Raw genomic sequence first — 49,950 nt, 5'->3', positions numbered from 1 at the left:
GCCTGGGGGGAGGGCGGGGGTGCTTCCGAGCCTGTCACCTGGCCAGGTTACCGGGCGTGGTCGGCGGGCGTTCACCCACTCGATACCCTTGGGACCATGACGTCGCACCAAAGCACCCAGACCATGAAGCCCGCCACCGCGGCGAAGAAGCTGGGTGTGTACCTCGAAGCCACCCCCGCCGAGTTCCGCGAGGGGGTCGTCACACGCGCGGAACTGAACGCGCTCCAGGCCGACCCGCCGCAGTGGCTGAGCGACCTGCGACGCGACGGACCGCACCCCCGCCCGGTCGTGGCGCAGAAGCTCGGCGTCTCCATCGCGGGCCTGGCCCGCGGCGGGGTCACCGAGCCCCTGACCACCGAGCAGATCGAGGCGCTCAAGCAGGAGCAGCCCGAGTGGCTGGCCAAGGAGCGGGCCACTCAGGCCGACGTCCGCAAGGAGGCGGCCCGGATCAAGAAGCGCGACGCCGAGCGCGAGGCGCGGCAGTCCTGACCCGGTCCGGCTCGGTCAGTCCCTGCTTTCCCCTTCCGGGATCGACTCCAGGAAGGTGGCCGAGGGCACGAAGAACAGGGTTCCGGTGACGGCCTGGGAGTAGTCGAGGATCGGGTCGGGGCCGGATTCGGGGCGGCCGAGGAACATCTTGCGGAGCATGGTCTCCGGGATCTCGGGGGTCCGCGCGTACGCGATGAAGTACGTGCCGAACTCGCCGTGGCCGGGCCTGCCGAACGGCATGGCGCCCCGGAGTATCTCCAGCTCCTCCCCATCGGGGCCGGTGACCGTGTTCACGTCGATGTGGGAGCCGGGCACATCGAGTTCGATGTTGGTCAGCTTGGAGCGCCCTATCACCTTCTCCTGGGCCTCGACGGCCAGCGCCTCCCAGGCGTCGACGTCGTGCACGTACTTCTGCACGAGCGCGTAGCTGCCGGCCTGGAACGCGGGGTCCTCGTCGCCGACGATCGCCGCCTCGTCAGCCGCCTGGCCGACCGGGTTCTCGGTGCCGTCGACGAAGCCGAGGAGGTTGCGGGAGTCGAAGTAGGCGAAGGCCTGGACCTCGTCCTGGACGGTGACCGCTCCGCGCAGCCGCTTCATGATCTCGGCGGACAGGGCGAAGCACAGATCCGTGCGGGCGGCGCGGATGTGGAAGAGCAGATCACCCGGGGTGGCCACGGCGCGGTGCCGGGTGCCCTCCAACTCCTCGAAGGGATGGAGCTGTTGGGGACGCGGACCCTCGAACAGCCGGTCCCAGGCCGCGGATCCCACACCGGCCACGCAGCACAGACCTCCGTCCGGGCTGGGGAAGCCGACGGCTCGGACCAGTCCCGCGAGCCCGGCCAGCAGATCGCGTACCGCGCTCTCGCCTCCGGGTTCGATCGTGACCACCAGGAACACCGCGACGGGCGCCGGCTGACTCAGCACCGGCTGCGGCAGCGCACCGGCCGACCGTATGGACGACGGCTTGGATGACGGCATGGTTCCCCTCTCACCCTCGGACCCCGCCACCTAACGATGCCCGGCCGAACCGGGAACGATACCCGGCGAATTCCCGCACTTCTGGCGCGTGTGCGAGGCGGGATCGGCGGGTTCGGCCGCAAAAACCCGCATGCGAACGCTCGTGCGGTTCTGGGATCATCCCGGCATGGTCCACCGTCTCGAACCCCTGGTCATCCGGCACACCCGTCGCATCCCGCGCCCCACCGGCCCCGCCGGCGAAGGCGCCGTCGCAGCGCGGCAGTTCGACGCCGCGCTCATGTCCGTGGGCTTCAAGCTCTCGGCCGAGCTGCTGGAGCGGCTGTCGGGGCTGTCCGAGGGCGCGGTCGTCGACACCGCGGTGCGGACGCTGGGCACGGTGCGCGAGATGGTCGGCGACCATGTCCGGCACAACGTGTACTTCGTCGACTTCCCGGCCAACGTGCCGGACACCATGGACTTCTGGATGCGCTGCATCGCCGAGGCACTCGCCGACGACGCGGCGCGCGGGGGCGTCCTGGAGCAGCTGAGCACGGGTGTCGTCGATCTGCTCACGCTGCCGTCGTACGGCCGCTACCAGCACACGTACGCCGAGATGCTCGGCCACCACGAGGAACTGATCGCCGCGGCCGGCGACCGGATGACGGTCCTGCATCTCGGCGATGACGCGGACGCCGAAGTCGGGGCCCTGTACCTGGCGTTGGCGGGCAGCAGCACGCCGCTGGGCGAGGACGACCTGCGTGATCTCGGCGTGCTCGCCGAGGCCTGCGCGGACGGGCCGCAGCCCGAGGCGATCCCGGTCCGGGAGAACCGTGCCGTGGTCAACCGGGCCCGGATTCGGACCGGTTCGGGGCTGCTGCTGGACACGGTCACCGATGTGCTGCGGCTGGCCTGCGCGGTGTCGGACGGCGATGTGACGCTCGCGGAGGCCACGCGATTTCGGGGACTGTCCCGGCCGGTGCGCCGCGCCCTGCTGGCGGGCCTGGACTCGGTGGTCGCCGCGGCGCCCGCCAAGCTCGCGGACGTCCATGCGCACCGCGAGGACTTCAAACGGCTGGGCGAGCGGCTGCACCCGCACGAGTACCCGCAGTGGCCGCACGCCGCCGACGTGTTCGCGGTCGCCCGGGGCGAGAAGCGGGCGCGTTCCTTCGACAGCCAGGTCGAGGAGCTGCTCGGCGCGGGGGACGTCACCGGCGCGGTGCGGCTGCTCAAGTCCGCGCCGGGCAGGCTGCTGCGCGCGCTGGACCGGCTGCTGCGCGGGGCGCTCACGGCACAGGAGCTGGACGCACTCGTGGCCGCCGTCGAGGAGGTCGCCGCACGGGTCGCCGGGCGGGTCCTGCTGTCGGTGCGTGAGCATCTGCACAACCGCGCAAGGGACAACGGCCCGCGCCGTGTCTTCGTCAACCGCCGGGGCAGCGCCTGGGTCACCGAGGACACCCGCGCGCCCGTGCCGGCGGCCGAGCGGGAGCGGCTGATCGCCGTGCTGGACGCGGAGTTGCGGCGCCGGCTGCCGGCTCCGGGGCATCTGCTGATCGACCCGGACGTCCTGGACGTCGCGCTGCCGCTCAGCGGCAAGGCGGTCTCGTCCGGCCTCGGCGTGCTGCCGCGCGGCTCGGTGTCGCCGGTCGACGGCGAGCTGCTGCGCTTCTTCGTGTACTGGAAGCAGAAGAACCGGACCACGGACTACGACCTGTCGGCGCTGGTGCTGGACGCCGAGTACGACACTGTCTTCTGGCTGTCCTACACCAACCTCAGCGAGCTGGAAGGAGAGCACTCCGGCGACATCACGGAAGCGCCGAACGGGGCCTCGGAGTTCATCAACCTGCGACTGGACGCCGTGCGCGGCACGTTCATCGTGCCGCAGGTCAACCTCTTCTCCGGGGAGGGCTTCGAGGAGGTCGAGGAGTCGTTCTTCGGGTTCATGCTGCGCGAGGGCGAGCAGCGGGGGCGTCCGTTCGAGCCGCGTACCGTGCGCATGAAGTCGGAGCTGCGCGGTCCCGGCCGGGTGGCGCTGCCGCTGGCGTTCCAGCGCGGGGAGGACGGCCGTTGGCGTGCCAAGTGGCTGCACCTGTACCTCAACGGCAACCCGGCGGCCAACCGTGTCGAGGGCAACCGGGTGTCGGTGGCGACGCTGCTGCGCGGCATCGTCGAGCGTGAGCAGCTCACGATTCGGTACCTCGTCGGCCTGATGGACGCCACGACGACGACCCTGTGGGACGGGGAGAAGGTCCCGGACGGTCCGGTCACCTTCATCGGTCTCCAGCGGCCCGAGGGACTGCACCCGGACTCGCGGATCGTGACCCCCGAAAATATGCGCGACCTGATCCCGGAGTGACTGATAGCGTGAGCCGTGGCGAGGCCATGAAGGGGGCTTCCTTCTCAACGCCGTGAGAGCGGCTTCAATGGAACTAGTCCCCTCGCTCTCCTCGCCCTTGGCGCAAGGTCTCGGGCCGTCCCCCCATRGATGGGGGGACGGCCCGAGACCTTTTTCAGCTGTCGTAGTCGACCGTCAGCGTCTCGGAGACGGGGTACGACTGGCAGGTCAGCACGTATCCCGCGTCCACCTCGGCAGCCTCCAGGGCGAAGTTGCGCCGCATGTCGGCCTTGCCGTCGGTGACGAGTGCGCGGCAGGTGCCGCAGACGCCGCCCTTGCAGGCGAACGGCAGGTCGGGGCGGGTGCGTTGGGCGCCGTCGAGGATGGAGCGCTCCCTCGGCAGGGCGGCGGAGGTGGAGCGGCCGTCGAGCGTGATGGTGACCTGGCTGACGGGTCCCTGCGGGCCGGCCTCCTCGTGGTGCACCTCCCGAACCGGCTCGTCGTCGGCGAAGAACAGCTCCTGGTGCACCCGCTCGTCCGGGACGCCGAGGCCCGCGAGCACCCCCTGTGCGTCCCGGACCATGCCGTGCGGGCCGCACAGCCACCAGTGGTCGGCGCTCGTCACGTCGACCAGCGCGTCCACGAGCGCCGCGAGCCGCTCGGCGTCGATCCGGCCGGAGAGCACCTCGGCCTCGCGGGGTTCGCGGGACAGCACGTGGGCGAGCTGGAACCGGGTCGGGTAGAGGTCCTTCAGGTCGGCGAGATCGTCGGCGAACATCACGGTGTCGGTGCGACGGTTGCCGTAGAAGAGAGTGACCGTCGAGCGGGAGTCGGCGGCGAGGACGGACTCGGCGATGGACATCATGGGTGTGATGCCGGATCCCGCCGCGATCAGCACATGGTGGCCGGGCGTGGTCAGGTCGGGGGTGAAGGCGCCGGTGGGGGCCATCACCTCGACGGTGTCGCCGGGGCGCACGTCGCCCACGAGCCAGGACGAGAAGAGGCCGCCCGGCACGACCCGTACGCCGATGCGCGGGCTCGACCCGACCGGCGAGCAGATCGAGTACGACCGCCGCTCGTCGCGCCCGTCGATCTCGCGCCGCAGTGTCAGCGACTGACCGGGCTCGAACGCGAACTCCTCGGCCAGCTCCGCCGGGATGTCGAAGCCGACGGCGACCGCGTCCGCGCACAGGGGCTGGATGGCGGCCACGCGCAGGCGGTGGAAGGCCGGACGGCGGCGGGTGCGCGGGCGCAGCGCGGCGGCCGTCCCTGCTTCGGTGACGCCTTCCATTCAGATCTCCTTGACGTACTCGAACGGCTCACGGCAGGCGCGGCAGCGCCACAGCGCCTTGCACGAGGTGGCGGCGAAGCGGGAGGTCTCCTCGGTGTCCGCCGACCCGCAGCGCGGGCAGGCCACCGCCTGCCGGGTGGGGGACAGCACGAGCGCGACGGGGCCGCCGCGCGGTGCGGGGCCGGGCGGGGCGATGCCGTGCTCGGCGAGCTTGGAGCGGCCGGCCGGGGTGATCCAGTCGCTCGTCCACGGCGGGTCGAGGACCGTACGGATCTCCACGCGCGCGTACCCGGCGTCACGCAGCCGCGCCGCGACGTCCGCCCGCATCTCGGCCATGGCCGGGCAGCCCGAGTAGGTCGGGGTGAGGCTCGCGACGACCGTGCCGTCCTCGGTCAGCTCGACGTCGCGCAGGACGCCCAGGTCGGCCAGGGTGAGCATGGGCAGCTCGGGGTCCGGCACCCGCGCGGCGACGTGCCGGGCGCGCCGGGCGTCGAGCAGGGTCGTCACCATGTCGCCTCCGGGTGGGCGCGGGCCACGCCCTGCAACTCGGCCAGCAGCGGGGCGAGATGCTCGGTGTGCTCGCCGTCGCGGCCGGATCCGGGCAGCGGGCGGTACACCGGCATGGGCAGTCCGGCCGCCGCGGTGACCTGGCGGATGACGGCGACCACCTCGTCCCGGACGTCGTACGCCGTGAACAACTCGCCGATGTAGGGGGCCACTTGCTCCTGGGCCCGGCGCATCCGGCGGTGCGACTCGTCCGTGCCGTCGCCCAGGCGCACCGCCCATTCCGCCGCGTACTGCCGGTGGTAGGTCAGTTCCTTGACGCCCTTCGCGGCGATCGCCGAGAGCACGGGGTCCGGGTGGGAGGCAAGCCGCTCGAAGTGGGCGAGGCGCCAGCTGGACAGCACCAGCAGCCGCACGATCGAGAACGCGAAGTCGCCGCAGGGCAGTTCGGCCAGGCGTACGTTGCGGAAGTCGCCGGCGTCGCGGAAGTAGGCGTAGGCGTCCTCGTCGCGTCCGGTGCCGTCGGCCTGGCCGGCGCGGGAGTAGAGCAGGCGGGCCTGGCCGAGGAGGTCGAGGCCGATGTTGGCCAGCGCCACCTCCTCCTCCAGCTCGGGGGCGCGGGTGACCCACTCGCCCAGGCGCTGGGCCGAGACCAGCGCGTCGTCGGCCAACGCGACGCACAGTGCGGCCAGTTCGCCGGTGTCGACGCCTTCGGGCACGGTGGTGTCGACGCCGTGCAGGGGGTCCTCGAAGCCGGTGCCGTAGGCCCAGCGGGTGTCGTCCTCGTGTCCCTCGGCGAGGGTCATGTAGACGTGGTCGTCACTCATGCCCTCTCCTTCAGATGTGCGGGACGTCGTCGGGGATGTCGTAGAACGTCGGGTGCCGGTAGACCTTGTCGGCGCTGGGCGCGAAGAACGGGTCCTTCTCGTCGCGTGTGGAGGCGGCGATGTGCTCGGAGCGCACCACCCAGATCGACACGCCCTCGTTGCGGCGCGTGTACAGGTCGCGCGCGTGGGTGAGCGCCATCCGGTCGTCTGCGGCGTGCAGCGAGCCCACGTGGACGTGGTTGAGCCCGCGCTTGCCCCGTACGAACACCTCGTACAGCGGCCAGTCCTGCTTCTCGGCACTCATGCCACCGCTCCCTTCTCCTGGCGGGCGGCCTGCTTGGCCGCGTGGGCGGTGGCCGCCTCCCGCACCCAGGCGCCCTCTTCGTGGGCGCTCCTGCGCCGCTCCATCCGCTGGGCGTTGCACGGCCCGACGCCCTTGATGACCCGCATCAGCTCGTCCCAGTCGGGGGTGCCGAAGTCGTGGTGACCGAGCTCGGCGTTCCAGCGCAGCTCCGGGTCGGGCAGGGTGACGCCGAGCTTCTCGGCCTGCGGGACGGTCATGTCGACGAAGCGCCGGCGCAGCTCGTCGTTGCTGTGCCGTTTGATCTTCCAGGCCATCGACTGCGCGGAGTTGGGCGAGGCGTCGTCGGGCGGGCCGAACATCATCAGGGACGGCCACCACCACCGGTTCACGGCGTCCTGCACCATCTCCCGCTGGGCGTCGGTGCCGCGCATCATCGTCATCAGCAGCTCGTAGCCCTGCCGCTGGTGGAACGACTCCTCCTTGCAGATCCGCACCATCGCGCGCGCGTACGGCCCGTACGAGCTGCGGCACAGCYGCACCTGGTTGCAGATCGCCGCGCCGTCCACGAACCAGCCGATCACGCCGACGTCGGCGAAGCTCGTGGTCGGGTAGTTGAAGATCGACGAGTACTTCTGGCGGCCCTCGATCAGCCGGTCGGTGAGGTCGGCGCGGTCGGCGCCCAGGGTCTCCGCCGCCGAGTACAGGTACAGCCCGTGCCCGGCCTCGTCCTGGACCTTGGCGAACAGGATGGCCTTGCGGCGCAGCGACGGGGCGCGGCTGATCCACTCGCCCTCGGGCTGCATGCCGATGATCTCCGAGTGGGCGTGCTGCGCGATCTGCCGGATCAGCGTCTTGCGATAGCCATCCGGCATCCAGTCCCGCGGCTCGATCCGCTGGTCGCGCGAGATCGTCGCGTCGAAGTGCTCCTGCAGCGGCCCTTCAGGGGGCGCCTCGGCGGAGTGTGAGGTCGTCATCGCTCCCGCTTCCCAACCGACCATTCGTTCGGTATCCAGTGTGACGTGTTTCCGCCAGGGGAGCAAGACCCTTCGAACGCGCGAAAACGGCCCAGGACACCCCCGCGGGGTACCTGGGCCGTCTCACTGCCTGTCGCGGACCGTCACACGTTGGGCACCTTCAGCTTGTCCCAGCTGACCTTGCCGGGGATGCCGTCCGCGTCCTTGCCCTTGAAGCCGAGCTTGTGCTGCCAGGCCGCGTAGGAGCGGCGGTCGGCCTCGGTCCACTCGGGGCTCGGGCCGTCCTCGTAGCGGCCGCATCCCTCAGCGACCAGGCGGCGGCCCATCGCGGTGATGATCGGCGACTTCTGGCCGATGTGGAAGAAGCCGCTGCCCGGGAAGGGCTCCAGCTTCGGCTTGGGCGCGGGCTTCGGGTCCGGCTCGGGGGTCCCTCCTCCTCCCCCGCCCTTGAGCCGCTGCGCGATGCGTCCCCGCATGCCGTCCATGGTGAAGCCGCGCGGGTCCTGCTTGCCCGGCTGCCACTCCTTGTGCCCGATCACCGAGCGCTCGCTCCAGCCGTGGTGCCGGCAGATCGCGGCGGAGACCTTCTCGATGGCCTCCTTCTGCGCCTCGGGCCAGGGGTCCCTGCCGTCGCCGAGGTTGATGCACTCGAAGCCGTAGAAGCGGGCGTTGCCGTCGGTGTCGGCCTCGTTGTCGTGCGGCAGCCTGGACTCGTTGATCACGGCGCGCAGGACGTCGCTGTCGCCGAGACCGGCGTGGTTGGCGCGGCCGTTGCCGACGAGGTGGATGTGGCCCTGCTTGTCGATGACGCCGTGGCAGAGCGGGCCGGGCAGGCCGGAGTAGCCGTTGTAGCAGATGTTCACCGACGCCTCGGTGCCCTTGGTGACGGTGTGGTGGATCATCACGCCGTTCACCGGGCCCCAGGGGCCCTTGCCGTTGCGGTTGTGGGTGCGCCAGCTGCGGACCTCGTGGACCGTGAGGCCCTCCGCGCGGAGGATCTCCACCAGCTTGGACGCGCTCAGGGGCTTGGCCATCACTCGTCTCCTTCCGCCGCCGCCTCCGCATCCGCCGTGGTCTGCGACCTCCCGCGGGACGGGTCCTCCGCCAACTGCTCCTCGCGGCGCGCCTGTTCCTCCGCCGCGAGCGTCGCCTCGTCCGCGGCCGGGATGCTGCTGGCCAGCGGGGTGAAGGCGAGACGCAGGTCCACGGTGCCGTGCTCGCCCTTGACCAGAGCCAGCGGCGCGAAGGAGCGGACGATGCCGGCGGGCGCCTGGAGCAGCGGGCGCCGGGCGGCGTCCGTGGGCCACTCGACGCTGCCGGTGGCGGTGCGGGCGGGGATGATCCAGTGGTCGCCGGTCCGGTAGCCGGCGCCCTTGGTGAAGTACACCTCGACGCCGTCCTCCAGCGGCAGCCACTCCCCTTCCGTGACGGGGACGGCCCCGCCCTTCAGGGCGGTCGTACGGCCCTTGCGCTTCGGCCCCTCGTGGTGGTCCCAGCGGCGCAGGAACGGGTTGAGGTGGGGCAGCCGTCCGACGGACTGGTCGGGCTCGGCGCTCAGACGGACCCGGCGGCCGGGCAGGTCCAGTTCCTCGACCCGCAGCAGGGGCAGGGGTTCGAGGCGGGAGGCGTACGCGGTGTCGACGAGCTCGACATGGTCGCCGACGTCCAGGTCCAGCTTGTCGTCGTGGCCGAGGGACGCCAACTGCACCCAGGTGCCGTCGAGTTCGTCGACCGGGAAGACCACCGAGCCGTTCTCCCGGGACCACTTGAAGGTGGCGTCCTTGGCCTCGCCGCCCGCGTGCACCTCGACGCGGTACAGCTGGTTCTCCTGGCCGCGGTAGCGGGCGTCCGGCTTGACCAGGCAGGGGTCCTCGTCGGCGTGGTCGGGCCGCTCGCTGCGGGCGGCCAGGCGCGCGGTGGGCGTGGCCTGCTTCTGCGCCCACTTGTCGAAGGCGGCCCGCACGACCTCCTTCGACGGGTCGGTCTCCTCGATGTCCAGCGCGGCCAGCGACAGCGGCAGCACCTGCCAGACGACCTTCACCCGGGCCGCGGTGTCCGGCATCGCGGCACCGAGGGCGACCTCGCGCAGGGCCGGGTCCTCGGCTGCGGAGACGGCGCGCTCCCACACGTTCAGGTAGACCACGAAGGGCGTCTGGGCGGGCGAGGGCAGCCGGTCGCCGGGCTTCTCCTGGTCGCGGAAGCCGTCGGGCTGGTCCCAGTAGGTCCAGTACGGGGGCGGCGCGGCGGCCTCCTGCTCCTCGGCGTCCTCGTCCGGGACCGGCACGCCGGGCGCGTGGCGGGTCGCGTCCAGCAGGATGCCGTCGACGTAGTAGCGGCCGCCGTGGATGTGGAGCGTGTCGATGTCGTGCTTGCCGCCCACGTAGTCGACCTTGAAGCCCGCGGCGTCACGCGGCCCGCCGTGCCGGCCGATGAGGTCGGCGGCGAGGGTGCGGGCCTGGTGCAGCTGGATCGCGGTCTGCTCGTTGATGTCGGCGTCGAGCTGAACGCGGCCCTGCTGAGCGATGACCGCCGAGTAGCGCCGCTGCGGGCGGAACGTGAGGCGGGAGAGATCAGCGTGCATGAAGGGGGTCCCCCTGGTTCAGGAAAGTGCGGGTAGGGCTTACGGCGGCGGCGCGCACGTCGCAACGCATGTCCGAAGTCACGTCACGGGTCATGTCTCGCCTCACGTCACGAAGAAGATCCCGGCGTCCGTGCCCGCCGGGGTGTACTCCGCGAGCCGTGCCCTGAGGCCGTCCTCGCGCTGCGGCCGGTACAGGTCGTGGAAGGCGCCCATCTCGGCGCCGTCGTCCGAGCCGCGCCGGATCTCCTCGGCGCACCGGTCCGCCAACAGGCCGTACCAGGGCGTCCCGTAGCGCTCGGACGTGAACAACGGCCTTACTCGACCGGCCTGTTCGAGTCCGGCGAGGTCGGGCCGGCACCGGAACCGGCGCGGGGTGCGCGAGCCGGGCGGCACATACGAGTACCTGAGGCAGCCGATGCCGCGCCGGGCCACATGGAGCCGTCCGGTGAGGATCGAGTTCTCGGCGATCTGCACGGCGTGGGTGAAGATCTCGCCGATCACGGTGGTGCGGTGCAGGTGGAGCACCGCGTGGGCGTGGCGGCAGTCCGGCGCGGACAGGGCCTCGCGACCGTGGCCGGTGGCGTCGAGGATGCTGTCGCGCAGATGGATGTCGAGGGGGTCCTCGCTCACCTCGTCGCCGATGACCTCGATGGTGCCGAGGATGCTGTGCTCGATCTGGACACACGCGGTGGTGCGCTCCAGGACGATGCTGGGTTCCTCGGGCGAGTGCGGGTCGCACTCGGGCTCCAGCGACCAGCCGGGCACGAGCGTGGAGTGCCGTACGACGACCGCCCCCATGGGGCCGGTGACGTTGATGCCGCGCCCGGCGACCAGCAGGCCGTCGAGGACGATGCGCGGACGCTCGTGCGGGGCGCAGTCCTCCGACACGGCACGGATGTTGAGGGCGTCGGGGCGGTTGCTGTACCAGTCGAGCAGGCGAATCACCGGCCGGGTGCCCTCGGCGGCCCGGACCTCCAGGCGGTCGCCGGGGTCGAGGTCGAAGTCCAGCTGCTCCTGGTAGGCGCCGCTGTGCGTGATCTCGATGATGCCGTCGGGGCCGGTCCGCTCGGCCCTGCGGTCGTGCTGCCAGGCCCGGTAGGCGTCCATGATCTGGCGGTACGGCTGCCCGGGGCCGACCCGGTAGACCGCCGCCTCGGGCCGGGGCTCGCGGTCGGGGCGGTCGTACTCACCGCCGCCCATGTCCGCGCCGAACGCGTGGTGGTAGTCCACCCACACGCCCTGCCGGGGCGCCGACCTCGACCCGAACGCGATCCGGCCCAGCTCCGGGTCCACGGCGACCTGCCCACGCTTGGGGCGGTAACGCCAGTCGGACAGGTCGGCGACCACGATGTCGGAGGGCGGTACGGGCTGGTCCTCGCCGTCACGCCGGATGACGAGGCTCTTGCCGGGGCCGTAGTAGTCGGCGAGCCGGTCGTGGAGCTGTCGGCGGGTGATGAAGGCCGGGACGTTGTCGATGGTCGCGATGTGTGTGGGCGACGGCTCCGGGAACGGCTTGGTGACCAGCGGGGTGTCGTTGCCGAGGATCGAGAAGGTGTAGAGGTTGCGGGCGCGGTCGATGCAGTACGCCGGGGACTGCGTGAGCGAGTGCGCCTTCAGCCGCCAGACGAAGAGGGCGACGCCCGCCGGGGTCCAACCACCCTGTCGGTGCCGGGAGTTGGCGCGGCGGACGTCGACCGTGCGGGCCGTCGCGCCGAACGGGCCGCCCGCGAGGTCGAGGGCGGAGTTGTCGCGCAGGTCGACGAGCCGGCCGCGTTCGCCCCGGTGGGCGCCTGTGTCGCCGTACAGCTTCACCGGCTGGGTGTGGGAGACCTGCCGGGACAGCTCGACGGCGCGCGCGGGCCAGCCGGTGACCTGGTCGGAGAGTTCCTCCAGGAGGTGGAGGGTGCCCTTGCGGCGGCGGCCCGCGACGGTGGCGGCCACGTCGGCGCGCGGGGCGACGGCCTCGGCTAGGGCGGCGCGGCCCCCCTCGTGCAGGCCGGTCGTCAGGACCCGCTCGTAGCCGGGCAGGGTGCGGTAGCCGACCAGATCGCCGAGGTACGGCAGCACCCAGGGGGCGGCCGTCTCCACGAACAGGTCCTCGTAGCCCTGCTCGACGCCGTCGCGGACCCGGTCGAGCTGCTCGGCGATCACCGCGAGCAGCGCGCGCAGCGGTTCGCCCTCCTCGGCGTCGCGCAGCAGGTGCCAGCGGGGCAGCAGCGCGGCGAGCCCGTCCGGTTCCCTGGACGCGGTAGCCGTCTCCAACTTGACGTCCGCCGAGTTCGCGGCCATCACTTGACCTCCGTCAGAATCAGGGTGTCCGCGGCCTTGGGCGACAGCATCGCGAGCTGGGCCGGGCGGATACCGCGGAAGACGAACACCGAACGGCCCTTCGCCAGGCGCCGGGTGTCGGTGATGTCGGGGTTCAGGCGAACGAGTTCGGCGAGCGGGACGCCGTACTTGGCGCAGATCTCCGACAGCGTCTCGCCGTTCGCGGCGCGGACCGTGTGGATCTTCTCGTCGTACGTCGCCGGGTGCGCCGGGACCGACGCCCTGGGCGGCCCGGGGTCGGTGAGGGTCCCGGTGAGTTCCTCGGCCGTGGCGGACGCGGGGACGCCGGTGAAGACGTCCACGTCCACGTAGTCGACGCCGGGCACGGAGTGGGCGGTGGCGAGGACGTCGGAGAGGCGGGCGGGCCTGCCCAACTCCCGTCCCTCGTAGCCGAGTCGGCCGAGCAGCGCCTGGCGCAGCCGCGGCTCCACGAACTCCCAGGCGTGGTCGGGGGCGACCTTCACCTTGGCGGCGATGAGCAGCAGGACCAGTTCGCGTACGTCCACCCGGACCGGGAGGTTCAGGTCCCCGTACTCGGTGAGCGCACCGCGCAGGGCCCTCAGCGTGTCGGAGTCGTCGTCGATCGGCACGTCGTCGGTGCCTGCGACCGTCACGTGCAGCATGCGGCGGCGCCCGTCGAAGAGTTCGCGCGCGGCGGCCCGGCCGATGCCGGCGCGGGAGCGGGCGAAGTCCTCGTAGTCGGACTCGGAGACCAGGCGGTCCAGCGCCGAGACGGCGAGCGGGATCGTACGGCGGGTCAGGCCGGGGCCGTCCGCGTCCGCGCCGCCCTTCGKCGGGCGCGGGTTGGTCACCTGCGTGACGCCGAGCGGCCGGGTGAGGGGCTGGGTGACGCGGTCGGCGGCGACGTTGGCGGCCTTGCCGGTGCCGAAGCGGTAGCGGGCGCGGATGTTCTCGTGGCCGGAGGGCAGCCGGGCGCCGTTGATGCCGTCGCCGAAGGTCACCGTCGTACGGCCGTCGGCGGTGGAGCCGGTGATGTAGACCCGCTCGCCGGGGCCGCGTCCGGCGAGGCTGTCCACCTCGTGCCACTGGACGCCGTCGACCCGGATCTGAAGGACCGGGGTGGCGCCGAGGGGGTTGTCGTCGGCGAGCCAGGTGAGCGGGGACTGCCAGAGCGCGAAGGTCTGGTTCACGCGGTCCGAGTCACCGCTGCCGATGGCCTCCTCGCGGCTCTCGCCGTGGGTGGCCTCGACGACGTTGCCGAGGATCCTGACGCTCTCGCGGCGGTAGCGATGAGCGAGGTCGGCCGTCAGGGTCAGGCGGGTGTGGACGTGATCGCCGGGCAGTTGCGGGTCGACGGCCGGGTCGGCGGCGGCGATGACGACGACCTCGGTGGCCTTCACTCCCGCCGTCCCCGGGATGTCGCTGCGCTCGCCGCTGACCATGAGCGTGCGGCCGGGCCGCAACCCGTCGTACAGCTCGGCGAGTTCGATCTCGTTGCCGTGGATGTCCTCGCCGAGCGGTTCGTCGGCGAGCCGGAGCGGTTCGCCGGCCGCGTGGACGGTGGTGTCGCGGATGTGCGAGAGCAGGACGTCGAACTCGTCCAACCACGGGTCGGCCAGGGTGAGTTCGGTGCCGCGTCCGGTGATGCCGTAGTTGCTGTAGGCCGCCGTACGCGCCGCGACGACCTGGCTGGTGACGAACGCGAGCTTGGCGTCGCCGGGGATGCCCTTCTCGGCGCCCTTGGCGGGGCGCTGAACGGCGACCCAGCTGCCGACCGTGATGCCGGTGTGGACCGTGTCCAGCTGGAGGATACGGCGGTTGAGGGGCTCGGGCTTGCTGGCGAGGACGACCTCGACGTTGGGCTCGGTGGTGCCCACCGTGTACTTGACGCTGACCTCGTACTCGCCATGGGTGAACTGCTTCGTGTCGCCGGGCCGCAGCTCCTTCTGCTCGGAGTCGCCGTTGTGGATGCCGACGTGCACCAGGCCTTCGTCGTTGGGCCGGGACACGAAGAGCGTGCGCTCGGGCAGTCCCGTGAGGAAGTGGGCCGTGACGCCGGGCTCCTGGGAGTCGGTGGGGCGGCGGTTGAGCCAGTTGAGGTCGCGGTCCTGGCCGGAGCGCACGGACAGCTCGACCCGGCCCGTGCCGAGCGGGAAGGTCAACGGCTGGGTGACCGGCAGGTTCTCGGCGCGCTGGTCGGAGCTGCTGCCCTCGACGTACTGGAACTCGGCGCGGACCGGGGTCCGGCCCGATGTGTCGTACACGACGCGCATGCTCGCCAGCACGGCACCGGTCAGCGGCCAGTCGGCGGTGCGGATGACCCGGCCGCGGTCGTCCTGGACCGGCTTGAGCGGGGCGGTGGCGCCGAAGGGCGCGGCGGTGACCCGCATGGCGAGCAGATCGCGCAGGAGCCGCGGGCTGCCAGGAGCGGCGGCCGTGCGCCAGGCCGGGTAGAGGCTGCCGAGGCCGGGGTTGAGGGCGGAGAGCAGGCGGGCGGTGTCGGTGCCGGGGCGCTGGGAGCCGGTGCCGCCGCGCGGGGCGGGGGCCGAGGCGCGCAGGGCGGGAAGCACAGCGCCCAGGGCTTCGAGAGCAGCGGTACGCGCCTCGCCGCCCTTAAGGGGCGCGGGGAACTGCGCGACCGGCCCGGGCGGCGCGGCAGGCGACCGACTACCCGGCTCTTCCGATTGCGCCGGTGCCAACTCCAGTGCACGTTCGCCGAGTTCGGCCAGCACTGCCTCCAACTGCTCGAACCAGACAGCAACATCCTCGTAGGGCTCCGCCAACACCTGAGCCTCACCCAGACGCGCCACCGGCTCCACAAGCCGCGCCGCAAGCCGCTCGGGACTCTTGATCCCGTCCAGGTCCTCCCGCAGCGGCGCGAGAACCTGGTCCTCGAAGTCCTCGATCAGCCGACTGACCGGGCGAGGGTTCGGAACTTCCGGCGTCGGCGGCTCATCGCCCGGCTCCCCCGGAGCCGCCGGCTCGGCGGTCCAACGCCGTACCTCGTCGACGAGCTCCTTCAGAGTCGGCGGCGCCGACTTCGGCAGGGAGATCGCCGTGATCTCGTCCTCCCGGTCGACCCGCGCCTTCGCGACCGGGAGCAACTTCCGCTCGCCACCCGCCTGTTCACCGAAGACGAAGAGCAACTGGTCGCCGGTCTGGAGGGAGTTCGCCGTGCCCTCGACGAAGATCTCCGAGCGCCGCTCCATGTCCTCGGGCGTGACGAGGGAGGGGCGCCGGCGGCGCACCTTCAGCTCGTTCCAGTCCCAGCGGGCCGTCACGTCACGGCTGGTCTCGAAGGTCAGGGACTGCTCGTCGGCCGAGGCCGGCACGCTGTGGCTGCGGGCGCCGCGCGGGATCAGCACCGGCAGCGCCTCGGCGCGGGGGTCGCGCTCCAGGGTGTACGCCAGGTGCGTGGCGGCGGCGACGCCGGGGCGCGGGCGGTGGCCGACGAGGCGGCCGAGCAGGACCAGGGAGCGGTGCTCGTTGGCCGTACGGATGTAGGCCTCGTCGGCGATGCGCTCGGAGTGGAACGTGAGCAGATCGCCGAGGACGGCGGTGGCGTCGAGGAGGCCGATCGCCGGGTCGTCCGGAGTACGGACGGTGAGGCCCCCCAGAGCCGGATACGCCGGTGAGGCGAGCCGGTCGAGGAGTGCGGCCCGGAAGGAGCCGTACTCGCCTACGCGGTAGTCCAGGGCCGTGCGGCCGGGCGGGTTGTGCACGGGGGCCGGGGCGAGGCGTTCGTCGTGGCCGCCGCGGCAGGCGCCGCCGCAGCCGCACTCGTCGGGGAACGTGCCCTCGGTCGTCGGGACCCCGGTCATCGGGCACCTCCCAGGGATATCGCCAGCCGGCCGTTCTCCGGCCGGTCCGGGTCGTTGTCGCAGGTGGCGATCTCCAGCGGGCCGAGCCGCAGCACGCCGTCCTCCCTCTCTCCTCGGTCCGGCTCGAACAGCCTTCGCAGCCGGGTGACCTGGACGCTCTCCACACCGGGCACGGCCGCGGCGACGGCGACCAGACGGCTGAGCCGCACCGGCTCGCCGAAGGTCAGCGCGTCCGGGTGGAAGAAGCCCCGTACACCGCTGCCGACTACGCGGTACAGCTCGGCCAGGATCTGCCCGTGCTGGTGGCCGGGCTTGGCGCACACGGTGAGCGCGATGTCCAGCGGGACCAGGCGCGCGGCGTCGACGACGAGGTCGTGGCCGATGCGCCGGTACGGCTCCAGGGCCTGGGCGACGGAGGCGAGCAGCTCGGCCGACGGGGCGCCGGTGCCGTACGCGTCGACGGCGATGTGCGCTTCCTGGACGCTGCCGGTCCAGCGCAGCTCAGCCGCTGCCCGCTGGACGCCGGGCAGGGCTCCGGCGAGGGCCGCGTAGTCCTCGGCGGTGACCGCGCGCAGGCGGGTGCGGCGCAGGTCGAGCGGGGCCAACTGGCGTACCTGCTCGACGGGTTCGGGTTCCGTGCCGCCGACGGCGGGCAGCGGGTTGCGCACGACGGCGGCGGGCGGTGTCTCGCAGTCGGACTGGACGACGAGGTGGTTGATGGCCTCCGCGCCGACGTTGCCGGCCGTGCCGCCGCCGAGGCGGTAGTGCGCGGCGAGCCGGGACCCCGGCGTCGGCGCGGCGCCGTGGCGTCCGTCACCGAAGCGCAGGGAGAGCCGGCCGTCGTCCTGCAGCTCGCCGACGAAGTGCCGGTCACGCGGGCCGCTGTCGAGCAGGTCGCGGCGCGGCTCCCAGATCTCGTCCTCGCCCGTGTGGAGGCGTACGGCGGGCAGGGCGCGGCGCGGGTCCTGGCCGAGGGCGGCGGTCGCGGAACCGCGCAGCACCAGCTCGTCGGGGTGCAGTCCGGCGGCGTACGACGGACCCCAGCTGTGGGCGATCTCCCAGGCGATGTGCCCGTCCAGGACAGTGCCCGCGCGGGCGCGCGCCGTGAGGACCTCGATCCGGCGCAGCTTGGCGTCGAGCAACTGGTCACTGCGGAACAGGAGTTCGCGCAGGGCACGGACGGGATGGCGGCGCAGCTCGATGCGCTCCAGGATCCGCAGACCGTAGATGACCGCGAGTTCGGCGATCTCGCCCTCCGCGAGGCCGTCGCGGTCGCGGGCGCTGCGCCAGAGCTCGACGAGCCGCTGCCGCGCCCGTCCCGGAATCGCGCCGATCCGCGCGGCCTGTCCGGCGGCGACCGTGGCCGGCTCCGGGAACGGCACCGCCTGCGTGACCGGCGTACGCCCGAGGACGGGGCGGAAGCGGGGCTGGATGCCCGGGTAGACGGACTGGGCGAGCAGTGTGCGCAGGGCGGCGGCCTGGGCGTAGGACGTGCCGGGCACGACGCGCTCGTGGCGCTGGCCGGCGCGCTCAAGGCCGAGTCCGGCACGGTTGGTGGCTGATTCGCCGACGACCTCGAAGAGCTCGCGGATGTCGTCGGGGGCCAGCGCGTCGCCGGATTCCGCCTTGTCGGTGAGGGAGTTGATGAGCCGGGCGGGGGCGTTGCCCTCGTCGCGGTCGTAGCAGCCGAAGGCGGGAGGGTCGCAGGGGGCGACCTCGGCGGGTACCTGCGGGACGGTGAACGTCTCGGGGAGCCCGTGGAGCGTACGGCCGTGGTCGACCAGGACGACGTTGCCGCGGGCGAGGGTCACGTCCTCGACGGGCAGGCAGTCGCGGCCGCCACGCGTGGTGAGGCAGAGCGGGAAGCGCAGGGCGTCCTCGGCGGCCCAGGTGACCTCCAGGACCGGCTGGTCCTCGATCCGGTCCAGGGCCGGGGTGACGGAGGTCAGCCGGACGGCCTGCCGGTGGCTCGGGTCCGCGTCGCCGGGGGTGCCGGTGCGCGGTCCCTTGACCTCTTCCAGGACGAGCAGGTCGCCGGGCTTCAGGTCGAGTCGGCGGTCCCGGCAGGTCTCCGGGTCCTCCCACTCGTCGCGCAGGGTGGCGGAGGTGGCGCCCTTCGCCAGGGTGCAGACCTCGCCGCCCCAGGTCCACAGCCGGATCTCATTGTGCGCGACGCGCAGCTCCAACGGGTCCTCGGTCACGACGGGTTCGAAGACCTCCACCGAGCCGCGCTCGTCGAGGTCGCCGAGATCGGCCTCGTCGACGACCGTGCCGGGCTCCGGACGGTCGTGCGGGTCGAGGGTGCGGACGTCGACGGAGGCGAAGCGGTAGGTGCCCGGGGCGAGCGTGTGGTCGCCGGCGGACTCGACGGCGACGAACGCGCGGGCCGTGCAGCCGTCGTGCATCGCGTAGTCGATGAGCCGTACGTGTCGGCGTACGGAGACGCGCCGCCGCGCGGTGTCGAGGTAGGCCTCGGTGGCGACCGCGTCCTGCTGGTAGCTGATCTGGTCGCCGGTGTGGGCGAGCAGCTCGACGAGTGTCACGCCCAGGTCGGCGGGGTTGCGTTCGACCCAGTCGGGCGTGGTGAGCGCGAGCCGGTCCAGCAGCAGCTTGCGGATGGTGTCGTAGTCGCGGGCGGTGTAGTCGATGACGGGCGCCGCCGGGAATTGAGGCGCCTCCGGCTCATCTTCCTTGCAGTCGAAGGGAGTCGGGCAGTCGGGCCGGAAGGCGAACGTGGCGCTGTGGTAGCGCTGGTCGAAGCCGCGGTACGGCTCCGTCCCGGGCCGTCCGTACGGGTCGGTCTCGACGAGGGAGAGCCGGTAGCGGGAGGTGTCGCCGGCCTGGTCGAGGGTGACGTAGAGCCGGTCGTCGAGCTCGGGGTCCTCCTCGCGCTCCACGCTGACGTCCACGGCGGTGATGCCGGTGATGCGGCGGCCGCCGTCGATGCGGACGTTCTCGGGGCCGAGGCCGTGCGGGGCCTTGCCGAGGAAGGTGACGGTGAGGAGGAGCCCGTCGTCGCTGACCTCGACGGCGTCGACGCCGCCCAGCTGGGCGGCGCGGACCTTGGCCCGGCGGGAGGGGGTTGTGGTCGTCCCGGTCATGCCGTGGCCCTCCCTTCGAACACGTCGTCGCGCTGGGCGCCGTCGGCGCGCACGACGTACGACAGATACACACGGACGACGTTGTCCTCGCTGACCACGTCGAGGGCCTCCACGTCGATGAGGTCGCCGAGCCAGCGCTGGAGCGAGGCATGGACGGAGAGTTCGAGGGTGCTGACGAGTTCCGGGCTGGTCGGGGCGAAGACCAGATCGAGAAGCCCGCAGCCGAAGTCGGGCCGCATCACGCGTTCGCCGGGGCTGGTGAACAGCAGCTGCTCGATCAGGTCGTGGACGTGCTCGCCACGGGTGGCGTGCGCGGTACGGCCCCGGCGGTCGGCGCGGAAGGGGAACGCGAGGTCGCTGCGGGGGCGCCCGGCGGTGTGGCGGCTCATCGGATGGTGACCTTTCGCTGCGCGGCCTGGACGACGGGTGGTCCCTGCGGCACGAAGGCCGCGCTGAAGCACTGGGCCGCGGACGTGTCGAGCAGCACGGGCCGGCCGTCGACGGTGACGCCGGTGCCGTCGGCGGTCCAGCGGACCGACACGCACGGCGAGGGCACGCCGTTCACGGTGTGCGGGCAGCCGGTGACGAGGTAGCTGTGTGCGGCCGTGGCGACGGCGGCGCCCCCGAGGCGTACGCCGCCGGAGGGTGTGGTGGCGGGCGCGACGCGGCCGCCGTGCGGACAGCCGATCACGGCACCGGCGTCGAGCAGACTCCCGGACATGGTTCGTGCTCCCCCGTCTTTCTTCGTCGATGTCATCGCTTCATCGCTTGGTCGCTTCGTCGTTCATCGCTTCGTCGTTCGTCGCTTCATCGCTTCATCGCTTCATCGCTTCATCGCTTCGAGAGCACGGTCAACTGGCCCTCGTTGATGGTCACTTCGTTGCCACGCAGCAGGACCTCGGCGCCCGCGCCGGTCGAGATGACCACGGCTTCCTTGGTGATACGGATGTACGCGCCGCCCTGGGCCTGGAGCAGAATTCCCTGCTCGGCACCGGGCGTGTCGTTCATGACGAGCTTGTGCGCCTGCGGCGTCTGCACGACGACGGGCTTGTTCGGCGAGTTGGCCTGGAGCTCGCGCCGCGCGTCGGGCGGCAGCTCGTCGGCGGCCCCGTACCAGCAACCGGTCCACACGGGGAAGCTGGGATCCCCCTGCTCGAACTCCACCCACACGCCCGCGCCCGGCGGCGGCACCACGAACTGTCCCGACTCCGGCCCGGTGAACGGCAGGCAGGGCAGCGCCCATGTGGACGGCTCGTTGCCGAGGACGTCCGGCACCTCGACGGTGACACGGCCGATGCGCAGCGGATCGTCGTTGCTGACGACCCGGCCGCGGAACTTGCCGAGGTAGCGATTGCTGGGTGCCGCCATGGTGGAGGTGCTCCTGGTTGGTGGGTCGTGAGCGGGTGTGTGTTACGGCCGGACGTAGTCGCTGCGCGCTTCCAGGCCCTCCCGGGAGAGGGTGAAGTTCTGCTGGTACGAGCCCGGGCGCAGGTTGTGCGTGACGGACTTGACGAAGTAGTCGCCGTCGTAGGCCCGTCCCGAGCCGCGTACGCCGACGAGCTGACGCGGCTGGAGGATGTAGCCGTGCCGGATGACGTCGAGGGAGCCGGAGCCGGAGACGACGTCGGCGGACACGGCGGCGCGGGCGAGGAGTTCGGCCTCGGCCTGCTCGCGCTGGTGCTTGGCGGTGCCGGAGAGCGTCCTGCGCTTGAGGGCCGGGGTGGGCCGCTTGCCCAGGGGCGGGCGCAGTGGGCTGATGGACGGCTGCGGGAGCAGGTCCGACTGCCGGGTCTCGGGGTTCTGCCAGCGGGCCTGCGGTTCCTCGCGCGCGGTGCCGTCGTACGCGAACGTCAGTTGGTCCACGGTGGAGTTGGCGTCCATGTTGACGTTGAGGGCGTGCTGACGGATACCGAGGCGGACCTCGGGTCCCCAACGGGCGGAGGACTGGCCGGGGTTCGGTCCGGGCTCCAGATAGAAGGTGTAGCCGTTGGCCCGCGCGAGCTCGGTGACGTACTGGAGGTCGGTGCCCGTCTGGTAGTGCACGCGGAGGTCCTGGTGCGGGGGTTGGGCGACCTTCTCGGTGTAGACGTCGGGGCGGATGCCGTAGTCGGAGTAGCGGCGCAGGATGGCGAGGACGCGCTCGGAGGGCGGGAGGTTCGGGTACCGGTCGGTGCGCTCCTCCAGGTCCATGAGGAGGGTGAGGTCCTCGCCGGTGACGGTGAGGGTGGAGTGCCCGGGCTGGTTGCTGGCGCCGACCTCGTGCCGGACGACGAGTCCGTCGAAGAGGACGTCCGCGGTGCCCTTCACGCTGACGGTGACGACGAGCCGCGTCTTGGGATCGAAGAAGCCCTCCGGGAGCAGCCGTCGGCTGATGATCCCGTTCTTGGTGAGGTCGAAGGCGAGCTGAAACCCACTGCGCTCCCCCGCGGTGGTGGTGATCTGGGCGGACAGCAGGGCCTCGGTCACCTCGGCCGGGACGGGCCGGGCGAGCTTGGGCCCCATGAGGAGCGTGATGTGGACGGGGCCCTGCCCCACGGGCAGATCAAACACGCCGCTCTCCCCTGCCGCCCGGGAACCCGCCGGCGAGCGGGATGTCTATGACGCGCCCGGCTTCATCGGTCAACTCGCGTGGATCGAGTACGGGGTTGGCGTCGGCGATCTGCCACCACTGGGTGGGGTCACCGAAGTACCGCTGGGCGAGGAGGTCGGGGCGCTCGCCGGCGGCGACGGTGTGGGGCAGGGTGTCGTCGGTGTCCTGGCTCTGGTCGAGGGGAGGCAGCAACCGCCGCTTGGTGTACCGCACTTCGGTGCCGTCGGGCTGCCGGTGGATCCCGATCTCGGCGTCGTGGTAGCGGCTGGTGCGGGGGTAGGGGTGGGCGCCGGGTATGGCGTCCAGGGCGTTCTCGTAGGGCTCTGTGCTGGCCATGGTGTGCTCCTCAGCCCCTTCCGATCACGGCGTTGCTTCCGATACCGCCGAGCCCCAGCGAGCCGAGGCTGCCGCCCCGTGCCGCGGCAGCGAGGCGCTCCTTCTGCGCGAGGTGCGCCATGTAGAGGTCGGCGCCGCGGTGGCCGGCCGGCAGATCACTGACGGTGAGGATCTTCATGCCGATGCTGAGGGAGGCCCGGATCGGGTTGAGATTGACGTCGAAGGCGGACTCGTTGACGGAGAGCTCGGTGAGCCGGACGGGCATCACGCGCTTGCTCCCCCAGGTGAAGAGGGTGAGCGGCATCTCGATCGGGCTGATCTCGATGGCCCCCTTCTGGGAGAGCTTCATCGCGGCGCGGAGCTGGGCGGTGGTCGGTTGCACCAGCATTTCGAGCGTGGCGAGCTGCGGGTGGATCCCATCGGGCGCGGCGATCTCGAACTGGTCGGTGGCGTCGATCTCGGCGGTGAACTTCCAGGTCTCCTGGGCGGGGCCCTTGAGCCGGAGAGCCTCGTTCCGGTCCCCACTACCGGCCCCACCACCTCCGGCGTCACCGCCGTCGCCGGCCGACTGGGGGGCGACGCTGCGCTCCAGGGTGTCCGGGTTGAACTGCAGGACGATGATCCGCTGGGGGGTGCCGGTGTCGGGGTTGACTACGACTATTCCGGAGCGGATGGGTTTGGGGATGTCGGCGTAGCGGGTCACAGGCGGGCCTCCAGTCGGGCCCGCAGGTCCGTGTAGTCGTGGCCGGGGAAGACGTCTTCAAGTACGTCGAGGGAAATTTCCAACTGACGGGCGAGCTGGCGAAATTCTTCGTGGTCCAATCGCGTGTCAGAGTAGAGATACTGCCAACCAGGGATCCCTTTTGTGATGAGCAGTGTGTCCACGTACGACGAATAATTAAGATCGAGTAGCACAAATCGTTGCTGGTTCATGTCGTAGAACCAGATCTCATGGCACGGAGACATGTCCATGGGGACTCGCAGCGCCGTGAGACGGCCGGAACCCGGCGCTTCCTCAAGGGTCTTGATCTCGTCCATCACCAGCTGCTCTTCCGGCGTGAGCCGCTCGTCTGTGTAGGGCATGTAACCTCCCGACAGGCAGGTCCTGAGATCCTTGAGAGCGAACTCTCCGTATACGCGGTAATCGGCAGTGCGCCAGGAGAGATGGATCTGCTCGGCGTCGAGCAAATGGTCCCCCACCTCATCGACGGCAGCGGGTCCCAGGTATCGACGAATCAGTTTCGCATCGTCTTCCGTGAGTGTGCGATCCCGATCGCTTTCGATTTCGTACTTTTCCACAGTGAATTCATCCGTGGACCTTACTTCCTCGAACGCTTCGCGGGCACGCAACTGGAATGAGGTTGGCATCTCGTTCTCCCTGGCTAGTTCTTCCAGTCAATCTTCCCTGCTCTGGCGAGCTTCCTGAGTTTTGCCAGCGCGGGGTTGACCAGCCGCCGTACCTCGTCCGACATGCTCGCCCTTCTGGTGTCCAGATATCGCTGCACATCGGAAACCGAGTAGTAGTGCGGGTGCCCGTCCGGTACTTCGCGGCCGTACCTCGTAGTGGTTCTGTTCTCGCCGCTCGTACTCAGTCCGGAGATATAGCGAGCGATCTGCCCCCAGGGACGGTCCGGGTCCGCATTTCCGCCGAGGTGGTTGAAAATAGCCTTGGCCCGTGCGGAGTTGATGAGGAGTAGCGTGTGCTCGTTCGGGGAAGGCAGCCGTATGTTTCCGATGGGCTTTGTCTTCTTGGCTGTGGTGTGCGGTTTCCAGTCGCCCCGGTGCTTCCCGGTTCCCTTGATGTGGTCGTATTCGCCGTAGCTGGAGGTGATCTGCTGGGGGAATCCCCGGAGCACTTCCCCTGTGGGCCCTGGCTCATCTTTCTGCAGGGGATGGAAGGAGACAACGGACTTGTACCAGATCATGTCTCCCTTGCCTGCGATGTCATTGTATGCAAACTTTTCGAGTTCATTGTTCATCGGCGTATTCACCGAATACCCGGGCGCCGGAACCAAGTTGTTGTTGGACGCCATGCCTCCGATTTTCTCCGGGAGAAGATGCATGCGCACCCAAGCGGAATCCTTGGAGAGTCCCTTCGACGTCACATAAGCCCAACCGGGCGGATTGCTGTGGGGACCCGGCACTGCGCCCGTGTTCCGCACTGAGCGACTGAGGAACCGCGCCTCCATGGAGCTTGCCTGGTTGCCGTTGAAGGCCGGCAGATCCGGCTTGGGCAGCCCGTCCTCGCGTAGCTGCTTCAGCGCGATCCTCGGCTGCTGCAGCTGGGGGTCACGCCAGCGCTTGGCCCTCACGGGGACGGAGGAAGGGTTGAGCGTGGCAACGACGTTCACATCCGGGTCGCCAAGGGCTCGCAGGCTGGTGAGTCTGTGCCAACTCTTCAGTGCGGTGAGCAGAGGGTCGAAGCTCGATTCCCACATGCCGCCTTCGTCCAGCAGCGGAAGCAGCTTGGCGCGTATGCGAGCTGTGATGATGGCGAGCCTCCTGCCCAGGTCATCTTGGGAGCCCTCCTTCTGCTTCTGCTTGTCCTTCTCCACCTGGGGCTTGGTCCTACCCGGGCCGGCCTTGTCGGGCCCGGGCTTCGTTTTGCCAGGGCCTTTGTTGGCCGGCTTGGAGTTACGGGGCTTGCCCGGACCGTCTTTGTCGTCCTTGGGCTTGCCCGGCGCGTCCCTGCCGTCCTTGTCCTTGGGCTTGTTGGCGTCCTTGGGCTTCGTCGGGTCCTGGTCCTTGGGCTTGCCAGGGTCCTTGCCGTCTTCCTTCGGCTTGTCGACCTTGGGCTTGCCGTCTGCGGATGTGCCGTCTTTGTCCTTCGGCTTGTCCGGTGACTTGCCGTCGGCGTCCTTGGGCTTCACGTCCGGGTCAGGCTTCGGCTTGGGGTCCGCCTGCGGCTTGTGCCTCGGAGCCGGGGTCGGGCGGGAGTCCTGCCTTTCGCCGTCCTTGTCCTTCGGCCGGCCCGGGTAGGACCAAGCCCCAGGTGGAGAAGGACAAGCAGAAGCAGAAGGAGGGCTCACCAAGGGGATTCGCGGCGGGCGGGCGGGGTGCCTCCGAGGGCCTCGGCCAGCCGCGTTGCGTCGATGAGGCAGGGGTCCTCCGGGAGCGCGTACAGGATTCCTTCGACGGTGTCCGGTGGCGGTGTGTCCACTCCCTGGTGCCGGATCGTGCCGAGGGCCGTGGCCACGAAGGCGTACTCCTCGCCGAGTCGGTCGCTCACCAGGGCACCTGCGCCCCACCACTCCACGGACCCCTCCCACAACTGCATCGAGCTCTTCCTGCGCTGGAGATGGGAGTTGTGGGCGTGGACGAGTGCCGGGCCCCGAGCGGCGAGGGCGAGGAGGTTGTGGGCCATCATCCGGTCCCGCGCGCTCACCAGCCGGGTCATGCGGGCCGGGGACGTGTCGGCCATCCAGTGGTGGTAGCGGAGCAGGCCGGTGGCGGTACGTCCGTACAGGCGAGCCTGGTCCACATCGCCGCGCGAGGTCGCCGGCAACAGGTGCGGCGTCTGCTCGTCGAGCAGCGCCACCAACTCCTCGGCCAGCAGCCGCAGTTCCGTAGCCTCGGCCGACCGCCCCACGGATTGCGTCGGGTCCATCATCGCTGCCGGGTTGGTCCACCGGTCGTCCGTGCCGAGCAGGCGGTCGAGTGTGTCCGTGGTGCAGGGGAGCAGGGCCGCGTCCACGTGGGCCGAGAGGTAGCCGTGAAGTGACGTGAGGGCCTGTCGGGGGCTCGCGGCGCCGGTGATCTCCAGCGGACCGTCGAAACCGGCGAAGCGGAGCCGCTCGGACGCGGGCCGGCCGGCGTTGTGGGCGCGCATCCAGCGCACCAGTTCGCGGTTGCCCGCGAAGGCTCCCCACTCGTGGCTGAATCCGTGCTCCATGACCTCGTCGAGGGTGCCCGTGCCCGACGTGATGTGGTCGTCCACGACCAGGCCCCTCAGGCAGTCGCTCTCCATCGCGATCGTCCGGTACCCCTCCTGCTCGACCAGCTGCCGGAAGAGCTCGTTGCGCAGCTCCAGCAGAGCCTCCTCGCCATGGGTGGGCTCGCCCAGACCGAGCAGGCGGGGCCTGGTCGGGAGCAGCCCCATGAGGGAGGCGGCGTCGACGGCATGGGCGGATTCCTTGATGTCGGTAGCCATGCCTTCAACGGTATCGTTGAACCCTCGATTGAAACTTTTTCGCGATATCTTCAGTCCCATGGGGCAAAACCTTCAAACCGGGGAGCGGCTCAGGCCGGTTGATCTGGCACGCGGGCATGGCCTGTCGACGCAAGCGGTCAGGAACTACGAGGAGGCCGGCATCCTTCCGGCCGCCGACCGCACACCCCACGGCTACCGCACCTATACCTCGCTGCACGCGGGAGCCCTGCGTGCGTTTCTCGCCTTGGTCCCCGGCCACGGCCACAGCACGGCGACCTCGATCATGCGGGCCGTGAACCAGGGCTCGGTCGACGAGGCCTTCCACCTCATCGACGAGAGCCACGCCCAGCTTCTCGACGACCGGCGGACCCTCCATGCCGTGGAGAGCGCCCTCCATGACCTGGAGCGCAGCGGCGTGGGCTCGGAGGCGACCGTCGTGTCCGGGCCCGGCGCCACCTTCATCGGGCCGCTGGCGCAACAGCTCGGGATCCGGCCCGCGACACTGCGCAAATGGGAGCGCGCCGGGTTGGTGAGTCCACGCCGCGACCTGCAGACCGGTTACCGCGTCTACGACGAGGCAGACGTGCGAGACGCCCGGCTGGCCCACCAACTCAGGCGGGGCGGCTACCTGTTGGAGCAGATTGCCCCGCTCATCGCCCAGGTGCGGGCAGCCGGCGGACTGGAGCCGCTGGAGGCGGCACTGCGCGACTGGCACGGTCGCCTGTCCACCCGCGGGCGGGCGATGCTGACCGGTGCCGCCGAGCTGGAGACGTACCTGCGCGAGCGCGGATGAGATGCAGGCAGTCGCACCGGCGCGTCAAGGTCCTCCGCCGCACCGTCGACATGAGCCGGGACAAGGGCTTCGATGCGGTGGAACCGGAATTGGGGAAGCCGCGGTACCGTAATCCTGTGTATTGCGGTGGTCCGTGCGCGCGCAACGCGGCGCGGGCGTGCTTCAAAAGGGCCCAGTCCTCGAATTCATGAGGTTCTCGTATGATGCCGACCCGATCGAGATGTCGCCGTGACTGACACGGCTGCTCGCGCACAGCAGCGGGTGGAACTTGTGCGGGACAACACGGCTGAACGCCTCGCGCTGGCACAGGATTTCTATCACGCTGACCCTGGTCGCTTCCGTCGATACGGTCACGCCGAGTTGAGCTTCATGCGCTGGTCGGCCGCTCGCGGAGTGCTTGAACCGGAGTCCTCTGATCCGGCCGGCAGCCCATGGTGGCGCAGCGTGAATGGAATGCTGCTGAGGGACAAGGTCGAGGCCGGTCTCCTGGCCACGGACACATCGGGGAGTGCCAGCAACCGCAGGGTGCAGTACTGGCTGGAGTTCATTCGGCAGCCGTCGCCGACCCGCTGGTACCGGGCGCACAATGCCAGCATTGTCGCGGGATATCTGACATACGAAGGCCTGGCCGCTCAGGAAATCAAAGTAGAGCGCTTCATGATGAACGTCGCGCTGATTCGAGTGCTCTATACCCATGCGATGCTGGCGAATCCGCGACTCGCGCTGGGGCCACTGGCCTTCCTCGGCCCCCGACTGGTGGACCCGCGCCACCGAAGCGTCAAGTCGTTCCTCGACCTCGGCCGGTCCTTTCCGAGGGAGTACCCGGTGCCTGGACCCGTCGAGGAAGTCGTCCTCGCCGAGCATGCCCTCGCCCGCATGCTCGACTACGGCCTGATCGCCCCACGTCTTCCCCTGCTGTACGAGTTTGCGGCCACGGCACTCGAAGAGCCGCGGCTGACATCCCTCCTCGATGCCGGCGTTCCGGCCTACGTCTGGCCGCACGAGGACCGCTCGGTGTGGTTCGTCGGAAACACAGGACCACACCTGCGCGCGATCGCCCGGATGACCGGGGTACGTCTGCTCTGGGAGCCCTCTCCGTTTCGACGGCCCTACCCGAAGGCGCGAGGGTAGGGCTCTGCATCCTCCGGCCACCGCTCCGACAGGCTGAGCGCCGACACCCCGGTCTCGTCCGTGTCAGCTGCCCAGTGCCGCGAGCACCACTGCCCTGGCCTCCTCCTGGACCCGGCGCAGATGGTCCGCGCCGAGGAAGGACTCCCCGTAGATCTTGTAGACGTCCTCGGTGCCCGAAGGGCGGGCCGCGAACCAGGCGTTGTCGGTCGCGACCTTGATGCCGCCGAGGGCGGCGCCGTTGCCGGGGGCCTCGGTGAGCACCGTGGTGACCGGGTCGCCGGCGAGGGTGTCGGCGGTGACCTGGCTCGGGGACAACTTGGCGAGCAGCGCCTTCTCCTCGCGGGACGCGGGGGCGTCGACGCGCGCGTAGGCGGGGGCGCCGAAGCGGTCGGTGAGCTGCGCATAGTGCTGCGACGGGGTCTTGCCCGTGACCGCCGTGATCTCGGAGGCGAGCAGGGCCAGGATGATGCCGTCCTTGTCGGTGGTCCACACCGAACCGTCACGGCGCAGGAAGGACGCGCCCGCAGACTCCTCGCCCCCGAAGCCGAGCGATCCGTCGGACAGACCGTCCACGAACCACTTGAATCCGACGGGGACCTCGACCAGCGGCCGGCCCACGTCCGCCGCCACCCGGTCGATCATGCTGGAGGACACCAGCGTCTTGCCGATCCCGGCGCCCGCTGGCCACTGCTCCCGGTGCGAGAAGAGGTACGAAATCGCCACGGCCAGATAGTGGTTGGGGTTCATCAGGCCACCGTCCGGCGTGACGATGCCGTGCCGGTCGGCGTCGGCGTCGTTGCCGGTGGCGATGTCGAACCGGTCGCGCTGCTCGATGAGCGAAGCCATCGCGTACGGGGAGGAACAGTCCATGCGGATCTTGCCGTCCCAGTCCAGCGTCATGAAGCGCCAGGTCGGGTCGGTGAGCGGATTGACCACGGTCAGGTCGAGCCCGTGCTGTTCGCCGATTCGGCCCCAGTAGGCGACCGAGGCGCCGCCCAGCGGATCGGCGCCGATGCGCACGCCGGCGGTGCGGATCGCGTCCAGGTCCAGGACGTTCGGGAGGTCGGCGACGTAGGTGCCGAGGAAGTCGTAACGGCCGGTGCCGGGGGCGGCCAGCGCACGGGTATGGGGGATGCGCCGTACGTCCTTCAGGCCGCCGGTGATGATCTCGTTGGCGCGGTCCTGGATCCACGACGTCGCTTCGGAGCCCGCGGGGCCTCCGCTCGGCGGGTTGTACTTGAAGCCGCCGTCGGCGGGCGGGTTGTGCGAGGGGGTGACCACCACGCCGTCGGCGAGGCCGGACGTGCGGTTCCGGTTGTGGGTGAGGATGGCGTGCGAGACCGCCGGGGTGGGCGTGTAGCCGTCGGCCTGGTCGATGAGGACGGTCACCTCGTTGGCGGCGAACACCTCCAGCGCCGTGACCCGGGCGGGCTCGGACAGGGCGTGGGTGTCGGCGCCGAGGAAGAGGGGGCCGTCGGTGCCCTGGGCGGCGCGGTACTCGCAGATGGCCTGGCTGGTGGCGGCGATGTGGTCCTCGTTGAACGCCGTCTTGAGGGCGGAACCGCGGTGTCCCGAGGTGCCGAACGCCACCCGTTGCCCCGGCTCGGCCGGATCGGGGTGCAACGCGTAGTACGCCGTGACCAGGCGGGCCACATCGATGAGGTCCTCGGGCCCGGCGACCTGCCCCGCTCGCGCGTCCTGCATCTCCCGGCTCCTCCACAAGCTTCGACGGTCGGTTACGGCCCTCATTCTCCCCTGCTCGACGCGCGGGGACGCGCATCGGGACGACGTTGTGGCACGTGTCCGCCGGGTGCGACGATGCGAGCCGACGAGCGAAGGGACACCGCCGTGCCGCCCGAGGACCAACTCCCGCCCGCCGCCCTGCTGTTCGACGCGCTGGGCGCCGACTACGAGAAGGCGTTCGCCCACGCCCCCGCCCATCTGGCCGCACTGGAGTGGCTGCTGGAGCGGCTGCCGCCCGCCGCCCGGACGCTGGACGTGGGCAGCGGCACCGGGCGGCCCACCGCGGCCGCGCTCACCGCGGCGGGACACTCCGTGCTGGGCGTCGACGTATCGCCCGTCATGGTGGAACTCGCCGCCCGCCAGGTCCCCGAGGCCGAGTTCCGCCACGCCGACATCCGCGAACTCCCTCTGGAGGAGGACGTGTTGGACGGCGTGTGCGTGTTCTTCTCGCTGCTGCAGATGACCCGCGCGGAGCAGTCCGCGTTGCTACGGCGGCTGACCCGGGCCCTGAAACCCGGTGGCCACCTGGTGCTGGCCACCGTGCCCGCGGACGTGGAGGACGTCGAGGTGGTCTTCATGGGCCGGCCGGTGCGCGCCACGAGCTTCGGCGAGGAGGACCTCACCGGCGTAGTGGAGACGGCGGGGCTCACGGTGCTGTCCAGCAATAGCACCGTCTTCACCCCGGACCACCCCGGCGCCGGGCCCGAGCCCCACCTCTTCCTGCACTGCCGCCGCCGTTGAGCCGGCCGCTCCCGCGCCGACCGAAGGCTTCGGCCTGCGTGGGTCAGCCGATGGGCGGCATGTCCGTGGGGCTGGAGTCGAGGCCGGGCCGTTTGCCGGCCCAGTCGCCCCGGGTGAAGTCCGGGATCTCGACCGGGCGGCCGTTGCTCGCCAGGGACGCGGCGCTCAGCGGGACCGCCGAGCACCAGGAAGCCGAGTCGTACACGTCGATGTCGGGCACCAGCCCCGCGCGCATCAGCTGGACGGTGCGCCACTGCAGGACGTAGTCCATGCCGCCGTGGCCTCCGTTGTTCGCGGCGTCGTCACCCACCTCCTGCCACAGCCAGTGGTCGAACTCCTTGCGGTAGTCCGCGAAGTCACGCCAGGTGTGGCCACCGTGGTCCGGTTCGAGATAGACGCGCGCCCCGGTCGGGCCGGGCCCGGCGTAGTCCTCGACGATCCCGCGGCTGCCGGCGAGGGTGTTGATCCTGCTGTACGGCCGCGGTGAACTGACGTCGTGCTCGGCCCGGATGATCCTGCCCTTGTCGGTCTCGATGAGGCAGGTGACCAGGTCACCGTTGATGTACGTCTCTTTCCAGGACGGGTGGTCCCGGGGGATGAAGCGTTCGCGGTAGTCGGCCAGTCCCTTGGGGGCCGTCGCCGTGGCGGTGAGGGTGGCCATCCGGTCGCCGCGGTTGATGTCCATGGCCGCCGCGATCGGGGCCAGCCCGTGCATGGGGTAGAGGGACGCGGTGCTGCGGGTGTGCCACAGCCGCCGCCAGGAGTCGGTGTAGTACGTGTCGGAGAAGAGGAGTTCACGCAGGTCGTGGAGGTAGCCGCCATGGCCGTTCGTGACGTCGCCGAACAGACCGGCGTGCGCCATCCTCAACATCGCCAGTTCGTTGCGGCCGTAGCTGCAGTTCTCGGCGAGGAGCAGGTGCTTGCGGGTGCGCTCGGAGGTGTCGACCAGGTCCCACAGCTGGCGCAGCTCCGTCGCGACAGGGAGCTCCACCACGGCGTGCCGGCCGCTCAGCAGCGCGGCTCTGCCGTGCTCGTAGTGGAACTCCCACGGCGTGGCGACGTACACGAGATCGATGTCGTCGCGCCGGAGCATCTGGGCGTAGGAGTCGGCTGATCCGCCGTATTCGGCGGGGCGGGGCTCGCCCTTGCTCACCAGCCGGTCGGCGGCGCGGCGCGCGCGGTCGGCGCGGATGTCGCAGACGGCGGTCACGGTGCAGCCGGGTACGGCCGCCCAGCTCATGACCATGCCGCCGCCACGGTTGCCCAGGCCGATCACACCGACGCGGACGGTTCCGTGGACCTCGAACGGCACGCCGGCCATCGACTTCTGTCCGGGACGGCGGCGGGGCGCTTGTCCGGTCGCGGCGGAGGCGGCCGGGGCCGCGCCGGCCATCCCGGCCGCGAGCGCGCCGGTGGCGACGGCTCCGCCCAGGAGGAGCCGGCGTGAGACAGCGGGTATTTCGGACATGACGGCAACACTCCTCGGTGGGGTGGCTTGCATCACTGCCGGGGGCACTGTCGGGACTTTCGAGGCATGACTCTGCGGGCTTCGACGGTTGCATGTCAATACGTGCTCGATAGAGAGCAGTTCCGAGCAGGATCAAGCATCAGTGGATGGCTGACAGGCCATCAGCCCGGTCGGTCGAGGTGGCTGCCCGCCGCCCAGCGCGCCGGCTCCGCAGGGACGTCGAGAGGGTCGTGGAAGAACCTGGACTCCCTGTCACTGCGGGGCTGACGACCGTAGGCCGACCACTCCGCTCCCGCCGGCATCCGCACCGCACCTCATCGCACGTCCCGTCGATCTGCCTGGTCGTCGGCGGTGACGTCCTGTACAACCAGGTGCCACTCGTCCACCGAATCGTCACAGGGGAGACATCAACGCATGAGTACGCCACCATCGCCGCCTGGAGCGAAGCGGGCTGACGGATCATCCGTCCGGATCGGCGCACTCGTTCCGCTGACTCGGCCTGGCTGGGTCGAGGCAGGCCGGCACCTGCTGGCTGGACTGGAGCTGGCCGCCCGCGAAGTCAATGACGCGGGCGGTGTCGGCGGGAGACCACTTGAGCTGGTGGTCCGGGACACCGCGGCTGATCCCGAGAGGGCCGCTGCGGCCGTGGACGAATTGGCTCGCCTGGGTGTCGCCGCCCTGGCGGGGGAGTACCACAGCGTCGTCGCTCGCGCCGCGGCCGCCAGGGCCGACGTCCTCGGTCTGCCGTTCCTGTGCTCGTCAGCGGTAATCGACGCGCTCACCGAACAGCCGACGCAATGGGTCGCGCGTCTCGCCCCGGCGCAGTCCCATGGCTGGCAGATCTACGCAGACTTCCTCCTCGGCGCGGGCCACAGCCGAATCGCCGTAGCAGCCCAGCCGAGTGTCTACTGGGCATCGGGGACCCGCATTCTCCGGGACTACCTCGCTCCACGCGGCGGCACCGTCATCGAACTCGACATGAGCGTGCTCACCCCCACGGCCCTGTGCGACGAACTCGTCGACCAACGTGCGACGGCCCTCCTGTTGCTGGTCGGCCACCCCGAACCGGCCGTGCCGATCGTCAAGTCCGTCCGCGGCGACCAGCGCCTCGCCGAGATCATGATCGGCGCTCCGGCCGGGCAACCGGAGTTCGCCGAATGGGCGACGTCGCTCGGCGACGACGGCGCCGCGATCCCGTTCTTGCGCTACCTTCCGGAGCGCCTGAGTCCACTCGGCGCACGAGTCGAGAAAGCCCTCCGAGACGGGCTTGGCGAAGCGCCCTCCTTCGTCGCCTTCGAGGGCTACGACACGGTCGCCGTCCTCGCCGATGTGCTGCGTTCCAGCGGCGCGGAGAGGGCGCGGATCGCAGAATCCTGSCCGCGCGTTGCAGTCGAAGGCACGCGCGGGCAGATCCGGTTCTCGCGTACGCCGGGCATCAGCGTGTGGCAATGGGCATGGACGCCGGTCCAGGTCGTTGATCGAGATCCGGCGGAACCGAAACGTTTTCGGATCCTTCACGCCGACTGAGAGAGCACCGACGTCCACCCTCGACGCCGGACAACTCGCGCACCTCACCAGCGGCCGACCGCTCCGAGGCGTCATCGCCAAGGCCGTCGCAGATCAAGCCACCCTCCATATGCCGCCGCTGTTGCCGGGCAGTCCCATTAGCCGCTTCCGGGCGGACACATGGGAACGGAGCCGAGCGGCGGTGATCGCCACCGGCCTGGTCGATGACGCGGCTGTCGACGCGGCGATCCGGTCCCTGAACTCCGTCGAGTGCGCCCCGCTGTCCGCCGGCATGCTCACTGCCTGGGGGCTGGAAACCGACAGGGAAGCCCCGCGCTGACTCTGTCCTGAGGCCGCCGTCCCAAGTCCCGCATGAGCGAGACCGGTTACACGACATTAACTCCCGTGACTCAGCCGTGAGACCCTTCGACCGCACCATCGCAATACCTGTCAACTGACAGGTAACCCCCGCTCGGAGGTGCGGTGATGAACCCATCAGAGCTCACCCCTGCGTCACGTCCCGCTGACGGCGTGACGAGCAGCCCCGCTCCCGTCGGCTACCACCAGGAACTGCGCCGCGGAATGGGCAACTTCGCCTCATTCGCCGCGGGATTCTCCTTCGTGTCGATCCTCACCACCGTCTTCCAGCTCTTCGGCCTCGGTTTCGGCCTCGGCGGGGCGGCCTTCTTCTGGACCTGGCCGCTGGTCTTCGTGGGCCAGCTGCTGGTCGCGCTCTGCTTCGCCGAACTGGCGGCGCGTTGGCCCATCTCCGGGGCGATCTACCAGTGGTCCAGCCGGCTGGCCGGCACCACGGTCGGCTGGTTCACCGGCTGGATCATGATCATCGGTCAGATCCTCACCGTCGCGGCAGCGGCGATCGCCGCGCAGGCGGTGCTGCCGGGCATCTGGACCGGCTTCCAGATCGTCGGGGGATCGGACGCCGATCCGTCGGTCGCCTCCTCGACCGGCGCCCAGAACGCGGTCCTCCTGGGCTGCGTCCTGCTGGTGATCACCACGGTGGTGAACATCCTCGGCATCCGCCAGATGGCCGCCGCCACCAGCGTCGGCGTCATGATCGAGATCGTCGGTGTGATCGTGCTGGTGCTGCTGCTCTTCTTCCTGCCCGAGCGGGGTCCGCAGGTGGTGGTCCACAACACCGGCTGGGCCGGCGACGGCGGCTACTTGGGGGCTTTCCTCGCGTCTTCGCTGRTGGCGGCGTACGTGATGGTCGGCTTCGACTCGGCGGGCGAGCTGGCGGAGGAGACGCACAGCCCACGCCGGACCACTCCCCGGACCATCCTGCGCGCGCTGATCATCTCCGGTGTCGGTGGCGCGCTGCTGATCCTCTCGGGGTTGTTGGCCGCGAGAAGCCTGACCGACGGCAAACTGGCCGCCGGCGGTCTGTCCTGGGTGCTGACCGACCGGCTCGGCGACACTCTGGGGCGGCTGCTGCTGTGCTGCGTCGCGGTCGCCGTGTTCGCCTGCACCCTCGCCGTGCAGACCTCCGGCGCGCGAATGATCTACTCCATGGCGCGTGAGGGCGCCCTGCCTTTCCACCGGCACCTCGCGAGGGTCTCGGCCCGCACCGGTACGCCGATCATCACGTCGATCGTGGTGGGCGTGGGCGCCGCGATCGCGCTGCTGGTGAACGTCCGTCAGTCGGCGATCTTCACCGCGCTCTCCAGCCTCTGCATCGCCATGCTCTATCTGGCCTACCTGGGCGTGACGCTGCCGTTGCTGCTCGCCCGGATCCGGCACCGGAGCACAGGCCGGCTCCCGCAGGGCGTCGACGAGACAGGCCGGCCCCTGTTCTCGCTGGGTCGTTGGGGAATCGTCGTCAACACGCTCGCCGTGCTCTTCCAGATCGGCATGACGGTCAACCTGCTCTGGCCGCGCGCGGAGATCTACGACCTCACCGGGGGCACCTGGTGGCTGCAGTGGAGCGCGCTGCTCTTCGTCGGGGTCAGCCTCGCCATCGGTACCGGCTACTTCGTCGCCCGCCGACTGCACCGCCTGATCGAGCTGAGGCACGTACCCCACACGCACATCGAACCGCCTGCCGAGGCGGTTGCCGAGCCCGCCTGACGGCCCCGGCCACGCACGACCCGACGCCTTGAGGGACGCACGACGAAGGGACGACGGCACACCCATGACCACGACCGAAGGTCCGACGGCCGGCACGCCGCACGGCCGGCACCCCGACGTGACGACCGGCGAACAGCAACCCACGGCGCAGTTCACCCGACAGAGCCCCGCCGGCGTCCGTGATCTGCACCTGACCGACAGCGTCCGCAGCGCCCAGGACGACGCCCGTGCCCAGGGCGGACAGGCCGGCGCATGGATGCCGTACCTTCCGGCGTCCAGCAGCCCGCACTGCCCGCCGGGAGTCGACCCGACCGCCTTGCTGTGGGCGGAGACGGTGGCGCCCGGCGGCTACACCCACAAGGCCCTCGCGCGCGGCACCCGGCTGCGCTTCGACGATCCGACTGGTGACGCCTGCGCCCACCTGTTGCTCTACAACGCCCTGGAGCCGGTCGAGCGGCTCAACGTCGCCGACACCCAGAAGATCCCCTGGCAGGCATACCTGGGCGTGAACCACCCGCTGTTGTCCGGCGAGGGCCGGGTCATGGCCGTCGTCACGGGCGACTCCTCCGGTCGGCACGACGCCTTCTGCGGCACCACCACGGACGCCTGGAACGAACGCAAGTACGGTGACGCCCGACCCGAAGGGCCGTCCCCGTCAGGCCGCGGGCTCTTCGTCAAAGCGGCCGCCAAGCACGGCCTGAGCCGGCGTGACCTACCGCCCAGCGTGTCCTTCTTCCAGGGCGTCCGCGTCGAGCCGGACGGCGCCCTCGACTGGCGGGGCAGTGCTGGGCCGGGGGCGCATGTCGAACTCGTCGCGGAAATCCCCCTCTTGGTGCTGGTGGCCAACGTCGCCCATCCACTGGACCCGCGCCCCGACTACGCCGTCGGGCCGCTGCGCGTGCACGCCTGGCGCGGCGCCCCGACCGGTCCCGACGAGCCGCGGTTCACCGCAACGCCCGAGCTGCACCGGGCGTACCTCAACACCGTCGACTACTGCGAAGCGCGGGGGCTGTGACATGGCGACCAGAGGGACCGAGAGCTCCGTGGCCGCCGACAACACAGCCGACGCCGAGACCACCGTGGCCGCCGTGACCACCTACCCCACCGCATCGGGCGGCACCGTCATCTCCACCGTCCCCGTCGGTGCCGTGTATGCCGAGGGCTCCACCCTGGACTGGGGAGCGAGCCTGGTCGAGGGCGCGGTCGTCCTGGACGAGAACGTGGTACCCAACGCGCCCTGGTCGGCGGTGGTGGCCAGGGGGCACGTCCTGACGATCGTCGACGTCGGCGGCAACCAGTCGGCCGACTGCCTGCTCTACAACGCCGACGACCCCGAGGAGCGCTACAGCGTCCCCGACACCCTGGCCTGGCAGGGCAACGCCTATGTACGCACCGGCACGGTCCTGCGCAGCAACGAGGGGCGCCCGCTGATGACCGTCGTCGCCAACGAGATCGACCGCCAGGACACCATCGGCGGCGCCTGCGGCAAGGAGTCCAACACCCTGCGCTACGGCCACCATGTGATGTTCCATCACGGCTGCCGCGAGAACTTCCTCGCCGAGGCGGCGCGGCGCGGCCTGGGGGTGCGGGACCTCGTCTCCAACCTCAACTGGTTCATGAACGTGCCCGTCGAGGCGGACGGCGCGCTGGGCATCGTGGACGGCATGTCGGCGCCCGGCCGCCGGGTCGCTGTGCGCGCCGAGACGGACGTCCTGGTGATGGTGTCCAACTGCCCGCAGATGAACAACCCGTGCAACGACTTCAACCCGACCCCGCTACGGATGATCGTCGTGGACCCACGCAGCCAGGCGGGCCCCGCGGACTCCGAGAGCCCCGACGACGCGAGCCCGCGGTCCGGGCAGGACGCGGCCACCCCGGAGGACGCCGCGTGACCCGCCCCGCCACGGTTCTCGTGGCCAACCGCGGTGAGATAGCACGCCGTGTCATCCGCACGGCCCATCGGATGGGCCTGGCCACCGTCGCCGTCTTCTCCGACGCCGACCGGGCCGCCCCGCATGTCCGCGAGGCCGGCCATGCGGTCCGCCTCGGTCCGGCGCCCGCCCGCGACTCGTACCTGCGCGGCGAGGCGATCATCGAGGCAGCGCTCGACCACGGCGCCGAGATCATCCACCCGGGCTACGGATTCCTCTCCGAGAACGCCGCCTTCGCCCGCGCCGTCGAGGAGGCCGGCCTGAGCTTCGCGGGCCCGACCGCCGACCAGATCACGGCCTTCGGCGAGAAGCACACCGCCCGCGCCCTGGCGAAGGCCGCCGGTGTGCCGCTGCTGGCCGGGACGGAACTGCTCGCGAGCGCCGAGGAAGCAGTCACCGCGGCCGAGTCGATCGGGCTGCCCGTGATGGTCAAGGCCACCGGCGGTGGCGGCGGCATCGGCATGCAGGCCTGCGCCACCGCCGACGAGGTCCGCGAGGCCTTCACGCGCGTGGCCGTGCTCGCCGAGTCCCACTTCGGGTCGGCGGGAGTGTTCCTGGAGCGCCTGGTCCGCCCGGCCCGTCATGTCGAGGTTCAGGTCTTCGGCGACGGCACCGGCCGGATCGCCGTCATCGGCGACCGCGACTGTTCGCTTCAGCGCCGCAACCAGAAGGTGATCGAGGAGGCCCCGGCCCCGGCCCTGCCCGACCGTGTCCGCGCGACTCTGCACGACTCCTCGCGCCGTCTGCTCTCATCGGTCGGCTACCGCGGGGCCGGGACCGTGGAGTTCGTATACGACCCGGTGCGTGCGGAGGCCGCCTTCCTGGAGGTCAACACCCGGCTCCAGGTCGAGCACCCGGTGACCGAGGAGGCGTACGGCGTCGACCTCGTCGAGCTCATGCTCGCCCTGGCCCTCGACGGCCGGGTCGACGACGCGGTGTTCGCGAGCCAGTGGACGCCCACCGGACATGCCGTGCAGGCCAGGGTGTACGCCGAGGACCCCGGCAAGGACTCGTTGCCGTCCTCGGGCCTCATCACCCGGGCGGTGTTTCCAGGCCAGGGCACCGGCGAGATGCACGGTGTCCGGGTCGACGGTTTCGCCGAGACCGGCCAGGAGATCTCGCCGTACTACGACCCCATGCTCGCCAAGGTGATCGCGCACGGTGCCACCCGCGACGCCGCCTTCGACCTGCTCGGCGAGGCCTTGGCCGGGAGCCGGGTCGACGGCATCGTCACCAACCTGGGTCTGCTGCGCTCGCTGGCCGTGCGGGGCGAGGTGCGCGACGCCGCGCACAGCACCAGCACCCTCGCCACGACCACCGACCCCGAGCCGCGCATCGACGTCCTGGTGCCGGGAGCGATGACCACCGTCCAGGACCTGCCCGGCCGGCTCGGCTACTGGCATGTGGGCGTGCCCCCGAGCGGCCCCTTCGACCCCGTCTCCTTCGCCGAGGCGAACCTGGCCGTCGGCAACCAGGCCGAGGCGCCCGCACTTGAGGTCACCATGGGCGGCCTGACCCTGCGCTTCTCCGCCGCGACCGTGGTCGCCGTCACCGGTGCCCCCGTCCCGGTCACCGTGGACGGAAGGGCGGCGGACCTGTGGGAGCCCGTACCGGTCCCGGCCGGCGCCACCCTGGTCCTCGGCGCCGCACCGGGGCCCGGCCTGCGCAGCTACGTGGCCGTCCGCGGCGGCATCGACGTGCCCGAATACCTGGGCAGCGCCTCGACGTTCACCCTCGGAGGCTTCGGCGGGCACGGCGGCCGGGCGCTGCTTGCCGCAGACGTGCTGCGGCTCGCGGCCTCCAAAGCGACGGCCGGTGGGCCGACCTCGCCCGAGCGCCGCCCCGCGATCACCTCGCACTGGCGGATCGGAGTCACCGAAGGGCCGCACGCGGCGCCGGAGTTCTTCACCCGCGAGGACATCGACACCCTCTACGCCACCGACTACAAGGTGCACCACAACTCGGCCCGCACCGGCATCCGCCTCGTCGGCCCCAAACCGCGCTGGGCCCGACAGGACGGCGGCGAGGCCGGACTGCACCCCTCCAACATCCACGACACGCCGTACGCGGTGGGCGCCCTGGACTTCACCGGCGACACCCCGATCATCCTCGGCCCCGACGGGCCGTCGCTCGGCGGGTTCGTGTGCCCCGCGGTGGTCGCCAGCGGCGACCTGTGGAAGCTCGGCCAGCTCCGCCCCGGCGACACCGTACGGTTCGTGCCGGTCAAGGAGGCCGAGGCGGCCGCCCTCGACGCCCGCCGCGCCTCACCCGCGCTGATCAGCACGGGCGGAGACGGCGACGACGGCATACTGGGCCGCCTGGAATCCACCGACACCCGCCCCTCGGTCACCTACCGCCGGGACGGCGACGACAACGTCCTCGTCGAGTACGGCCCCATGGCGCTCGACCTCGGCCTGCGGATGCGCGTGCACGCCCTGCAGGAGACCCTGGCCGCGCACACGCCGGGCGGCATCGTCGACGTCACCCCGGGCATCCGGTCACTGCAGATCCACACCGACGCCCGCCGCCTGAAGGCCCGTGACCTCACCGCCTTGCTGCGCGAACTGGAGGACGAGGTCCCGCCCACCAACGAACTGGTGGTTCCGTCCCGCACGGTGCGGCTGCCGCTCAGCTGGGACGATCCGGCGACCCGTCTCGCCATCGAGCGGTACATGGCCGGGGTGCGCGACGACGCCCCGTGGTGCCCCTGGAACATCGAGTTCATTCGCCGCGTCAACGGCCTGGAGACCGCAGACGACGTCTACCGCACGGTGTTCGACGCCTCCTACCTCGTACTCGGCCTCGGTGACGTCTACCTCGGCGCCCCCGTGGCCACCCCGCTCGACCCGCGGCACCGCCTGGTGACCACCAAGTACAACCCCGCCCGCACCTGGACCGCGGAGAACTCCGTCGGCATCGGCGGTGCCTACCTGTGCATCTACGGCATGGAAGGTCCCGGCGGCTACCAGTTCGTCGGCCGTACCGTGCAGATCTGGAACCGTTTCCGCAGGGGCGGTCTGTTCCAGGACTCCCCGTGGGCCCTGCGCTTCTTCGACCGCATCGAGTGGTACCCCGTCACCGCCGAGGAACTCCTGGAACTACGTGCCGAGACCGACGCCGGCCGAGGCCCCTTCGACACTCAGGAGGGCACCTTCTCGATCGCCGAGTACAACACCTTCCTGGCCGCCAACGCCGACTCGATCGCCGCCTTCCGCAAGCAGCAGAGCGCCGCGTTCGAGGCGGAGAAGGAACGCTGGCGGGCCGCCGGCGAGTTCGACCGGGACGACGACCCCGAACCCCCGGCCGCCGACGCCGTCACCGTCCCGGACGGCGCGGTCCCGGTCACCGCGCCGTTCACCGCCACCGTCTGGCAGACCGTGGCGCAGCCGGGTACCACTGTCGCCGAGGGCGACCCGATCCTCTCGCTGGAGGCGATGAAAATGGAGTCCAAAGTGAGCGCCCCCGTCGCCGGGACACTTCTGGAGATCTACGTCAGGCCCGGTGAACAGGTCGCCCCCGGCCAGGTCCTCGCGGCGGTCCGGGCATGAGCGCCATGACACCGGCCGAGCGCGTCGAGGCCGCCTACGACCGCATCGAGTCCGCCGATCGGCCCGAGATCTGGATCCATCTCAGGCCCCGCCACGAGGTGCTCGCCGAGGCGGCCGGTATCGATCCGAAGCTGCCGCTGGCCGGCCTGGTCGCAGCCGTCAAGGACAACATCGACGTGGTCGGCCTGCCCACGACCGCCGGCGCGCCGTCCTACGCCTACCGGCCGGACGCCGACGCACCCGCGGTGGCACGGCTGCGCGCGGCCGGCGCGGTGGTGCTCGGGAAGACCAACCTGGACCAGTTCGCCACGGGCCTGGTCGGCACCCGCAGCCCCTACGGTGCGGTCCGCAACGCCTGGGACCCGACCCGCATTTCCGGCGGGTCGTCCGCCGGCTCCGCCGTCGCGGTCGCGCTGGGCATCGCCGACATCGCCCTCGGCACCGACACGGCCGGCTCCGGGCGGGTGCCCGCCGCCCTCAACGGCATCGTCGGCGTCAAGCCCACCAAGGGCCTGGTGCCCGTGACCGGGGTGGTCCCCGCCTGTTACACCCTCGACTGCGTGACCGTCTTCGCCCGCGACCTGCGGCTCGCCCGCACCGCCGCGGAGATCGTCGAGGGCCCCGACCCGTCCGACCCGCTCTCCCGCACCGGCACCCAACTCCCGCCGCCGGCCGCGCGCCCCAGGGTCGCCGTCCCGACCGAAGAGAACCTGGAGGGCATGGCCGACGGCTGGCGCATGGCCTTCGGCGCCGCGGTCGCCCGCCTGGCGAGCACCGGGGTGGAGATCGTCGAGGCCGACGTCACCCCGCTGCTGGAGGCCGCGCAACTGCTGTACGGCGGCGCGTTCGTGGCCGAGCGGTACGCCGCCGTGGGCGAGCACATCGAGAAGCACCGCGACCTGATCGGCACGGACCTCGACCCCACCGTCGCCTCCATCGTGCTGGCCGGCCGGACCAAGACGGCCGCCGACTGGGCCGCCGACACCGCCCGGCTCGCCGCCCTCGGCGCCGCCGCGCGCATGGCCCTCGACGGCTGCGAGGCGCTCCTCACCCCGACCACCACCTGGCACCCCACTCTCGACGAGGTGGCGGCAGACCCGGTCGGCGCCAACGCCCGGATGGGCCGCTTCACCAACTTCGCCAACCTCCTGGACTACGCCTCGCTCGCCGTCCCCGCCGGCTTCGTGGACGGCCTGCCCTTCGGCGTGATGCTCACCGGCCCGGCCTTCTCCGACCGAGCCCTGGCCGGCTTGGCCGAGCGCCTCACCAACCATGGGCTCGACCTGTTCGTGGTCGGCGCCCACCTCACCGGACAGCCGCTCAACGCGCAACTGGTCCAGGCGGGCGGCACGTTGGTGGGCCCGGCGCGCACTGCCGCCACCTACCGGCTTCACGCGTTGACCACCGAGCCGCCCAAGCCGGGCCTGGTCCGGGATACCGGGGATGGGGAGGGCACGGGAGCGGGAACACATGGTGGCCCGAGGGCAGAAGGCCGCTCGGGCATCGAGGGCGAGATCTGGCGACTGCCGGCCGCGGGGTTCGGGGAGCTGATCGCCGCCGTTCCCGCGCCGATGACCATCGGCACCGTCGAACTGGCCGACGGACGSCAGATCAGCGGCTTCCTGGTGGAGCCGTACGCCGTCGAGGACGCGCCCGACATCACACGGTTCGGCGGCTGGCGGGCCTATCTGGCGTCCGCGTGACCGGGGCGGCATCGGCGGGCAGCCGGTGCCGGCCACGGCCGGGAGCCCGCCGCCGAACCGGCAGGATGGGAGCATGACGACGACGCGGCCCCGCCAAGGCAGACCCCGGCACACGGCGCAGTCCGATCCCCACACCTCTGCCCGCGACCAGATCCTCGACGCCGCCGGGGCGCTCTTCGTGGCACACGGGATCGCCGCCACCAGCACCCGCATGATCGCCGAGCGGGTGGGCATCAGGCAGGCCTCGCTGTACTACCACTTCACCACCAAGGACGAGATTCTCGCCGAGCTGCTGGCCACCTCGGTCCGGCCGAGCCTGGAGATGGTGGAGCGGATCCAGGCATGGGTGCCCGAGCGCGTGAGTGCGGCCGCGGCACTGTACGCGGTGGCCGCAACCGACGTACGCACCCTGTCCCGCACCCCCTACAACATCGGCACGCTCTACCTCCTGCCGGAAGTGCTGGCCGAGCGATTCGACTCCTTCCGCGCCGACCGGGGCCAACTGCAGGAGAGCTACGGGTCTCTCGGCGCTGCGGCGGCGTCCGAGGGCGTCGCCCGCAGCCTGCCGCCCGAGCGCATCGGGGAACTGCTGATCCAGCTGGTGGAGGTCGTCATCCAGATACGGCGTTCCCGTGAGCCGGAAGCGGCCGACACGGAAGCCATCGCGTCGTCGTGCCTACGGCTTTGCGGGCTCGACGAGCCGGTGGTGACCGCCGCCAGGGACGAGGCACGAATCCTGCTGAGCCGCCTGGCATGACCGACGGCTCTCAGGGGTGCGGCCTTCAGCCTCGTTGCCGTGGCAGGTGTGCGGTCATGCCGGAGGTGTTGTCCGATAGGGCCCCCAGGACGCTTTGRGCCGCTGCATCGCCGTCAGGCGGAAGGCGAAATAGATCGCGGCGGCCGCGGCAACGGCGCTCAGGAGGTCGGCTGCCAGGTACTGCACGACGGCGCTGCGGATCTGSCGATGCGTTTCGGCGTTGTCGTAGCGCGAGCCGGCGTATCGGCCGAACAGGTTGCTGGAGACGAACAGCGCCCACCACAGGTTCACCGGCCAGATCGACGTCCGCGACGGCACACCGTCATCCGGCAGCGGCGTGCTCGCCGTCCACATGTCGACGGCGATGCGGTACGGCATCCAGAGGTTCACCAGCGGGATCAGCCAAGCCCCGATGGCCCAGCCGGGCGAGTTGCGGAACCGGTCGGGTGCGAGCAGCCCTGTGGTGCGACGCATCTGGAGGAACCAGGCGACGAAGAGGACGGCGCAGGCCAGGTACGTCGTGACCTGGAGGGTCCCGGCCGTTTCGTACAGCGAGTAGGCCCCGGCCAGTTCCTGCTGGGGTGCGGCGGTACGGCCGTCGTCCGAGCCGGTCAGCATGTGGATGCGGACTCCGACGAACACGGCGAACAGATCGCTCAGGGCGACCGTGGCGAGCAGCGCTGCAACGGTGGCCACGAGGCCGCGCGAGGCGAGGGGCACCCTGCCGGGCAGGGAGGGTCTCGGGCGCAGATCGCTGGATGCGGACATGACGGTGGCCCCCCACGGGCGGAGAAACGAGGAATGGCCCGCGGAAGAACGCGTGCTGAGGCACCGTAAGCCGAACCTGGTCGTCCCGTCCATGACATTCCGCCAGCAGGTCCAGAGGGTGACCTGCAGGAAGTGGCCGACGAGGATTCCCCCCACGAACTCCGCCGCAGCGCTGTCACAACCGGGGCGGTCGTCTGGTCCTTGCTGTGGACAGTCCCTGTTTGGAGGAAACGATGAGCGCTGAGCACGCACACCTGCCCCCGGGCGTCGAGGTGATCACGACCCTGTCGGACGCGGCGGCCCGGATCCCGGCCGGCGCCGAGGCCAGGACCATCCGGGTCACCCTGGCGCCCGGTGACCCCGGCGCGCCGCCGCACCGGCACCCCGGGCCGCTCTTCGGCTATGTGACCCAGGGCGAGATCCTCTTCGAGCTCGAGGGGCAGCAGCCCCGGGTGCTCAAGGCAGGTGACGCCCTGTTCGAGCCCGGTGGTGACGTGATCCACTACCAGGGAGCCAACAACCTCCCGGACGCGCAGTCACAGCTGGTGGTGACCATGTTCGCGCCGCCCGGTACCCCGGTTCTGACCGTGGTCGGCGCGCAGGAGCTGGCCGAACGGCGACACCTGCGCGCCACTCAGCCGTGACGGGAACCCGGATTCCGGATCACTCGGCCTGATTTCCAGGTGTGCCCGGTGCGGGGTCCTCGACAACGGTCCCCTCCACCGGGGACAGCCCCTGGAACAGGGGGACTTGGAGCAGACAGGCAGCCCGAGCCCCTGGTTCGCGTCGGGCTCAGCGCACGCGAGCACCACGCCCAGCACCAACCAGCTGATGGCCACCACCGCGACAGTGGCGGCCATGGTCACGCCTGGACGGTGGGGCGGACGTTGATCTCGCCGATCTCGACGTCGTCGGGCTGCTCGATGGCGAAGGCCACGGCGCGGGCAACCGCCGCCGGATCGATACCCACCGCGTCCATGTTCTTGCGGATCTGCTGACGGATGTGCGGGTCCGACATCGAGTCGGCGAGGTCGGTGCGGACGTATCCCGGCGAGATGGCCGTCGTGCGCACCACCCCGTCGGTGGACTCCGTGCGCAGCCCCTCGTGGACCGTGCGCACCGCGTTCTTGGTCGCGGCGTAGACAGCCATCGAGGGGGAGACGGACAGCCCGGCCACGGAGACGATGCTCACCAGGTGGCCGGACCCCTGCTCGCGAAAGACCGGCAGCGTGGCGGCGACGCCGTTGAGCATGCCGCGAAGGTTGACGTCGATCATGGCCGACCAGCTTTCGGTGTCGAGGTCGGACAGCGGGCTGATCGGGGCGATGCCGGCGTTGTTCACCAGTACGTCGACACGGCCGTACTGCTCGATCGTGATGGAGACCAGGCGCCGCAGGTCCTCGGCCTTGGTGACGTCGACGACGCACGTGGCAGCACGGCCTCCCTCCTTCTGGATGTCCTGCGCTATGGCGTCGATGCGTTCGCGGCGGCGCGCCGCGAGGACGACGGTGGCGCCGCGCCCGGCGAGCAGACGGGCCGTCGCTTCGCCGATGCCGCCACTCGCTCCGGTGATGGCGACGATCTTGCCGTGAAGAGAGAGCATGGCTGCCTCCAAGTAAAGTGGACACGTGTCCGCGTACTCGTTCCAGCTTACCGGACACGTGTCCACTTGTTGGGGCGGAACATCAGGAGAGGCCCATGAGCACGTCGGCACGCCGTCAGGACGCGATGGAGAACCGGACCCGCATCGTGGAGGCCGCCCGGGCAGCCCTGGCCGAGTCGCACCACGTCCATCTCAACGAGATCGCCAAGCGCGCGGGTGTAGGCCAGGGCACGCTGTACCGGAACTTTCCCAACCGCGAAGCGCTCCTCGCCGAGGTGTACCGGCGTGACGTCGAAGAACTCGTGACCGCCGCTTCCACTCTGCTCGCGGAACACGAGCCCGTGGCGGCCCTGCGTCACTGGCTCGACCGGCTGATCGACTACGCCGAGATCAAGCGCGGCGTCCTGGCAGCGCTGGAGCCCGCGGCATGGCAGGACCTTGTCGCCCACAGCCACAACCCCATCGAAGGCGCTCTCGGTGAGTTGCTGGACGCCGGGCAGGCGGACGGTTCCCTCCGCACGGACGTGAACGCCCATGGGGTCCTCATGCTCGTCGCGTACCTCAGTCGCCTGGACCGGGATGAATGGCAGTCAACGGCCCGGCCGTTGATGAACGTCATCCTCGACGGCCTTCACCGACAGGAAGCGGACCGGTGAGAGCCGGGGGACCGGGTCACTCCTCCGAGTGGCGCTCGTGGCCTCTGCCGGAAGAATCGGAGGTGGGACCCATAGCTTGTCGGGGGCGCCCGGACGGGCCAGGGGAGGGGGTTTCGGCGCGTGAGGGGAGCATGTCGTGCCGGGAGGACGGCGGCACACGGTAGGTGATGACGGCCWGGCCGTCGCGCTCGTCGACCCGGCGGGCCGTATCGGTCTGTGGAGTTCCGAAGCGCAGACGTTGACCGGGCACCCAGCCTCCGAGATCGTCGGTTGTGACCTGTCCGTACTTGCCGACCGCCCCACCAGCCACGGACGGGCGCTCGTCGCCGAGTTGGTCCGGGCCGGCGGTGGAGTCCGCACGGACTGGCTGCGCTGCTTCGATGGCAGCAGCCGCAGCATCCGGTGGCGTGTCGTGCCTGTACCGCTCGCAGCCGGTACAGGTCTGCTCGCCGTAGCCGGCCGCGGCGACCAGCAGATCGACTGGTGCGATCCTGCGGCGGCCGACCTTCTCCTGCATTCCTCACCGATCGGCCTGGCCGTCCTGGACAAGGACCTGCGCTACCGCTTCATCAACGACGCCCTCGCGCGTCTCAACGGCCTGCCCGTCGCCGCGCACCTGGGCCGCCGCATCCTGGACGTCCTCGATCTCCCCGACCCGCGGACGTACGAAGCGATGCTGCGACGTGTCACCGACGGTGGCGAGACGATCGACAACCTGCACGTGGCCGCGATCAGGCCCGATGGCACACCGTACGCGGCGGTGGGAACCCTCTTCCCCCTGCGGGATGCCGATGGCCGCATCGTGGGGCAGGCCGGCGTCGTGCACGACCTGGGTGGCACGAGGGCGGAGTTGCTGGACACCGCGCGAAACCAGCGGCGGCTGGAGTTGCTCACCCGGATCAGTGCCGCCCTCAGCCAGGGGCTGGACGTGGCGAGCGTGGCGTCGAGGCTCTCAGCGGTCTGTACCCCGGCGTTCGCCTCGACCGTCACTGTCGACCTCCTGGAAGGCGCGGTGCAGCGGGCTCCGGACTCCCGGACGAGCACGGCGGCGGAGGGGCGCGGCACCGGCTGCCCTGACGGGGCTCCCAGAGCGCGGGTCTACCCGCTGAGCGTCGCCGTGGGCAGCGGCCCTGCTGCTCCGGAAGGGGATCTGCCGCAGGCCCGGGAGGCGTCGATCCCGGTCAGTGAGTGCATCCGCTCGGCCGATGTGGTGGCCTTCCACGTGGGCGAGGCGCGCGAGCAGCAGCACGGCATTGCTCTGCCGTTGCCGGCTGCCGGACTTGTTCTGGGAGCGATCACCTTCTCCCGACCCGGCGGCTTCGATGCCGACGACGTGCTCACCATGCGCGACATCGCCGCTCGCGCCGCCATGGCGATCGACAACGCCCTGCTCTACCGGCGGGAAAGACTGGCCACACTGGCCCTCCAGCGCCACCTGCTGCCCGCACGCCTGCCGGACATCCCCTGGGCCAAGTCGGCATACCGCTACCTCCCCGCCCAGGACGGGACCCTGGCCGGCGGTGACTGGTACGACGTCATGCGACTGCCCGGCGGGCGCATCGGACTGACCGTCGGTGACGTCATGGGGCACGGACTGGGTGCGGCTGCGGCCATGGGCCGATACCGCTCTTCCGCTCGCGCACTGCTGGCCGTGGGCCTGGAACCCGGTCAGCTCCTCACCCGCCTGGACGGACTGAAGGACGACGCCGACAACGACCTGCCTGCCACCTGCGTCTGCGCCGTCTATGACGGGGCCGGCGGAGACCTCCGGGTCGCGCTGGCCGGCCACCCACCGCCCCTGCTGGTCCGGCCGGACGGGTCGGCGGACACACTGGCGGCCGACCCCGGGCCGCCCGTGGGCATGGGGCTTGATCACGTGTACGAGAGCGCCCACTGCGTCGTCCCGTCGGGCAGCCTGCTCGTCCTCTACACCGACGGGATGATCGAGGACCGCAGCACGTTCCTGGACCTCGACCAGGGGATCACCATGCTCCGCCGCGCGGTTCACCACACCGAGACACCCCTGGWCGAGGTCTGCGACGCCCTCGTCGCCGTACGCCCCGCCAACTCGGCGGACGACGCCACCGTGGTCGTCACCCGACTGACCCGCCTCCAGCCCGCGCCGGTGGCCGACCACGATTCTCAAATCACCGGCTAGCGTGCGAAGTCACAGGGGACGCCGGCCTGGAGACGCGGGGTGACATCAACGGGTCCTGCACCGCCGACCCCATCCCGGGGACGCCACCCGAGTTCATCGGCCGTCACATCCCGAACAGCGACTGGGCGTTCGAGATGACCGAGTATCCCTCGACCAGGGGCGACGGCGCCGTTGTCAGTCGCTGGACGGAAGGCTTCAACCACTGCACCAAGTGTGAGGTCAGGTTCACCGCGGACGCCGGCGGCAACCACTGCATGGCCTCCGGCCAACATGCCGCCGGCCCGCCTACCAACTGCCCACCAGCTGGGGCCCGTCGGAGCACTTCAGGTCCGGCTGGAAGGTGTGCACCTACAGCAACGCGGCCAACCTCACCCTCGACCTGGGCCGCGTCGAGGACTGCATCGCTCTGCTCGACTCCCTGCTGGCCGAACCGGACGTCGCCGCCGGAGAGTTGGACGACCGGCTCGTCGCGCAGCTGCGGCTGACCCGTGCCCGCGCCCTGCACGCGGGGGAGGACCTCAAGGCCGCAACGGCCGATTTCGTCGCCCTCGCCGCCGAGTCGGCCGGATGGGACGACGACCCGGGAAGCCATGTCATGATCGCTGCGGAGACGGCTGTACTCCTCGGTGAGTCCGGCGAGTTCGGCCGGGCCCGCGAGGCCGCGGGCCAGGCACTCGCTGCCCACGCCCGAGCCCCGAGTTTCGAGCAGCTCAGCAACTGCCTGCGTGAACTCGCCCGCCTCCAGGCCCAGCAGCAAGGCCAGGAAAGCCTGGCCGACGCCCTCTCCTTCCTCGCCGACCCTTCCTCGCCGAC

Annotated in this window: 40 protein-coding genes and 1 pseudogene; 17 read left to right on the top strand and 24 right to left on the bottom strand. The window is 70.8% G+C overall.

All coding sequences use genetic code 11. The annotated features are described in order from the left end of the window. Positions 1–96 precede the first annotated feature (96 nt). Positions 97–489 carry a DUF5997 family protein gene (locus tag EAO75_RS17940; protein WP_147996097.1) on the top strand — a complete coding sequence of 131 codons (393 nt, stop codon included), beginning with the start codon at positions 97–99 and terminating at the stop codon, positions 487–489. A gap of 15 nt (positions 490–504) precedes the next feature. On the opposite strand, the gene EAO75_RS17935 is transcribed toward EAO75_RS17940, so the two are convergent. Next, positions 505–1,467 carry a Dyp-type peroxidase gene (locus EAO75_RS17935; RefSeq protein WP_147996096.1) on the bottom strand — a complete coding sequence of 321 codons (963 nt, stop codon included), beginning with the start codon at positions 1,465–1,467 and terminating at the stop codon, positions 505–507. A gap of 166 nt (positions 1,468–1,633) precedes the next feature. On the opposite strand from EAO75_RS17935, the gene EAO75_RS17930 reads away from it, so the two are divergent. After that, positions 1,634–3,799: a TerD family protein gene (locus tag EAO75_RS17930; RefSeq protein WP_147996095.1), complete on the top strand. Its 2,166-nt coding sequence runs from the start codon at positions 1,634–1,636 to the stop codon at positions 3,797–3,799. Between the two features lie 154 nt (positions 3,800–3,953). Here EAO75_RS17930 and paaE read toward each other — a convergent pair whose 3' ends face one another. The 19 genes from paaE to EAO75_RS17835 form a co-directional block, all read right to left on the bottom strand. Further along, complete coding sequence (gene paaE, locus EAO75_RS17925; protein WP_147996094.1) at positions 3,954–5,069, bottom strand: 1,2-phenylacetyl-CoA epoxidase subunit PaaE; 1,116 nt, start codon at positions 5,067–5,069, stop codon at positions 3,954–3,956. After that, entirely contained in the window at positions 5,070–5,579 is a 510-nt protein-coding gene (gene paaD, locus EAO75_RS17920) for a 1,2-phenylacetyl-CoA epoxidase subunit PaaD (RefSeq protein ID WP_147996093.1), read from the bottom strand. Next, positions 5,573–6,400 (bottom strand): 1,2-phenylacetyl-CoA epoxidase subunit PaaC, encoded by an 828-nt coding sequence (gene paaC, locus EAO75_RS17915; protein ID WP_147996092.1) that lies wholly within the window; start codon positions 6,398–6,400, stop codon positions 5,573–5,575. Before paaC ends, paaD begins: the two co-directional genes overlap by 7 nt. A 10-nt stretch (positions 6,401–6,410) precedes the next feature. Then, positions 6,411–6,704, bottom strand: coding sequence for a 1,2-phenylacetyl-CoA epoxidase subunit PaaB (gene paaB, locus EAO75_RS17910; RefSeq protein WP_147996091.1), 294 nt, complete (start codon positions 6,702–6,704; stop codon positions 6,411–6,413). Then, positions 6,701–7,678 (bottom strand): 1,2-phenylacetyl-CoA epoxidase subunit PaaA, encoded by a 978-nt coding sequence (gene paaA, locus EAO75_RS17905; protein ID WP_147996090.1) that lies wholly within the window; start codon positions 7,676–7,678, stop codon positions 6,701–6,703. Before paaA ends, paaB begins: the two co-directional genes overlap by 4 nt. A 143-nt stretch (positions 7,679–7,821) precedes the next feature. Next, positions 7,822–8,712, bottom strand: coding sequence for a peptidoglycan-binding protein (locus EAO75_RS17900; RefSeq protein ID WP_147996089.1), 891 nt, complete (start codon positions 8,710–8,712; stop codon positions 7,822–7,824). After that, positions 8,712–10,259, bottom strand: coding sequence for a DUF6519 domain-containing protein (locus tag EAO75_RS17895; protein ID WP_147996088.1), 1,548 nt, complete (start codon positions 10,257–10,259; stop codon positions 8,712–8,714). Before EAO75_RS17895 ends, EAO75_RS17900 begins: the two co-directional genes overlap by 1 nt. A 102-nt stretch (positions 10,260–10,361) precedes the next feature. After that, positions 10,362–12,548: a hypothetical protein gene (locus EAO75_RS17890; protein ID WP_147996087.1), complete on the bottom strand. Its 2,187-nt coding sequence runs from the start codon at positions 12,546–12,548 to the stop codon at positions 10,362–10,364. Beyond that, positions 12,548–16,369, bottom strand: coding sequence for a putative baseplate assembly protein (locus EAO75_RS17885; protein ID WP_147996086.1), 3,822 nt, complete (start codon positions 16,367–16,369; stop codon positions 12,548–12,550). Before EAO75_RS17885 ends, EAO75_RS17890 begins: the two co-directional genes overlap by 1 nt. Further along, complete coding sequence (locus EAO75_RS17880; protein WP_147996085.1) at positions 16,366–19,470, bottom strand: putative baseplate assembly protein; 3,105 nt, start codon at positions 19,468–19,470, stop codon at positions 16,366–16,368. Before EAO75_RS17880 ends, EAO75_RS17885 begins: the two co-directional genes overlap by 4 nt. Next, the gene (locus tag EAO75_RS17875) at positions 19,467–19,859 is read right to left on the bottom strand and encodes a GPW/gp25 family protein (protein WP_147996084.1); all 393 of its coding nucleotides are present in this window, start codon (positions 19,857–19,859) and stop codon (positions 19,467–19,469) included. Before EAO75_RS17875 ends, EAO75_RS17880 begins: the two co-directional genes overlap by 4 nt. Then, the gene (locus EAO75_RS17870) at positions 19,856–20,191 is read right to left on the bottom strand and encodes a hypothetical protein (protein WP_147996083.1); all 336 of its coding nucleotides are present in this window, start codon (positions 20,189–20,191) and stop codon (positions 19,856–19,858) included. The genes EAO75_RS17875 and EAO75_RS17870 overlap by 4 nt, the downstream gene beginning before the upstream one ends. Before the next feature lie 110 nt (positions 20,192–20,301). After that, positions 20,302–20,838 (bottom strand): phage baseplate assembly protein V, encoded by a 537-nt coding sequence (locus EAO75_RS17865; RefSeq protein WP_147996082.1) that lies wholly within the window; start codon positions 20,836–20,838, stop codon positions 20,302–20,304. A gap of 42 nt (positions 20,839–20,880) precedes the next feature. After that, the gene (locus EAO75_RS17860; protein ID WP_147996081.1) at positions 20,881–22,020 is read right to left on the bottom strand and encodes a hypothetical protein; all 1,140 of its coding nucleotides are present in this window, start codon (positions 22,018–22,020) and stop codon (positions 20,881–20,883) included. Next, positions 22,013–22,396 carry a hypothetical protein gene (locus EAO75_RS17855; RefSeq protein ID WP_147996080.1) on the bottom strand — a complete coding sequence of 128 codons (384 nt, stop codon included), beginning with the start codon at positions 22,394–22,396 and terminating at the stop codon, positions 22,013–22,015. The genes EAO75_RS17860 and EAO75_RS17855 overlap by 8 nt, the downstream gene beginning before the upstream one ends. 10 nt (positions 22,397–22,406) lie before the next feature. Next, positions 22,407–23,099, bottom strand: a complete 693-nt coding sequence (locus tag EAO75_RS17850; RefSeq protein ID WP_147996079.1) for a hypothetical protein — start codon at positions 23,097–23,099, stop codon at positions 22,407–22,409. Further along, positions 23,096–23,764: a hypothetical protein gene (locus tag EAO75_RS17845; protein WP_147996078.1), complete on the bottom strand. Its 669-nt coding sequence runs from the start codon at positions 23,762–23,764 to the stop codon at positions 23,096–23,098. The genes EAO75_RS17850 and EAO75_RS17845 overlap by 4 nt, the downstream gene beginning before the upstream one ends. A 14-nt stretch (positions 23,765–23,778) precedes the next feature. Beyond that, positions 23,779–25,266 carry a hypothetical protein gene (locus EAO75_RS17840; protein ID WP_147996077.1) on the bottom strand — a complete coding sequence of 496 codons (1,488 nt, stop codon included), beginning with the start codon at positions 25,264–25,266 and terminating at the stop codon, positions 23,779–23,781. 155 nt (positions 25,267–25,421) lie between these two features. Next, entirely contained in the window at positions 25,422–26,546 is a 1,125-nt protein-coding gene (locus EAO75_RS17835) for an erythromycin esterase family protein (protein WP_147996076.1), read from the bottom strand. A 58-nt stretch (positions 26,547–26,604) separates the two neighbouring features. Here EAO75_RS17835 and EAO75_RS17830 point away from each other — a divergent pair, with 58 nt between their 5' ends. Together EAO75_RS17830 and EAO75_RS17825 are read left to right on the top strand one after the other, a co-directional pair. Next, complete coding sequence (locus EAO75_RS17830) at positions 26,605–27,339, top strand: TioE family transcriptional regulator (RefSeq protein WP_147996075.1); 735 nt, start codon at positions 26,605–26,607, stop codon at positions 27,337–27,339. 228 nt (positions 27,340–27,567) lie between these two features. Then, positions 27,568–28,470: a hypothetical protein gene (locus EAO75_RS17825; protein ID WP_147996074.1), complete on the top strand. Its 903-nt coding sequence runs from the start codon at positions 27,568–27,570 to the stop codon at positions 28,468–28,470. Positions 28,471–28,533: 63 nt separating this feature from the next. On the opposite strand, the gene pgm is transcribed toward EAO75_RS17825, so the two are convergent. Beyond that, on the bottom strand, positions 28,534–30,174 hold the full coding sequence (gene pgm / locus EAO75_RS17820) for a phosphoglucomutase (alpha-D-glucose-1,6-bisphosphate-dependent) (RefSeq protein WP_147996073.1): 1,641 nt from the start codon (positions 30,172–30,174) through the stop codon (positions 28,534–28,536). Between the two features lie 114 nt (positions 30,175–30,288). Here pgm and EAO75_RS17815 point away from each other — a divergent pair, with 114 nt between their 5' ends. After that, positions 30,289–30,954: a class I SAM-dependent methyltransferase gene (locus tag EAO75_RS17815; protein WP_147996072.1), complete on the top strand. Its 666-nt coding sequence runs from the start codon at positions 30,289–30,291 to the stop codon at positions 30,952–30,954. A gap of 43 nt (positions 30,955–30,997) precedes the next feature. Here EAO75_RS17815 and EAO75_RS17810 read toward each other — a convergent pair whose 3' ends face one another. Then, positions 30,998–32,422, bottom strand: a complete 1,425-nt coding sequence (locus EAO75_RS17810) for a Gfo/Idh/MocA family protein (RefSeq protein ID WP_147996071.1) — start codon at positions 32,420–32,422, stop codon at positions 30,998–31,000. Positions 32,423–32,836: 414 nt separating this feature from the next. On the opposite strand from EAO75_RS17810, the gene EAO75_RS17805 reads away from it, so the two are divergent. From EAO75_RS17805 to EAO75_RS17770, 8 genes are all read left to right on the top strand, one after another. Next, positions 32,837–33,949 (top strand): ABC transporter substrate-binding protein, encoded by a 1,113-nt coding sequence (locus tag EAO75_RS17805; protein ID WP_147996070.1) that lies wholly within the window; start codon positions 32,837–32,839, stop codon positions 33,947–33,949. A gap of 181 nt (positions 33,950–34,130) precedes the next feature. After that, on the top strand, positions 34,131–34,268 hold the full coding sequence (locus tag EAO75_RS48610) for a hypothetical protein (protein ID WP_410092412.1): 138 nt from the start codon (positions 34,131–34,133) through the stop codon (positions 34,266–34,268). 146 nt (positions 34,269–34,414) lie between these two features. Beyond that, positions 34,415–36,013 (top strand): amino acid permease, encoded by a 1,599-nt coding sequence (locus tag EAO75_RS17795; protein WP_147996069.1) that lies wholly within the window; start codon positions 34,415–34,417, stop codon positions 36,011–36,013. A 64-nt stretch (positions 36,014–36,077) separates the two neighbouring features. After that, positions 36,078–37,028 (top strand): urea amidolyase associated protein UAAP1, encoded by a 951-nt coding sequence (locus tag EAO75_RS17790; protein WP_147996068.1) that lies wholly within the window; start codon positions 36,078–36,080, stop codon positions 37,026–37,028. A gap of 1 nt (position 37,029) precedes the next feature. Beyond that, entirely contained in the window at positions 37,030–37,905 is an 876-nt protein-coding gene (locus EAO75_RS17785) for an urea amidolyase associated protein UAAP2 (RefSeq protein ID WP_315987135.1), read from the top strand. Continuing rightward, positions 37,902–41,492 carry an urea carboxylase gene (uca, locus tag EAO75_RS17780; protein ID WP_147996067.1) on the top strand — a complete coding sequence of 1,197 codons (3,591 nt, stop codon included), beginning with the start codon at positions 37,902–37,904 and terminating at the stop codon, positions 41,490–41,492. Before EAO75_RS17785 ends, uca begins: the two co-directional genes overlap by 4 nt. A gap of 5 nt (positions 41,493–41,497) precedes the next feature. Continuing rightward, complete coding sequence (atzF, locus tag EAO75_RS17775) at positions 41,498–43,195, top strand: allophanate hydrolase (RefSeq protein ID WP_147996169.1); 1,698 nt, start codon at positions 41,498–41,500, stop codon at positions 43,193–43,195. A gap of 73 nt (positions 43,196–43,268) precedes the next feature. Further along, entirely contained in the window at positions 43,269–43,952 is a 684-nt protein-coding gene (locus EAO75_RS17770) for a TetR/AcrR family transcriptional regulator (protein ID WP_147996066.1), read from the top strand. 54 nt (positions 43,953–44,006) lie between these two features. On the opposite strand, the gene EAO75_RS17765 is transcribed toward EAO75_RS17770, so the two are convergent. After that, the gene (locus EAO75_RS17765; protein ID WP_147996065.1) at positions 44,007–44,720 is read right to left on the bottom strand and encodes a DUF4328 domain-containing protein; all 714 of its coding nucleotides are present in this window, start codon (positions 44,718–44,720) and stop codon (positions 44,007–44,009) included. Between the two features lie 233 nt (positions 44,721–44,953). Here EAO75_RS17765 and EAO75_RS17760 point away from each other — a divergent pair, with 233 nt between their 5' ends. Continuing rightward, positions 44,954–45,364 (top strand): cupin domain-containing protein, encoded by a 411-nt coding sequence (locus tag EAO75_RS17760; protein ID WP_147996064.1) that lies wholly within the window; start codon positions 44,954–44,956, stop codon positions 45,362–45,364. 218 nt (positions 45,365–45,582) lie between these two features. Here the strand turns inward: EAO75_RS17760 and EAO75_RS17755 are convergent, their stop codons facing one another. After that, positions 45,583–46,323: an SDR family oxidoreductase gene (locus EAO75_RS17755; protein ID WP_147996063.1), complete on the bottom strand. Its 741-nt coding sequence runs from the start codon at positions 46,321–46,323 to the stop codon at positions 45,583–45,585. 95 nt (positions 46,324–46,418) lie between these two features. On the opposite strand from EAO75_RS17755, the gene EAO75_RS17750 reads away from it, so the two are divergent. The 3 genes and pseudogenes from EAO75_RS17750 to EAO75_RS17740 all read left to right on the top strand — a co-directional run. Beyond that, the gene (locus EAO75_RS17750; RefSeq protein WP_147996062.1) at positions 46,419–46,979 is read left to right on the top strand and encodes a TetR/AcrR family transcriptional regulator; all 561 of its coding nucleotides are present in this window, start codon (positions 46,419–46,421) and stop codon (positions 46,977–46,979) included. Positions 46,980–47,115: 136 nt separating this feature from the next. Continuing rightward, positions 47,116–49,137, top strand: coding sequence for a SpoIIE family protein phosphatase (locus EAO75_RS17745; protein WP_147996061.1), 2,022 nt, complete (start codon positions 47,116–47,118; stop codon positions 49,135–49,137). 343 nt (positions 49,138–49,480) lie between these two features. After that, positions 49,481–49,950 (top strand): annotated as a pseudogene (locus tag EAO75_RS17740) (hypothetical protein); the annotation flags it as partial.

Source organism: Streptomyces sp. UW30 (genome assembly GCF_008042075.1).
In the GTDB taxonomy this organism is placed as follows: Bacteria; Actinomycetota; Actinomycetes; order Streptomycetales; family Streptomycetaceae; genus Streptomyces.
The sequence above is the reverse complement of the archived record's forward strand: the minus strand, read 5'-3'. Positions and strand labels throughout refer to the sequence as shown.

Coding starts and splice junctions, on each gene's coding strand:
- EAO75_RS17940 (WP_147996097.1), top strand. CDS start 97: ATGACGTCGCACCAAAGCACCCAGACCATGAAGCCCGCCACCGCGGCG.
- EAO75_RS17935 (WP_147996096.1), bottom strand. CDS start 1,467: ATGCCGTCATCCAAGCCGTCGTCCATACGGTCGGCCGGTGCGCTGCCG.
- EAO75_RS17930 (WP_147996095.1), top strand. CDS start 1,634: ATGGTCCACCGTCTCGAACCCCTGGTCATCCGGCACACCCGTCGCATC.
- paaE (WP_147996094.1), bottom strand. CDS start 5,069: ATGGAAGGCGTCACCGAAGCAGGGACGGCCGCCGCGCTGCGCCCGCGC.
- paaD (WP_147996093.1), bottom strand. CDS start 5,579: ATGGTGACGACCCTGCTCGACGCCCGGCGCGCCCGGCACGTCGCCGCG.
- paaC (WP_147996092.1), bottom strand. CDS start 6,400: ATGAGTGACGACCACGTCTACATGACCCTCGCCGAGGGACACGAGGAC.
- paaB (WP_147996091.1), bottom strand. CDS start 6,704: ATGAGTGCCGAGAAGCAGGACTGGCCGCTGTACGAGGTGTTCGTACGG.
- EAO75_RS17900 (WP_147996089.1), bottom strand. CDS start 8,712: ATGGCCAAGCCCCTGAGCGCGTCCAAGCTGGTGGAGATCCTCCGCGCG.
- EAO75_RS17895 (WP_147996088.1), bottom strand. CDS start 10,259: ATGCACGCTGATCTCTCCCGCCTCACGTTCCGCCCGCAGCGGCGCTAC.
- EAO75_RS17890 (WP_147996087.1), bottom strand. CDS start 12,548: ATGGCCGCGAACTCGGCGGACGTCAAGTTGGAGACGGCTACCGCGTCC.
- EAO75_RS17880 (WP_147996085.1), bottom strand. CDS start 19,470: ATGACCGGGACGACCACAACCCCCTCCCGCCGGGCCAAGGTCCGCGCC.
- EAO75_RS17875 (WP_147996084.1), bottom strand. CDS start 19,859: ATGAGCCGCCACACCGCCGGGCGCCCCCGCAGCGACCTCGCGTTCCCC.
- EAO75_RS17870 (WP_147996083.1), bottom strand. CDS start 20,191: ATGTCCGGGAGTCTGCTCGACGCCGGTGCCGTGATCGGCTGTCCGCAC.
- EAO75_RS17865 (WP_147996082.1), bottom strand. CDS start 20,838: ATGGCGGCACCCAGCAATCGCTACCTCGGCAAGTTCCGCGGCCGGGTC.
- EAO75_RS17855 (WP_147996080.1), bottom strand. CDS start 22,396: ATGGCCAGCACAGAGCCCTACGAGAACGCCCTGGACGCCATACCCGGC.
- EAO75_RS17845 (WP_147996078.1), bottom strand. CDS start 23,764: ATGCCAACCTCATTCCAGTTGCGTGCCCGCGAAGCGTTCGAGGAAGTA.
- EAO75_RS17835 (WP_147996076.1), bottom strand. CDS start 26,546: ATGGCTACCGACATCAAGGAATCCGCCCATGCCGTCGACGCCGCCTCC.
- EAO75_RS17830 (WP_147996075.1), top strand. CDS start 26,605: ATGGGGCAAAACCTTCAAACCGGGGAGCGGCTCAGGCCGGTTGATCTG.
- pgm (WP_147996073.1), bottom strand. CDS start 30,174: ATGCAGGACGCGCGAGCGGGGCAGGTCGCCGGGCCCGAGGACCTCATC.
- EAO75_RS17815 (WP_147996072.1), top strand. CDS start 30,289: ATGCGAGCCGACGAGCGAAGGGACACCGCCGTGCCGCCCGAGGACCAA.
- EAO75_RS17810 (WP_147996071.1), bottom strand. CDS start 32,422: ATGTCCGAAATACCCGCTGTCTCACGCCGGCTCCTCCTGGGCGGAGCC.
- EAO75_RS17790 (WP_147996068.1), top strand. CDS start 36,078: ATGACCACGACCGAAGGTCCGACGGCCGGCACGCCGCACGGCCGGCAC.
- EAO75_RS17785 (WP_315987135.1), top strand. CDS start 37,030: ATGGCGACCAGAGGGACCGAGAGCTCCGTGGCCGCCGACAACACAGCC.
- EAO75_RS17770 (WP_147996066.1), top strand. CDS start 43,269: ATGACGACGACGCGGCCCCGCCAAGGCAGACCCCGGCACACGGCGCAG.
- EAO75_RS17760 (WP_147996064.1), top strand. CDS start 44,954: ATGAGCGCTGAGCACGCACACCTGCCCCCGGGCGTCGAGGTGATCACG.
- EAO75_RS17755 (WP_147996063.1), bottom strand. CDS start 46,323: ATGCTCTCTCTTCACGGCAAGATCGTCGCCATCACCGGAGCGAGTGGC.
- EAO75_RS17750 (WP_147996062.1), top strand. CDS start 46,419: ATGAGCACGTCGGCACGCCGTCAGGACGCGATGGAGAACCGGACCCGC.